Raw genomic sequence first — 57671 nt, 5'->3', positions numbered from 1 at the left:
GCTTCTTTGGACAAGATAAGGCAAGCCAGATTAGAGGATGATGAAACAGAACTGACACTTGCTCGCAACCTTTTCTTATTCACTTGCTACACAGGCACAGCCTTTTGCGACATGATGAATCTGCGCAAGGAACATCTTGTGAAGGATGATGAAGGGGCTATGTGGCTAAAATTCAGAAGGCAAAAGACAAACACCCTTTGTCGGGTAAAACTTCTGCCTCAAGCCACGACTCTGCTTGATACATATCATTCGGATGAACGAGAAACACTTTTACCGAGTATCAGCTACGAGGCCTATCGTTTCCTATTGAAAGCCCTGCAACTGAGAGCTGGGATTGCCATTCCCTTGACCGCACATGTAGGACGGCACACCTTTGCGACATTGATAACCTTGGAGAATGGAGTACCTATTGAAACGGTGAGTAAAATGCTTGGTCATAGCAAGATTGAGACCACGGAGCGTTATGCCTATGTAACACCAAAGAAAGTATTCGAGGAGTTTAATCGCTTTCTCTCTTTCACCGCTGATTTAACCCTTAGCTTTTGAGATTATGCGCAGTACATTCAATATATTATTCTACATCAATCGCAGTAAATTGAGAACGGATGGCACAACGGCAATCCTTTGCCGTATTACGATAGACGGCTCAAAAGTCGTGATGTCCACAGGAGAAAGTATCTCTCCCAAAGATTGGAGCGTGAAGCGACAGGAAACAAATGATAAGAAACTGAACCAACGCTTGCAATCGTTTCGAGAGAAGATTGAGCAGGGGTATAATACGTTGCTCCTGCAATTCGGTGCGGTGAGTGCCGAGTTGCTTAAAAACCACTTGCAAAGTGTCGGCTCAAATCCTACCACATTGCTTGCTCTTAGCCGAGAGGAACTGTCAATCGTTCAATCCACAAGGGCTTCAGGTACTTACCAAAGCTGCCGTAGCTATCACAGGCAGTTGGAAAGTTTTGTGGAAAGTAAAGGCGTAGTGGATATTCCTCTGACAACTCTTACTATGGAGTTTTTCGATGATTATCGTATCCACTTCAAAAGAAAAGGCTATGCCTTGTCCTCAACAAAACAAAATCTCTTTTGGTTAAGTCGTTTGATGTATAGGGCTGTGAGTCAGCAAACCATTCGTTATAACCCTTTTGAGGAAGCCAAGTATGAGCGAGTGGAGCGAAAAATCCGCTGTTTGAGTAAGACGGATATAGCCCGTTTATTGGCTATACCCTTGCAAAATGAACAGGCGGAATTTGTGCGGAGGCTGTTTCTCTTCTCGGTATTTACAGGTCTGGCTTTTGCTGATGTTAGCAAGTTGCGGTACTGTGATATTCAGACGAACAATGCCGGAATACGCTATATCCGTCAGGACAGAAAAAAGACAGGTGTAGAGAGCATCACGCCACTGCACCCGATAGCCGAGCAGATACTCTCGCTCTACCCACTGAAAGACAAGACAGAGGATAACCCAATCTTTGCAACCTCGCAGAGCAGAATGCAGATAGGTATGCACCTCAAGGCTATTGGTCTGGCTTGTGGCATTCGCCAAAACCTTTCCTTTCATGTAGCACGCCATACATTCGGCACACTGACATTGGAAGCAGGTGTACCCATTGAGAGCATCGCTAAGATGATGGGGCATGCCTCCATTGCAAGTACACAAATTTACGCGCAAATCACGGATAGCAAGATTTCAAAGGATATGGATAGGCTGATAGAGAAAAGTGGAAAATATTAGCGAATCATTGATGTCAGATAAGAAATAAAATAGCAAAATAGAGTCTTATATCGTTATAGAGCGAGTGAAAAGGAACGTTTTCCTCTCTCCATAAATAACGGTATATATCACAAGTTGTCTAATATGTGCAGTCCATAAAAAATCAAAGTTAGATTTTAATTTCTGCACATTATACTATTTTAGTTTCACTTTGTCGTATTCACTACTCACATAATCAAAGAAGGACGAAAGCAAATATAAAGTTATCCAAAGGAAGTCCAAGAGGAAATATATAGAAACTCCTCGATATGTTGATTTTATAATAAAAGAAGAAGTTTCCCATATTGTTTTCCATGTATCTACATATTTTATCGAAATCCTCTCTTTAATGTATAGATATACTTCATGGAACGGGATACTAAGCAATGATGCAGAAAGAAGCAAAATACATAGTAAAGCTAACACTATAATATAAAATGAAAGAGTAGTTGCCTTTTTATAATAGTTCTTCAATCTCACTCCTATCGGCATTAATTGAGCATTGACCTTCATTTTATATGGACTAAAATCAGTCTTTTGGAATTTGTCAATTAACATTAGAATAAATGAGAAGAATAAACCTACAAAAAGTGATAGAGCAGATACAACATATCCAGCAAACTCCCTACTAAATCCACCTACTGTTGTAATTGCTGTCACGACAGAAATCATTAATATATACCATTGGATTTTGGTGAGATAACATCGAGGTTTATTCTTTTTTATGCTTAATTCAGAACTATTAATACCTGCGTATTGGTAATAATGCGCATCACGAATTAACGCTTTGAATGCTTCTTTAAAATTCATGAATCTCCTGGTTTATATTCCTCTCTGTTTTAATTTCAGTTAAAAGATTGTGGCAATACTTCTGTATCGCCACAAAATCAGGAAGACCTGTTTGTTCGTCAGAAGTAATACCTTCATCTGAAAGATAAATAGTTGGTCTTATACTTTGAATATCCTTTGCAATATCATAATTGGCATTCCTGCCCTGTTCATCTGCAGTATATATGCGCCCCTTACCTTCACCAAGAGGTTGATTTTCTAGTGTCATTTCAGAGACAGCCTGCATAATTTTCCTTGTGCCGTCAGAGTTAATAGGAAGCTTTTGACTTACTGGCCTAACACGCACCTCTACCTCGAACTCTTGTGCTGCTTCAGTTACATTAGTGCAAAGACTTTCTGTTAGCGGTAATGGTGCTGTAAAACTAAACATTCTTATAGCTGCGGATTTTTCATATTTTTCTTTGAGTCGCTTTGGTACAAATGGCTCTATATCTACATTGAAAAAGTTGTCACATCCACTAAACAATTCTTTAATAAACTCATTAACAGAACCCTGGATGCTTTCTTCTGTATAGGATTGACATAGTAATACTGCATATTTGTCATTTAAGACAGGATTCAGAAGAATATAGTATTTATCCAAAACTGCGTAATTTGGTTTTATTTCAGCCTTCTCTTCTGCTTTTTCTGTATCTTGATACTCTCTTAAGATACCATACTTGCCACCCTCTATAACTCCATCTAACATCCATTTGTCTGAATTGAGTGTCATCGGTAGCATTTTACTATCGTCAATGCCTATTACTTTTTTACTTTTGTCGTCCTTGTGAAATTTGTCTTGTCCCACACCATTAACAAATGAACTAAAAAGATATTTCATGAGACTATTATCTGATAAATCAGACTGATTGGAATATTTTTCCTTTAAGAAATCTCTAAAGGTTTTGTTTTCATCTTGTTTTTTAGGATTAAGACCTATTATATAAACATTGAGTTTCGGATTATGAGCCATAATATATGATATTTATAATATACTTTCCATTTTTTTAATTGCCTCCTGCTCTTTGAGATAGGCTTGGTAGCGGAGTTCATTAGCTTGAAGTACAAGGTCATTGATGCGTTGTTGTATTGCTTCGTCTTGAAGCAATGGAATAGGGACTTCAGCAAGTTGCTTATCATCTATTTCGTCAACAACAGCTCCATAAGTGTGCCGAACAATTAAAGGTAAAGCATAGTCTGTAGACAACCAAGCATAGATATAGCCTGCTATGTCTTTATTTCGAGGTGATAATCTTAAACAATGTTCGTTTGCAACCCAGCCTGTCCAATGTTTAGGAACGATCATAATTTTTCCAATAGTACCACTTCTAGTTATCAGACACATGTTCTCTTCCAATGAAAGCTCTTTCTCGATTCTATCGGCATGCTTGCCGAAGGAAAGATACTTTTCTCCAGAAGGATTAAGTTGCAACAGCTGTTTGCCACCAAAGAAAGGTACTCCTTTCCCTTTCTCTACATAGATGCGTTTGAAACGACCTGGAAGAATAATATCTTTGGATATACGCGGGTCTCCAAGCGTAGTTACTTCCTTGGCATACTTCGAGATAAGGTTAATTATCTCGTCTACTTCGGGCAAGTGATAAGAGGCATCAAGGCGATTATTGAGTTTAGAAAGAGGTACAACATAATTACGGAAGCCTGCTTCTGGAGCGTAGTACTTGGAGGTGAGATTGGGTCTTTGAGGTATTTGTAGTGCATCGTAAAGCAACTGCTGTGCTTCATCAATAAGTGCGTTCGACTGGTCACACAAATCGTAAGATTCCACAATGGCTTCATGAATCAGTCTTTTTATCTCTTCTGGTGCATTGGGAATGGGAATATTACAGAGGTGTTCAGGCTCAATTTCATCAACAACTGCGCCATAAGTAAACGAACGAACTATCGCTTTTCCTATTTCTGTAGCAAAGAAAGCGTAAATATAGCCAGCATTTTCAGCAGATATCCGAATAGCATGTTCGCTGATGCAACATTTTCTGAGCGTATTGTTAACATAGGTAATATTTCCTATAGTACCAGAACGAGATAATAAAATTTGTCCATCTTTTACTCCATATCGTTTGGTGTACTTCTTATCTACAAATTTTTGAGGGATAGGTCTAATTTCAAGCATCTCAGAGCTACCCAAAAAAGGAACTCCTTTGGATAAGTAATTCCTTTTAGCTCTTGGTCCATAATATGCATCTTTCACTAATCCGTTCTTTCCCCACAGATACACCCAACCATAAAGATTTTGATATACCTTGTTAAGTGCTTTGATTGCTTCTATGTCGTAGGCAGAAGCATCAAGTCGTACCCCGTTTCTTTGCATTTGCGATAAAGAAATGGTACAAAATCTTAACGGAGAAGGTAACAAAAGAGAGTCTATCTGTCGCTTGAATTCTGACTGCTCGATAATAGGTTTTGCTGTGCTTACCATGTTATGCCATTTTCACGTTTCCACTTATTGAACACATCAGCCACCAGTATGGTCTGGTCGTTGACAATCTTCTCTTCAAAAGTCTCTTGGCGATAGCTCACATTACCCTCGCTATCTACCTCTCGCACTTGGGTTTCCTCGTGATGCAATATAAGATTACCTTCTTCATCTCGCTTATATATAGTATTGCCACGTTTATCGTGTCCGATGTGGTCTATCATAGTCATAAATATATTGTAGTCAGGAATGGTACCTAACTTTTCTTCTTCGGCTATTTCTACATCACTCTTTTTAACTACAAAAAGAATAGAACATTGAGTTCCATTGTGAGGTTGGAAGGTGTCAGCATGAAGGTCTATGCTGGCTATGATATGTGTTTTGCGCATAAGCCATACACGAATAAACTCTAAACCAGGAGAACTAAAAATGCTATCAGGCAATACAATGGCTGCACGTCCTCCAGACTTGAGTAACTGAATGATACGTTCAATGAATATTTGCTCAGGAGGTACACTTCCTCGTAAGTTGGTTTCATTCATTTCCCATTTTCCCAACACCTTTGTCCAAGTATGTGCAAGTTCAAATTGCTCAAGTATAGACTGATCATTAATAGGAATTTTTGAGCCAAAAGGAGGGTTGGTTACAATCACATCAAACAGCCCTATTGTCTTATGATTGAGAATGGATCCTTGAGGCAAATCCATTTTTTGTTCCAGCATTGACTTTTTCCCTTGCTCCCATAATTGCGGAGGTAGTAAAGTGTTGAGCTGTATGATGTTCCCACTACCATCATTGTTCATTACCATATTCATCTTTGTAGCTTTGACAAGGTCGGGGTTGATGTCAAAGCCAAAGAAGTTTTCAGCTGCTATACGAGATATTTCCTCATTAAAAGCATTGCGGATGGCAGGAGTCCAATCTTCCATATTTTCTCCATATTCCTTTTGCATCTTAGCCTTAATGGTTGCGATTACTGCATTCATAGCCGTAACTACAAAGCCACCTGTGCCACAGCTACTATCCAAGACTTTCTCTCCCTCTTTGGGATTGATCATAGATACTGCCATTTGCATTACATTACGTGGAGTAAAGAATTCACCACGATCACCACGTAGATTTGAACCCACAATTTCTTCGTAAGCCTTACCTTTAAAATCGATACGAGTATCAAGTAGTGAATATTTTTGGAGTTCACCCACTATTTGAGTAACTGTGCGTGGCTCAAGTTTTATAAGATCATTTGCCTCAAATATCTTACCATTACGCTTCTTTACTTCCTCAAATATTTGTGCTATACGTTTATACACAGAGGCTTGTCCATCTGGATAGTTTCGTTCGCTTGATGTCGTATAAAATTCGATAGGTTTGGTTACATTTCGTTCATCAGTAATCTTACAGAAGATGATCTTGAGGAACTCAAAGAATGCTGCTTGCTTAGAATGTCCTTCGTTAACAGAAATAATATCGTGACAAGTACGGAACGTGAAAAGTAAGTTGTCATCCGTAGCTTTAGAGAGTTTCTTGCGTTGTGGTCTCTCATTTTCATTATTACTACCATCTGCCGAAGGTATGTCATTACATTCCTCATAATGGATTATACCATCAGGAGCGATAATCTTCTTATATACGGTTTTATGTTTGCCATTTGTCCACATCCCCCATAGGCAATTGGCACAAGAAGCCATATAGGTTTTTAATTGAGCTACCCCTTCTCCCTTATCAGTAGGTCTGACAGATTCTTTTTTACACTCAATAATGAGTCCTATATGTTGTTGATCTTTTCGTTCCTCCTTAGTTGCATTTTCTGGAAATACCACAATATCTGCACGTTTCTTCCCATTTCCCATTTTAATAGGAAACTCTACGGCAATTTGCTCCTTTGAATATTTATGCTCAATAACCAAACGCTTCTCTACAGTTTGACGTACATATTCTTCGGGAGTCTCTTTTCTTATTGTGCCATCAATATAATCTCTTACTTTCCCTTCTGGGATTATTTGAATAATTGTATCTGTCATAATTTATACTATTAAATCTTTTGGTGATACCTCGAGCAAGTCTGCCACTTTGAAGATGGTGGCGAGATTAGGTTGTTTGCGGTTGCAAACATAGGCATTAGTCATGCTGAAACTCATACCAAGTTGCTTGGCGAGCCACGTTTGAGTGCGACCTTTTTCTTTTAGCTTGTCTTTGATAAGATTGCTATGCTCGATGTTCTGTGCCATAAGATTGTGCGTTTGTCAATTTATCTGTGCAAATATATGAACTTATACTGAACAAAACGAAGAAAAAGGCAGCTTTAACACAATGAATACGATATTATTACTTTGAGGTGGGGGTATGGTGGTACTAATCATATCAAAATGAGAAAAATACCTATCATTGTTGTATAAAGTAGTTTCCCAATACTTGCTCCTGATATACAACAAAAACTCTCAGAACAGATGTCTAAGAGCTTTGAGTTGTGTAAAGAAGTCAAGGCTTTGCTTGATAAAGCGAAGATTATGATAGCACATGTTATAGCGAACTTCGCTTGACATAATTCTCTTGTAGTATCTTATTGAGATCGGAGAGTCTATAGAGGATCTTGCCAGCAATTTGGGTGTAGGGGAAAATGCCTTTGTCCCGATAGTCCTGCAAGGTGCGTGGAGAAAGAAAGAGTCTTTCGCAGACTTCTCGCCCTGTGAGGTAGAGTTCGCCCTCAAATAGTGGGCGGTGTGTCTGTGCTGTTGCTCGCACACGCTTTGTGAGGTTTCTGATACCCAAGATGAGTTGCTTCATCTCGGGTGTTTCTCTGCTGATGGTTTCGTATTCCATAGTTCGTTCTATTTCTGAGGGTCAGACTTAGCGAGTAGTGCTTCCACATCCTCACGTTTATAGTAGCATTTATGCCCGATTTGAATAAAGGGCAACACCGATGTATCTCGGTAATGTTGCAGTGTCCGCTTGCTGATGTTCAGTATTCGGCACACGTCCCCATTGTGCAATAGGTCGGGCAGCTCGGCAGGTGGAGCGAAGTGCTCGTTGAAGCAGTCGGTAAGTTCCACGATGCTCTTTTTCAGTTCCTCCCAAGCGGAGGTGTCAATGGCTGTAAATCTCATTTTCGTTGTTGTTTTATTTGCGTGATTATTGATTTCTGACGCAAAAGTAAGCAGTGGATTTCGATTTCCGAAGAGGTCGGGATAAGCAGGGAAGAAGAGGGAAACGGCAGGAAGTCCACGCATCATATCTCCCCTGTTTTTCCCTTTTCAAATCCTCCTGCATCGCTCTAAAAGTCATTTGTTCCTTACGAAAAGTACAAAACTCTGCGAACCGTTGCAGACCTCACACTTTCTCACCGTACTATCCGCACACTTATTTTGCCCCTTTTCCTCCATTGTTGGGTGAAAAGGGGCTTTCTCGTTGTGTCGTAGCAAAGAAAAGTGATGTACTTTGATGCAAGAACACCGCCACCTTTGGCTCTGCGAAAAAGGCTGCCTAACTTGGCTTTGGTAATCGAGAACTTGCCAAATATCAAAACCAAGTAATAGAAAGCAATCCGCACAATGAAAAGAGAAAACTGCGACCACACCTCAAAGAACATCCAAATAGAGGAGTTTCTTTCGGAGCGATATGAGTTCCGTTACAATACCGTCTTAAATCGAGCCGAGTATTGCCAAAGAGGAACGGGGAACTATGTGGCAATAGACCGCTACTGCATCAATACGCTCAAACGAGCCTTGAATAAGGAAGCAGATGTACAGACCTCGTCCGAAAACCTATACAGCATCATAGAGAGCGACTTCTCCCCACAGGTCAATCCTGTACAAGCCTATTTTCATAGTTTGCCAGCAGTGAAACAAGGAGCAGTAACCGCCCTTGCCGACTGTGTGAGCGTAGCCAATCCCGAGAAATGGAGGGAATACCTTACCAAATGGTTGGTGGCAGTAGTCGCCAATGCGATGGATGACAAGCAGTGTTGTAACCATACTTGCCTTGTATTGACGGGTGAACAGGGAAAATTCAAGACCACATTCCTTGACCTTCTCTGTCCACCAGCTCTATCCGACTACCGCTATACAGGAAAGATATACCCACAGGAGAAAGATGTATTGAGTCTTATCGGTCAAAATCTCATCATCAACATCGACGACCAACTCAAAGCCCTCAACAAGCGAGACGAGAACGAGCTGAAGAACCTGATAACCTGCCCGCAGGTGAAGTACCGTATGCCTTACGAGAAGCATATCGTGGAACGACCGCACTTGGCAAGTTTCGTGGCATCGGTCAATGGAAACGACTTTCTCACCGACCCGACAGGAAACCGACGTTTCTTGCCTTTTGAAGTATTGGCGATAGATATAGACCGAGCCAAGGCAATCCCGATAGATGCCGTGTATAGTGAAGCCAAAGCTCTACTAAAAAGCGGATTTCGCTATTGGTTCAATGATGAGGAGATAATCGAACTGCACCATAATAGCGAAGCCTTTCAAGTCTATACGGCTGAAATGGAACTATTGCTCCGCTATTTCACCTTTCCAACGGAAGCAGAGAAAGCCACCAAGCGTTTTTATATGACCAATTCGGAGATAGTTGGCTACCTCTCCATCTACACCCGACAGCAGCTCTCTCCCAAACGGATGGGTGAAGCCCTGCGAAAGGCAGGCTATACGAGAGAGTGTCGCAGGGTAAACGGCAATCCTGTATATGTGTATGCCGTTCGCAAGATTCATCCCGAGCAACCGCCATAGCACTCTCTTACTATCTCCCTTCACTATACTCCTTTTTCTTTTCTATTCTCCTTACTACATTACTACAACTAAGGATAATACAGTGAAAGAGAAAGGATTGCAGGAGGTGTCCATCTTGCGACACAGCTTACTACTATCTTGCTACGCTTCTACAGCTGAAAGAATGGCTATACGGTGTAGAAGGAATAAGTAGAAAGATAAAATGGAGGGAAGTGTTACACTTCTCTCTTTCACTGTCAATCACTTATCCGAGTGTCGAAGGGTAGTAAGATAAAAAGAGGAAAACTCTAAAAAGAGAAAACAGAACAAACAATGAAATAACGAACAATGAATATGAATAACCCAAACCCAACAATAACAGCAATGAAGAACGAATATTACGACTTACAAAGTATTAAGGGAATATCCATAGCGGATTACCTTCATGCTCGGGGCATACAGCCCGTCAAGCAATACGGAAGTTATGCCCTTTACAATGCACCCTATCGGGAAGACTATAACGCCAGCTTGAAAGTGGACTTTGCACGGAATCTCTGGTATGATTTCGGCTTGGGCAAAGGTGGCAGCATCATAGACCTTGTGATGTTGTTGCAAAGGTGCAATGCTCACGAAGCAATGAACCATTTGTCAGAGAACGCTCTTTCCTTTCATCGTGCAACTCCTTCAAAGGAAGAAATATCAAAACAATCCCCAAGCACAAGGCGCATTCTAGGCATCAGTGAGGAACTGCCCCCATACCTGCAACACTATTTGCAGGAGGAGCGCAAGATAGACTTTTCGCTTGCCAAGCCCTATCTGCGTTCCGTGTGCTATGAGATGGACGGAAGAATTTACACCGCCATAGGATTTCCAAATCGGACAGGAGGATATGAACTCAGGGACAACGGTCATTTCAAAGGGACAATCGCTCCGAAAGATATTTCCGTTATCGGTAGTGTAGATGGGACAAAAGACATCACACACAACATTTTTGAGGGCTTTGTCGATTTCCTGTCCTTTCTCACGATGAAAGGAAAAGACACCACCTCGCCCTCCATCGTGCTGAACTCCGTAAGCAATATCCACAGAGCTGTTGCATATCTCCGTGAGCAGCGTATTGTCTGTGTCCATGCGTTTCTTGACAACGATGAAGCAGGACGGAAAGCCTTGCAAGCTCTTCTATCGGCAGGAATGAACGTAGAGGATATGAGCCGACATTACGATGGATATAAAGACCTGAACGAGTACCACATTTCTCGCCAGAAAGTGATAGAACAGAAACAGAATAAACCGCAATCGGTCGTCAAACGTGGATTTCGCAGATAAGGCAATAGAACGCAATTAAAACCAAGTATTAACCGAGTATCCTTAGGGACTAAAAGAGAACAAGAGGCAGACAGATAGCTTTGTTTCAAGAGCAATGGCAGTTTTCCCAACTGCAAGTTTCCTAAAAAGAAACTTAGCAACAAAGCTTCTGTGCATTCAGAGAATGCAAACACCTCAAAGGGGAGTTTCGGATTGGGCGGAGCGGCATTTAGAAGAAATGCCATAGCTCATTAGGGCATTTTCTTCACGCTCCACTCTGTTACCGCTAAAAAAGCCCTTCTGAGCCAAGGGACTCCGTCCCTTTGGATACCCCTTAAAACGATATTCAACTTATGGGCTACGCAGTATTACATATAGACAAAGCTCGTGGCAACGACTCGGCAATGACCGCACACATCGAGCGTACATTCGTGCCAAGTAATGTCGATGCAACTCGCACACACCTCAACCGTGAATTGGTGCAATTTCCAGCAAATGTCACCAACCGCACGGAAGCCATAGAACACCGCATCGCCACAGCAAACATCTACCGTAAGGTGGCAGACAACCAAGTCAAGGCACTTCGCTTTATCCTCTCAGGGTCGCACGAGGATATGCTCAAACTTGAAAGCGATGGTCGCTTAGGAGAATGGTGCGACAGCACGATGCAGTGGCTTTACACCACCTTTGGAAAGGAAAATGTAGTGGCAGCCACACTACACGCAGACGAGGAAACTCCGCATATTCACGCAACGGTAGTCCCCATCGTACAAGGGGAAAGACGGAAAGCCAAGACAGACGCTGAGAATGGCAAGCGAAAGTACAAGACAAAGAAAGGCAAGGTACGACTTTGTGCAGATGATGTGCTTACTCCTAAGAAATTAGAGGAGTACCAAACCACATACGCAGAACAGATGAAAGCTTTCGGGCTGGAAAGAGGGGTGTACGGTTCGGAAGCAAAGCACCGCACCAATATGGAGTATTACAAGGAACTGCTCAAAGAGACGAAACAGAAACAACTTGAGGAGGAAGAGTTAATCAAGAAAATCAAGGAGTTGGAGAAGCAGGCAGGGAAACTTCGTGTAAAGGGGACACTCTACTCGCTTTTTGGGAATACGGAACTTGACAAGGCAGAAAAACGCGTCGGAGAGTTGGAAAGGGAGATGGAGCAACAGAGGTTTCTTTCTGAAAAGGAGAATGCCGAAATCCGTAAGGAGGTTATACTCCTGCAAGATACCGTCAAAGCCAAAGACAAGATCATAGCTGAACAGCAAAAGGAAATCAAGGTGTATGAGGAAGAGCGAGGTTTTATCAAGCGATTCTTTCATAGCTTCTATCTCTTGCTTAATATTCGTTTGATGCTCCGCAAGATGGGGTTTGATGATGATACAGTAGTGAAGATGCACCAAAAGCAGGTGACAGTACGTGGTACGGCTACGGCATATTCAGGAATGTACAAACGCAACTTCACGGAGGAGAATGCAGAACTCCGTATCACGACTAACGAGAAGCGTCAGCCAATTCTTACTATCAACGGACTGTTCGTTTCCGATTGGTGCGAGCAGAAATGGCAACAATTCATTCATCGTAACCGTTCACAACGACTGTAATCGCCTTTTTCTTTCACTGACAAGAAGAAAAACACGAAAAAACGCTCACTTCTGCTCGCAAAGGGTTATCTTTGTAAGCGAAATAGTGAGCGTTCTTTGGCTATTCAAAATATTGTATATCAGTGCACTTAGATTTTTCTAAAATCAAAAGTATAAATGATTATGGAACAAATTAAATACTCTCAAGCATTCAAAAATGCGTGTGACAAATATTATGGAAACTATGAAACAATAGTCTCATACGGTACCAATCAAGCGAAGAATGTATTTCTTGGAGATAAAAACAATCAGGTTTGCAGATTTTGTGGCTGTAAGAAGGGAGAGGTTACTTTCAAAAAAGAAGCGCATGCTTTATCCAATTTGATAGGAAATGATCGTCTGTTTTCATATTATGAATGTGATGATTGTAATGGAAATAGATTTTCAAAGTATGAGAGCGAATTTTCAAACTACATGAAACTCTTACATTGTTTGTCACAAGTAAAGGGCAAGAGGGGTATTCCATCATACAAATCCCGGAAAGACGACTTTACACGTATAGATATTAAGGATTTTATTTCCGTATTGCAAAAAGAAGATGAAACTGCTATCGCTCATCTGGACAAAAAGAATAAGGTTATTCATTTTAAGGGTAAAAGAACATATACTCCAGTGAATGTATATAAATGCCTTCTTAAGATGGCTCTAACGGTCATGCCAGATAGCGAACTACTAGAAGTAACGAATGCCATGGATTTTTTGATGGATAGAAAAAACATAAAAGGGCAGCTCCTTGTTGGGTATAGGCAATATGGAGGAATTTCACCATTCCCAACTCCTGTCACAATGCTTTTCAAAAGAAAAGATGAGAGGCTGGAGGAAAATGTTCCTCTATATATGTTCCTGCTTGCATATGGCAACTTTGCATTTCAGTTTCAGATTCCATTCTGTCCTGCTGATAAATTCCTGTTTGGGAAAGAAATATCTATGCCATATATCCCAACTATTGCAGATACGATAATCCCACAACGACTGAAAGGATTAGATTTTAGTTCCTCTGAGAAAGTAATAAAAGAGGAATATGGCATGGATATGACATTCGAAGATATGAATCGCGATTGGTGGGTGACAATTAAATATGTTCTACAGCATCCGTGGGACTCACTTAAACGACTATTGGCGAATAATTTGTAATACAAAATATCTGCATTATGAAATTGATATCATTTAAGGAGTATGATGCTCTAAAGGCATATATGGAGCCAAAGTTACTTGAACTTTGGCTCCATGAGAATGAAGTAAGGAAAGAGCAAGGGATCGAAGAACTTAATTCATTTCAGACAGGTTTCCCTATAAATGAAATATATCATTACTATGTCGAGGGTGACCATAATTTCTATATAGTTTTTAATGTGTCATGCCATAGATTATTACAAGAAGGTATTATAGAAGCTCTTGAGGCTTTCCCTGAAAAATTTGGTACTGGTAATGCTATGGATGTCGTAGATGCACTATATGAGGGGAGTGTATTCAAGAGATTTGACAGTAAAGATAGATTTATTAAGTTCCTTGCTGAAAATGCCTGTTGTTATGTAGTATATGCAAACAAAGAAGGGTTTGGTGATATCTTAAGACTTGACACCTTTCGTAAAGTAGACGAATGCAATGGTAAGCAAGATGTATATGACTTTACAGGCGGTCTAATGCACGTACTCAAACATTTCTCATATGAGGGTAGAAATCTTGCTGTAGGCAAAGACGTTCATGATTTATTCGACCTAGAACACCTTGTATATTTAATTGCCATGGCATTCAGATTAAAAAATGGAGAAAAATGTAATTGGGAAGCTACTCAAGAACTAACAGAAGGTCCTATGCACGCAGTTTTCTACAAAGAAGAAACGACGGGGTTTTATTTCATCAAAACGTATCATAGAGTCAAAAAAAAACAATAATTTCTTTCACTGAAAAGAAGAAAAACAGGAAAAACCGATCACTTCTGCTCGTAAAGGGTTATCTTTGCAAGTGAAATAGTAAGCGTTCTTTGGCTATTCAGAATATTGTGTATCAGTGCACTTCGCTCATTTCTAAATCGTTACCCATACGATCTGCATTTAATCACAGAACCTTGTAAATTAGGTACTTAGCCAGAAATTATATTTTTTTATCGGACAGCAATATATTTTTTAATGATGTACGGGCGAGATATTCGTTGATATATTATTTATTACACGTTTTTCGGTGTGTTTGTTGAATATTTTGTACGCCACGTTTTGCGGTGTTGGATATATTTTTCTTTAATGATTGTGCGGGCGAGATAAATCTGCCCCTACGCCTACGGAATGTTCGTTGATATATATTTTGCGCAATAAATAAACTTTACGGAATTGTTCGTCGAATATTATACATTACAGGTTTTGCGGAGTTTGAATATGTTTTTTTTTTAATGATGTACGGGCGAGATAAATCTGCCCCTACGCCTACGGAATGTTCGTTGATATATTATTTATTACACGTTTTGCGGAGTTAATAATTATGATACCCCCACATTTTGCAGAGTTTTGCTGCTTTTATAAGAGGGCATTGTGTGTGCTGATGTTATTCGATTTCTGCAAGATGGCGAGCTTCGGGTGTTAAAAAATTCTTTATTTTGTTATATGGAATCACAAAAGTTGGTGTTCCAATGACATAAGCACCAATTTCGTAGAAACTATATATAAAAACAACTCCTTTTGGAGATAGGTAAGCTGTGTTATGGGGTAGTGGAATTATCCCATTTTCAATAAAAAGACTCTCCATTTCCTGTTTTACCGCTGCTTCTATTTTTGCTTTATCTTTTTCGTTGTGGCTTTCTATATCTCTAAAATAGCTTGCAACACCTTCTCGAAGTATGGGCTGAAGTGCTTTTTCGCTATGCGGTTTCAGCACGTTTTTAAGTTTTTTGCCTGTTTTTTTATTAAAAGTTGCGCCATATTCAACGCCGCCTCCATGCGGTCCACCCAAATAAGACATATACGATGATAAATATGTTACATATCGTTTTGTTTCGTGTTGCTTCATTACAAACATCGCAATGTCAGGCGTCCATGCAACTTCTTCGTCTTTTTGCTCACCTAAAATGCTGTTTAACTTTCTAAAAGTTGCTTTTGCATAATAGTTTATCATTCCTTTACCATCGGTAATATTTTTGTAGGCATTGGTTTTAACTTTTTCGTCTGAATATATAGCGGTGCAACTAAGCAGTTCGGACGAAAGGTAAGCACGAATTGAATCGATTAAGGGACGAGGTCCTGAAGTAGGAAAAGAATATGCAAAATCTAAATCAGCTGTTTTGGTATGATACGATTTACCAATTGAATCGACAACCAGTGGAATTTCCTTTTTTATTACAACAGTTTTTGTTTTTTGAGAAGGATATACCTTTCTATTTGCCACTTTTCTTACCGATATGGCTCTACTATCTTTGCAACCTACTATTGTTAAAACCAATATAAGCGAGGCAAAAATTAACAGTTTGCGTTTATTATTCATACGTGCTATGTTTGTAAGTATGTACAAAAATAGTAATTTCCAGCATATACTGCAAACATTGCCTTGTTTTTTGTGCAATATATTTTTAGGAAGTGTGTGTTTTTAATAATCTGAAATATAGGCACTTAGTTGTAGACTGCTAAAAAATGCTTAGCATAAGTGGAACCACTATTATTCTAAATATTTGTGTTATCTGGGCGATGTTTATGCCATAAAGTTTATATAACGGGGAGTTTATAAAAAAATAATTATGAATTTTGGATTAATAATTATTTTTTTGATGAATAATAATTAATTTTTCTTGTTTACTTTCGCTACTTTTTCGTTATTCTTATTGTAAGAATGGTATGGAGTGAGAAACTGAATGGGCTGATTTTGTTTGTTTGCCAGTTTTTGTTGTGCAGGAAGGCAAACTCTAATGATGATTTAATGGCTGAATGCTATAATTTGATGTTAGGTTGCAGTAAGACTGAATAGATTTGTTGCAATGTGGGTGGTTCAGTTTTAATTGTGGGTGATTTTGTTTTCAATATTTTATTTCAACTGTCAGATGTTATATATTTTTTATTCCAGTATTCGTTTATAAGTTTGTTTTCGAATTTCTTTCCAAATCCGAGTACTTTGCCATAAACTTTTTTGCGTTTAAGGTTGTAGTTTTTAACAAGATAGTGGAAAACATCTTCTATGTTGTTTATTTTTTGTTTTTTCGACTGTAATTTTATTGGCGAATACAAGATGAAGTTTCTATCTTCGAAACAAATTTTTAGTTCAACAATGTCGTTTCTTGTGTTTTTTAATATTCTTAGGTTGCGTAATTTATCTTTTGTGTTCTTATAAATCAGCACATTTTGTTTGTAGAAAGCTATGCTAACATCGTCTATTTCAATTCTTAAGGTGTAAAGAAGTGTCTTGTATATTGAGATGAATGAAATTACAATTAGTCCTCCCAAAACTTTCACGATGTGATAGGTGTTTGGTTTGCCAGAGAAAACAATATTGTATGCGTAAGTGCATAAACCAGAGGAGATAATGGCGATGAGTATAATTTTCCATTTCCCCCAAATTGTTACTTTTATATTGAATATCTTTTTCATTTTCAGTGCTTTACGGTTGTTGGCTTGCTTGGCATATATTCTGTAAATGCTTTAAGAGGATATTTAGTTTATTGTATTCGTTGCTTTCCATTTCCGAATGTGCCATTAGTCCGCAGAGGTTAGCGTAAAAGTGTTCCAACAGATGGTTTTGTTCTTGTTTTGTTGCATTTTTAAGTTTCTGAGCCATTGCCTTATATAGTTCTATTCTATTTTTATTGTTGGAAATGGTTGCCAGCTCAATTAAAGAATTTATTATTGTTTTCATCACTAAGAAATTCACTTTTTAGTTGTTTCTATTGTTGAGTGCGGTTAGTGTTACTGCCTATTTAACAGGTTGTTGCAACATTGTGTGTGCTAATTCTGCCTTATTTCACCACACTTTAAAATAGGGAAGATGTTTTCTTTTTGTGCAAATTTTATGCTTTGTCTGTTAGCATAACGTTGGTTTTTTGTGGATATTGTTTGGCGAATTATAATTACATTTTAAATAGCTTGTTGTTGTGTTTGTTTGTATATTTTAAAAATGTATTTTGTGATGTTTGTTGTATACATTTGCGATGCATAGTTCTGCAATATTTTTTTAGAACGGTTTGTGATGCCATTCCATATAATGTTGGCAGAAGGCAGTTGTTGCAAATGTAGAAAACATTTTTGCACTCTATTCATTAAAATACGCCCATTTTGTTTTGCTATGGAGCAGCGTTAAGTGTTTAGTTTATAGACAATTATCTGTCTGTTGCATCTAACTTGTGTTGTTTGTTAGCCATGCAGGAGTTAAAGTAAGCTTTATGGCAGCTTAACTTTGTCTCCGGCTTTAAGTCCTCGTTTGGCTATTTTTTTGTTAGCTTTTATTATGTTCTTTAGTCGAACGCCATATAGCTGGGCAATATCGTACAAACTTTCGTTGCTTTTTGCAGTGTGATATTGTTTGTTGAAGTTTTCTGGCACGTGATGTTTCTTTTTTCTTAGCCACACAATTTCGCCTTCATTAAGACGTGTGTCTTCGGGTTGTTCGTTATATTTTGCCAGTTTGTGGGCTTTTATACCAATTTCTCTTGCAATGTTTTCGTAGGTTTCGCCTGCATGCGCCGTAAGATAACAGTTGTCGTTGAAAGCTCTGAACTGTCTTGTTCGCATATCAATGTCTTCTTTCCTTGTTAGTTTGTTGTTTGGAACGAAGTCATCGTTTTTGTTCGGTTTCATTGTGTCGTATTCGTATAGTCTATACAACTCAATTATGTCAATCAGGCTATTTGCATATACCGGATTGGTAGCATATCCAGCCTGTTTTAGTCCGTGTGCCCAACCTCGGTAGTCGGTAATTGCGAGTTGAAACAAGCTGCTGTATCGTTTTCGTCCTCTTAAAAATTTGGAGTGGTCTTCGTAGCTTTCAATTGCGCTGCCATATACTCTGAAGCATTCTCCTTGTTCGTCGTCGTCTTGTGCAATTGTTGGTCCGGTCCAATCGTGGCATTTAATTCCGAAGTGGTTGTTAGCAACGGTTGCCAATCGGCTGTTTCCGGCTGCACTTTCTAGAACACCTTGTGCAAGAGTTATGCTTGCAGGTATTCCGTATCGTTTCATTTCTCTGATTGCGATGTTTTTATATTTGTTAAAATAGTTTTGGTATGCTTGGTTCCATTTTATTTTTGTTGCCGCTGTAGTCCAACAAATGTTTATTATGGTTGCTATTATAATGGTGAGGAGTCGTTTCATACCTTTTGTTCGTAAATGTGTGGACTGCAAATATACATTATTTCTGCTGAAGTTGAGAGCTTAAAGTTTTAAAAAAGTTAAAAACCGTATGATGTAATGCTGATAAAAACGGCTTTATGCTCCTGGCAAATGCTACCATAACCCAAAAAGTCAGATATCATAAAGTGAGATCGCGCCATAATGACATTCCTTCATTTCGGTACTTTCTGCATATTGTTTTGTTGTAATTGCGAAAATAATGCGAAGGCAGAATGTTACCCCCTGCCTCCATTTCCTAACTTATCAGATAATCTTTATATTCAAGACCTTATTTTCACAACTCCTAATCTGGGACATTACTGGCATATGGTATCGTATTAGAAACTATTTAATAATGAGAAATGGATATTTATATTTGTTAAATTTTGAAATTATTGAAATTAAATCATTTTTCTTTTCAGGCACAATCCATCCTGTGATATTATTTTGTAAACCAATATCTTCCTTACTTAATATAATTTGACTCTCATATAATTTATATCCATCTTGAATTATAATAAGTCTGCTATTAAGTGTAGACATATCTCCTCCTGTGTATAAAAAAGATACCTGCAATAATCTTTTTATGAGATAATTATTTTTTGTATAAAGAATTTTGTGGTGCGGTATCTCCTTAGGCAAATTCTTAACATCATACGAGTCCCAAATAATATACACAGAAAGTTTTGAGTTTGCCTTAGTATTGAATAGAGAAGACAATACTGTACGCTTTGTATTCCAAAGGCTTACGGTCATCAACATCTCCCGGTGTTATCATAAAATTGAGAAGCTCTCCTTTCTCATTGCAAATCAAATTCAATTTGAAACCGAAGAACCAACCCATAGAGCATTTTCCTCTTTGGGCTATACCTTTGAAAACCTTGTGAATATGTATTCTTTGGTTCTTGCAGACACGCAGTGGTTTGCTGTCAACAAAACTTATGCCCGTGCATTTGCCCAACAATACTTTCTTGATAAACAAAGCGAGTGGAATGACAACCTCCCTTTCCAATTCTACTATACGGTTGTATGAGACAATTTTAGGAAACAAATGACGCAGACGCTTACATACTTTTTCAAGATAGAAATGTTTAAAGCAGCGATAACCAGAGTCGTGAAAAAGAATCATTATTAGCATGACTTCTGCCTTTGACATCGTGGAATCTCGATGATACTTTCTTTTTCCAGTAGGCTTTAGCGTATATTTTGCCACCATTGCATCAAAAAACTTGCAGAAATCATCTGCCATACAAAATATTTCAGTAACTTTGTCCTCGGTGATCATAGCGATTTTTGTTTGTAATTGTTTGTAAATCAACACCTTAAAATTACAACAAATTTTGCTAATCACCAAATTTATAGACACTTATAATTCATCGAACTCACGTTATTTTAGGATATTTGCCTATTTGGCAGAAAACTGTTGGTAGTATGATAAATAAAAAATTTGAAAAGGGATGGGGTTCAATAACTTCACAATCATTTAGATGGACAGAAACTTTGCAAATGAGACGATAATGAAATTGAAGAATTTAATATATAGTTGTATTGTATTTTTATTTGGCTGTAATTCTCCCCAAATAGAGAATACTTACTTTATTGGGAATTGGAAAGCTGATGACGGCGCTGAAATAATGATTAATAAAGATGGCACTTGTGTCTTGAAATCTCTAAATTATAACATTATAAACACTGCAACCGATGAATTAAGGAAATTAAATACAAATGGTACATGGAAGATTGAAAAGGACGTAAACAGTGGTATCCTTTTTGGAATTAATGAAGGTATAAAAATAACTTATGATTTAGAAGATATGAGAGGGAAAGGTGGAATAATATTTTTTATTTCAGGTCAAGGCTTCAACGAGGATAATCCACCATGGGATTTATTTATATGGAAAGGTGATCCTGATGAAATGGTAAAATATAAATTTATAAAACAATACGATAAGTAATATGCTAAATTGAGTATCATGATGTTTTGGGAGGTAATGACAAAATAACAATAGAAGCAAAATGGCAAATAAAAAAATGAAATTAATAATGTATCTTTACTTTGTACTCTTTTGTTGTTGTACAAATACAAATAACAGAAAAGATAGCAAAGAGGATTTTTATACAAGGACTTCAGGTTGGGATTACATGAGGATACCTCTAATTAAACCTTTCGAAGTAACGTGCACCGATAATGTCCAGTGGATTGTAGATACAAAAATTCCTCCGACAACTATTCAAAATATACAGGGACCGAGCGATGTTAAGAGAGTGGGCGTATATCCTCCGTATATATTATTATATTGTAAAGGAGAACCGATAGTTTCCGGACAGCCAGTCAAAGAAGCATGGTTTATTATTAATGCTAATGAGAATAGGATTTATGGCTTTAAGACACAAAAAGACTTTCTTTTATTTGCATCAGATTGTCGATTATCTAATCTTAAAACATTTGATGTAAATAATATTTGGCAATCTTTTTCTAATGGGAAAGCATTGCCGTGGACAAAGAATATTGATAAATATAAACAATGAAATCATCCATTTAACGTGAATTCGTTGAATTCACGTTAATTATTTTTTGTATAAAGAATTTTGTGGTGCGGTATCTCCTTAGGCAAATTCTTAACATCATACGAGTCCCAAATAATATACACAGAAAGTTTTGAGTTTGCCTTAGTATTGAATAGAGAAGACAATACTGTACGCTTTGTATTCAATTTGTCTTTAATTATCATATTATTTTTCTCTTTAGACAAATCAATAAAAAAGGGACTATTAAAGCAAATAACAATTAAAAATAAAGTCCCAATAATAGTGCTTAATTTGATTATTTTATTTCTTACCATTTTTCTTTACTTGATGTCCTTTATTTTTTCTATAATGCTGATGAAAAAAAGAAAGGCTGGGTACTTTTTGTCCCCAGCCTGTGTTATGATGAGATGAATTTTATTTGGAATTACTTACCTTCCTCCATTTTCTTTTTGAGATCGGCTAGTACACCAAGGTCGCCAAGCGATGTTCCTGCTGCAACGTTGTTTATTTGTGAAGCTTGTTCAGCATGTTTTTTGTTGTTGCTGCGTTGGCGTCTTGGTTGTTCTTCTTTTGGTGCTTCGTATGTTCTTGAATGTGATAGAATGATACGTTTTGTATCTTTCACGAATTCGATAACAACGAATGGTAATTCTTCTCCGAGTTGTGCTTGTGTACCATCTTCTTTCACGAGATGTTTAGGAGTTGCAAATCCTTCGCCACCTTCGTTGAGAGTAATAACGGCGCCTTTATCCATAACCTCTGTAATTTTACCAGTGTGTACAGATCCAGGTGTGTAAATAGACTCGTATGTATCCCATGGATTGGTTTCGAGTTGTTTATGTCCGAGACTCAATCTACGGTTTTCCTTGTCTATTTCTAGCACAACTACGTCTATTTCGTCGCCTACGTGTGTAAATTCAGATGGGTGTTTCACTTTCTTAGTCCATGACAAGTCAGAGATGTGTATAAGTCCATCTACGCCTTCTTCGAGTTCTACGAATATACCGAAGTTAGTAAAGTTGCGTACTTTAGCGGTATGTTTAGAGCCGATAGGATATTTTGCTTCGATGGTTTCCCATGGGTCTTCTCTGAGTTGCTTAATGCCGAGAGACATTTTGCGTTCGTCGCGGTCTAATGTGAGTACAACTGCTTCAACCTCGTCGCCTGCTTTCATAAATTCTTGTGCAGAGCGTAGGTGTTGGCTCCAGCTCATTTCTGAAACGTGTATTAATCCTTCTACACCTGGTTGAATTTCAACGAATGCTCCGTAGTCAGCCATAACAACGACTTTACCCTTAACGTGGTCGCCCACTTTAAGATTTGGATCGAGTGCGTCCCATGGGTGTGGTGCGAGTTGTTTTAAGCCGAGTGCGATGCGTTTCTTTTCTTCATCGAAGTCGAGAATAACGACATTGATTTTCTGGTCGAGTTCAACAACTTCGTGTGGGTCGTTGATGCGTCCCCATGATAGGTCTGTGATGTGAATGAGTCCGTCTACGCCGCCGAGGTCAACGAATACTCCATACGATGTAATATTTTTAACAACGCCTTCGAGAATCTGTCCTTTTTCGAGGTGAGATATAATTTCTTTGCGTTGTGCTTCAAGTTCTGCTTCGATGAGTGCTTTGTGTGAAACAACCACGTTACGGAATTCTTGGTTGATTTTTACTACTTTGAATTCCATTGTTTTGCCCACAAACATATCGTAGTCGCGTATTGGGTGAACGTCAATTTGGCTACCTGGAAGGAATGCTTCGATGCCGAAGACATCAACAATCATACCACCTTTGGTGCGACTCTTGATGTAACCTTGAATAACAGCATCGTCTTCGAGAGCCTTGTTTATGTTCTCCCAACTCTTTTGCAGGCGTGCTTTTTTGTGTGAAAGAATAAGTTGTCCACCTTTGTCTTCTTGGTTTTCAACGTAAACTTCAACCTTGTCTCCTACTTTTAGTTCGGGATTGTAGCGGAATTCTGATGCTGGTATAATGCCATCGCTTTTGTAGCCGATGTTCACTATTACTTCTTTTTTGTCGATGGAAGTTACAACGCCTTCTACAACTTGGTGTTCTTGGATTTTGTTTAGGGTGTTGTCGTAAGATTTTGTTAGTTCGTTTTTGTCGCCACTAACGGTTCCACCGTTTTCAAATTCCTCCCAGTTGAAGTCTGACAAGGGATTGACGTCTTTGAAATTTGTCATAAATGATTTTAAAAATGTTTGTAATTAATAAAGTTAGACTTTATGTGAAAATACTCTCTTGTGGGGTATAAACCCCACTTAGGGTGCAAAGTTACTAATAATAATCTGTAAATAAGTAAGTTCTGCTGATTATTTTTCTTTTTTTTGTCATCATTGTCCTCCTTCTATAAATGGTGTGGAGAATATAGATATTGATGAGTTTGCTATTAGAAAAGTATATGTATATAAGACAATCGTTGTGTATTTGTACAGCAGCCTGATTATCTATGTAGGTTGCTGGCAAGAGTACGAAAGCAAGTCTCAATTCTGAGAAGAACTTTCTGTTTTAAACTCACACAAATCATCAAATATACATATACAATATAGCCATATATGAAGCCGATAAGGCTCAGGTTAATGAAACCTTGTAGTTTCTTTTTCCTATCTTCACAACATATACTCCTTGTGGTAAAGGAACTTCCATACGTTTAGACACTTGTCCCTTCCAAACAACCTGTCCATTGATATTATATACATTTACGAATGCAGGGTCATGGGCACCACCTATTGTCTCGATATGCAATGTGCCATCCTTTCCGTACACCTTGTATGCATCGGTCGGCATGGTTGGCGTACTGATGGAAGTCGGCCATTGCCAAGCCTCCAACTCTACAATATTCTTGAACTCCGAAAACACCTCAGAGGCACGGTAGGCATCGGCTGAGCCTTTCGGAACATAGAGAGTTACCAACTCTTCATTACAATCTTCGAATGGTAAATATGGAGAAATAGCAGTAGGTTCATTTGTTTTAGGAGGAGTAATCGGACGGGAATAAACTTTTTTCAGATTGCGATTGTTCCAAAACGCATTCCTGCCAATAAAGGTCACACCTGCCGGAATGTCAATGGAATCCAAAGGTGCACTGTCAAAGGCATTTTCTTCGATGCGTGTGACAGAGGAGGGAATTTCTATCTTATGAAGTTTAAGGTTCCAAAAAAAAGCTCTTTTGCCAATTCGTGTGATTTCGTCCGGAATATTCACTTCTTCCAAATTTTCACACCAATAAAAAGTATCATCTCCTATCTCGGTTAATTTATCGGTAAGAATTGTTGCCTTGCGCAATCCTCCCATACCGTCGAAAGCACCCCTTAACACTCTCACATTCTTGGGTACTACCACTTCTTCAATCGTTCTAATCCCATAATATGCCGCGCCATCCAAGATTTCAACTGTTTCAGGTAAAATGGCAATAGAGGCAGGGGCTTTGAGGCAGCCATAAAAAACACCACTGTATATCTCTCTAACTTCCGATGGAATATTAACCTCTTCCAACTTTATGCAATTTCCAAACAATAATTCATTAAGGACCTTAAGCTTTTCGGGGAGTTTAACCTTTCTTATTTCTACGCTATAAAAAAGCAGATTCTTACCTATTTCTTCCACACTTTCGGGAATAATCAACTCTTTGAGAAGCACATTGTAACTAAAGGCTCCCTTGCCTATTTTCTTGAGCGTTTTGGGTAGTTTATAGTCTTTGATGTAACTGAAATAAAAAGCCTTATCGGGCAGAGCATCATTCACCATACGAGCATCTTCCAAATCTAAATGACGTAGGTTCGTTTTGAAGTCATCTTCTTTTTCCTGCATTATTTTCAAAAACTTCTCAACTTTCATTCCTGTAGGCTTTGGAACACCAGGCCAACACAGGTGGTGTAGAAAAGCAATGTCTCTGTCGTTAAGTGTTCCCGTTACACGAATACGGGTGAGTTCTTCGGCTCCCGGTCCTATCACTTCTTGCAACGTACCTGGAGTTTCCACGTGATATTCCTGCGCTTGGGCTGTCATTGTGCATATCAGCAACAATAGTATTGAGTAAAGTCTTGATTTCATAATTTATTGAATTTATGATTAATATAATAAGGAGGAGGGAAATGATTCATAGATGAGTTTCTCATATCCATACTGATCTGCCGCCAATATTCTAACATTTCCATTGGGCGAGGTGAACTTTATGCTTCCACTTGCGAAGATACCAGAAATATTATTTGCCTCATTTTTGTTGAACGATAATACTGTTTCGTCTTGCGACAAAACTTTTGTAATATCCGTTTCAAAACTCTGTGCCTGTATATTTAAAATGCAGGTAAAGCCAAAGACGAGGGTTAAAAAAAGTAGGTCTTTTTCATAACTGTTGTGTTTTAAGGGTTAATAAATAGGTACCATAATCAATGTGTCCTCCTTTCTGTAACTATGGCTTTGTGATGATATGTTTACCGACTATATGCTTTACTACGTCTGTTAATTTAAGACTTCTTGTCGCAAATCTACATGAATATTTTTACAATTGCAAATATTTTCTGTTTTTTTTAAGAAATTCGTTTTATGGTGAATTTTCTGTAGACTTAACCAGCCAAATGTAACATCATAATTTCTATTTATGGTTTATATGGTGGGGTGGGCGTTGTGTTTTTTGTGTTTTATTGTTTTTTTGTGTCGATTGTGTTTTAGACGTCTTTCGCAATTGTTTTAGATATCTGTAACGATTGTTTTAGACGTCTCTCGCAATTGTTTTAGACGTCATAGCAAATTGCTGTTTTTATGGTTCGGTTTTGTGGCGTTCTAAAGGTGTTTATTGGGTTGCTGAATGGGGGGTCTTTTGTGCTGTGCTATGTTGTGTTGTTTGCTATTGTAAATTGCTTATTAGCAATGTGTTTCTGTGCGTTTGGTTTTATTAGAATGTATATTGTTACGTTGGTTTTCTTTTTTTGTTGGTACAATTATTTCTGTTTTTTTGTTTGCTATCTTTATCTGGTGTGGTTTGTTTTATTTTTGTTTATTGTGTTCGCAATGCGCAAAACGGCAATGTGTTTGCAATTTTAGGTGTGCATTTTTTTACGTTTTTGGCATTGCGAAAACAAAGTGTTGCTTAGTCGAGTATTCCTCCTTTGGTTATGGCAAATTTGCCTGCGCCTGTGAAACATAGAGTTGCTGCCCCTAAGAGGTAGAGCATGGGTAGTTCTATTGCCCAGCCGCCAGTGGTTGCATCTATGCTAAATATATGTGTTGCGTGAGTCATTAATATGGCAACCACCATGTTTCCTACCATTATGGTTGCTGCTGCGCGTGTCCAGATGCCTAACACTATCATTATAGAGCCTATAAGTTCGGCTGCTACGGAGAACCATGCTATGAATGATGGGAGACCGATGTTTTCGAGCATTTTCTCTATAAATGTGTATCCTCCCATTGCTTTTGCTATTCCGTGAAACAGCATTAGTCCGCCAACATTAAGTCTAAGAAGCAGCAAACCAAAGTTGTTGCTGCGCATAAAGTTGTTGTTAAATATCATAATTCAGTTTTTTTTATTTTACATTCTACACCTTATTTATATATATACAGAATAGGTGTGTGTGGTGTGTGTATGTGTTGTTTATTCTAATTCAGAAAGTTCTAACCAGCGCATTTCTTTTTCGTCTAATTCGTCTTTCTTTTTTGGCAAACTAATGCTAATTTGTGTAAGTTGTTCTACCGCGAGCGAGCCAGAGCATAGTTGTTGTTCCATTTTTGCAATCTCGTTGTTTAGTTTTTCAATTTCGTTTGCAAGCATTTCGTATTCTCGTTTTTCTTTATAGCTCATTCGTTTGCGCGTATCGTTGTGATAGTTGCGCTGTGTTGTGGTTTTCTTTTCTTTAGTTTTGTTGTCATCTATGGTATCTTTGCTTTTTAAAGTTTCGTATTCCCTATATTGCGTATAGTTGCCGGGGAAGTCTTGTATTTGTCCGTTACCTTTAAAAATAAGCAGATGGTCTACAACCTTATCCATGAAATAGCGGTCGTGCGATACAATTATAACACAGCCAGGAAAGTCTTGCAGATATTCCTCAAGAATTTGAAGTGTTTGTATATCAAGGTCGTTAGTAGGCTCATCAAGAATTAAGAAGTTAGGGTTTCGCATTAATACGGTACACAAATATAGCTTTCGTTTTTCTCCTCCCGACAGTTTAGCCACATAGTTGTGTTGCATTTCGGGTGTAAACAGAAAGTAGTTCAAGAATTGCGATGCCGTCATGTGTCGTCCGCCTCCCAGGTCAATATAATCGGCAATATCGGTAATAATGTCTATCACCTTTTGTTCTTCTTTGAATTTCAGTCCTTCTTGCGAAAAGTAGCCAAACTTTACAGTTTCTCCTATGTCGAATTTACCATTGTCGGGCTTTACAATTCCAAGTAACATTTTAATGAAAGTAGACTTTCCGGTGCCGTTGTTTCCCACTATTCCCATTTTTTCGAAGCGTGCGAAGTTGTAGTAGAAGTCTTTTAGAATTACCTTTTCGTTGAACGCTTTCGAAACATATTGGCATTCAAAAATTTTGCTACCAATATAAACGTTAGAAGCCTTTAGCCTTACTTGTCGTTCTTCTATTCGTTGTAGAGCCTTTGTTTGCAGTTCGTAGAAAGCCTCTTCACGGTAGCGTGCCTTGTGTCCGCGTGCTTGCGGTTGCCTTCGCATCCATTCTAATTCTGTTCTGTATAAGTTGTTAGCCCGTGCAATTTCTGCCCGTGTGTTGGCAATTCGCTCTTGTCGTTTTTCTAAATAAAACGAATAGTTTCCCCTATATGTATAGATGGTTTGGTTGTCGAGTTCGAGAATAATGTTACACACATTGTCCAGAAAGTATCTGTCATGTGTAACCATTAGTAGCGTTTTGTTTCCTCTTGCTAAAAATCCTTCTAACCAAACAATCATTTCCAGGTCGAGGTGGTTGGTAGGTTCGTCAAGAATCAGCAAATCGGGTTCCAATATCAGCACGTTAGCCAGTGCAACCCGCTTTTGCTGTCCGCCACTAAGCTGTCCCATTGGTTGGTTCAGATTGGTTATTTTTAGTGTGGTAAGAATTTGTTTTGCCTTTAGCACCTTGTCGGGATCGCCCTTGTGATTGAAACACGCATCAAGTACCGATTCTTCCGGATTGAATGCAGGGCTTTGTTCCAAACAGCTCACACGCAAGTTGTTTCTATAAATGATGGCTCCCGACTCGTAGCCTTCTTTTCCTGTGAGAATAGAGAGTAGGGTAGACTTTCCTGTTCCGTTTTTCGCAATTAGTCCAACATGTTGTCCTTCTGCAATAGAGAAAGAAATTTCGTTGAACAGTGTTTGCGCTCCGAAACGCTTAGATAGTTTTTGAACGTCTAAATAAGGAATTTGTGCCATAGCTTATTTGGCAGTATCTTTAGCAACAGAAGCGTTTATGGCTTCTATATAGTTTAGCAATTCTTCTTTACCACTTTTCTTTTCTGCCGATGTAATAAAGTATGGCGGTGTAGTTTCCCACGTGTCCTCCAACTGTTTTATCCATGCTTCGGCGTTGGCTTTAGCCTTTCCCACCGATAGTTTGTCGGCTTTTGTAAACACTATAGAGAAAGGTATATTGCTTTGCCCCAACCAGTCTACGAACTCACGATCTATTTTTTGCTGCTCGTGGCGTATGTCGATAAGCACGAATACGTTCACGAGCTGCTTGCGTTGCAATATGTATTGCGCAATCATCTGTTCGAGTTTGTTGCGCACAGTCTTCGAATTCTTTGCATAGCCGTAGCCGGGAAGGTCTACTATATACCATTCTTTATTAATTATAAAGTGGTTTATTAGCAATGTTTTACCGGGCTTAGCCGATGTTTTAGCTAGTCCTTTATGGTTGCAAAGCATATTTATCAGGCTCGATTTACCCACATTCGACCGTCCTATAAATGCATATTCGTTTTTTGTATCAACCGGACACTTCGTTATAGAAGGCGACGACAGCGTGAATTCTGAAGATTTTATTATCATATTAACGAGTTTTATTGCATATCGTACACTACCTGCATAAGTTTTTTGCCCAGAGCGTCTGCCTCTTCCATAGTGCCGGCTTCGCTGTAGACACGTATAATGGGTTCGGTGTTCGACTTGCGAAGGTGCACCCATGCAGTGGGGAAGTCGAGCTTAACGCCATCAATGTCGGTTACTTGTACGTCTTTTTCGTTTCCATAAAGTTGTTTCACCTTCTCCAATATAGCATCTACGTTGGTTTCAGGTGTAAGGTCTATGCGGTTTTTTGCAATGAAGTATTCTGGATAGGTTTTACGCAATTGGCTTGCTGTGATGCCTTTTTGTGCCAACGAACTAAGGAAGAGCACTATTCCTACCAGTGCATCGCGTCCGTAATGGCTTTCTGGATATATTACACCGCCATTGCCTTCGCCCCCAATAACAGCTCCCACTTCTTTCATTTTTGTAGTAACATTCACTTCGCCAACAGCGGCAGCGTAGTATTTTCCGCCATGTTTTTCGGTAACATCGCGTAGTGCTCGTGTTGATGATAGATTGCTAACGGTGTTTCCTTTTACATGGTCGAGAATGTAGTCTGCCACACTTACCAGTGTGTATTCTTCGCCGTACATAACACCGTCTTCACGTATGAAAGCCAGACGGTCCACATCGGGGTCTACAACAATACCAAGGTCGTATCCGCCCTTCTTTATTTCTGCCATAATACCGCCCAGATTTTTCTCTATTGGTTCAGGGTTGTGAGCGAAATCGCCTGTTGGATTGCCGTTTAGTAGCGTATATTCCACTCCAATTTGCTGTAGCAATTTAGGCAGAATAACACCTCCCACGGAGTTTATAGTGTCTACACAAACACGAAATTTGCGTTTCTTAATAGCGTCTAAGTCTGCCAATTCTAATGCTTTTACGGCATCTATGTGTCGTTGGTCAAACGAGTTGTCTTCTTTGTAGCTACCCAATTGGTCTACATCGGCATAGTTAAAGTTTTCTTTTTCTGCAATATCCAAAACGGCTGCTCCGTCTGCTGCTGTTAGAAATTCGCCCTCGTTGTTCAGCAATTTCAGTGCATTCCATTGGCGTGGGTTGTGCGAAGCTGTAATTATAATGCCTCCGTCGGCGCCTTCCATGCGCACAGCCAGTTCGGTGGTTGGTGTGGTTGCCAAGCCAATGTTCACAACGTCGGCTCCAATACCCATAAGTGTGCCACACACTACATTTTTTACCATTTCGCCAGAGATGCGTGCGTCGCGTCCGACAACTATTTTTAGCTTTTTTCCTGGTTGCTTACTTGCAATGTAAGTAGCGTAAGCCGATGTGAATTTTACAATGTCAAGTGGATTTAAAGTGTTACCCGTTGGTCCGCCTATGGTACCACGTATTCCTGAAATAGACTTTATTAGTGTCATATTCTATATAAGTTTAAAGCCACGACAACGTGTGTGTAGTCGTGGCGTGTTTGTTGTTTTTTTGTTGTTACACTCCTCTTTGGAAAGTTATGTCGTATGCACATGCAAGCACCTCTTTGCTTGCAAAGCTTTGTCCTTGTGCCGATGGAACAATTAAGCGCACGTGTGCTAACTGGTCGGTAGCGCTTGTTATGCGACCCAGTTTTATGTAAGGTAGTGGCACTAACCAACCTTTTGGCACCGATTCGCTTTTATATACTTGTGCCATAAGGCTCGAAGATTTGTCGAACGAGGCTGTAAACGTTCCACTGGTTCGCGTAACTAACATCTTGTCTACTATACCGTCCCATCGCAAGTTTCTGTTAGATAGCATCAACGTATCGCCTTGCACGTTGGTTTCGTCGAACCTACAGAGCACGGTTGCTGTTTCGCCGTTTTTTAGTTTTTCGCCTGTTCCTTCGTTAACAATTTGCATATACACGCCCGAATTGTTTAAAAGAACATACTGGTTTTTGCTTACATCGGTTTTGTTGCCTTGCTTTTCGAACTGGGCTTCCGATATAACGTTTATTCCATGTTTTACTATAAACGTATTTATAGACTTGCGTTCGCGTTTCAATTGTTTGTCGTAAGAGTCGTTATCGCTACACGATGTAATGGCAATTGCACCTAACACGATGGCAAGTAGAAAGATAATCTTCTTCATTTGCTATATTTCTGTTTCCTTATATATTGATTGCAAAGGTAGCAAAATAAAACAAAAACACGTGTAAAGTGATGCCATAAAATATATAAAATATTGTAATTCGGTTTTGTTTCGTTTGTGTTGTGTTACAAAAAGAGGCGTTATGCTTCGGACATTTAAAATATTTGGAGAGGAGGGGATACAATTGTAAGAAATTCTATTCAGACGTTACCATTTTTTTAGAAACATATTGTTGGTCAGCAGTTTATAAGAGTGCATAGCACAATATATTGCAGCATAAAAAAAGGTATATGCGTTATTTGGATTGTTGCATTTTATGCATTGCGCAATAGGGACATAAAGGCTGTAGTTTTTTGTGATATCTAAACCGCAATTCACAGACGTCTGTGGCAATCGTTTCAGACGTCTAAACCGCACGTTACAGATATCTAAAACGTAAGTGGTTGATATTTAACGATAGTTTCTAATATTTTTCAATGCGCCATTTGTCAGCGTTCATTCCACCAAATATGTTTAATGATTGGTGCATTTGTCAGCGTTCATTCCGCCAAATCTGTTTAATGATTGGTGCATTTGTCCACGTTCATTCCGCCAAATCTGTTTAATGATGGTTGCATTTGTCCACGTTCATTCCACCAAATCTGTTTAATGATTGGTGCATTTGTCCACGTTCGCCCCTACGCCTCACGGTGTGTCTATGAACAGGTGTTACACACAATGAAAAACCCCCACGCTGTGTGCGTGAGGGTGTTGGCATTATTATTTTAGAAAACTAAGTTGAACCCGAAGCGAATTCCATGTTTAGAAATGCCCGGTAAGTTAGTATAGGTAAGACGTCGGACGTAATCAACCTCGAACATTTTAAATATGTTGTGTACACCAATTACAAGTTCCAAGTAAGGATTTTTGTTCATAACGTTGGTGCCTTCTGGAAACTTATACAGCTTTGTGTCGGCAGCATTCTGTGGCAACAATGGGTTATTCTTATCGGTGAGATGCCCCCACATTCCTTTAAATGCAATATATTCGCGCCACTTTAGTCGTTTAATAAGTGGGAGGCGGTTGAATATTTTTCCTTCCAAATCCCACGCAAGGTTGAATTGTGCATATCGGTCGTTAAGAAATTCCATATTTTCCATAAGGTTGAACGACCCCTGATGTTCGAAGAACGATGTATTAACAGGTGGCATAATTAGCAGATAGTAAGGCACTTTGTTCCACTGTGCGCCTGCTTTTATGCGAACGTCTAATTTTCCCCAGCTTCCAAACCATATACGTTTATATGCAGAAAGTTCGGTTAAGTTGTAGTTAAACTCTCCGCCCAGCATATTTTTTATGCCGAAGGTGTGCGTTAGTGTGAACTTTGGTGCATCTGCATTAACCTCGAATCGTTGCTGTTTAGAGTTTATGTAAGTTTGTCCGGGTCGGTAGTCGAGACCAATGGTGAACGATGTTGTGCGCACTTTGTAGACCAGCGAACCATTCATACGTTCGTAAACCAGTTTTCCCATTGGTTTATTACTTTCGGTACTTAGTTCTAACTGTGTAGCCAACCCATAGTCTGTTTCCCATTTAAAGCCCACCTTTTGCCTGTTATATAAGTAAAGTTTTTCAACCTTAACCGGTCGGAACGCCATAAAAATATTGTCTTTGTTGTGCACCAAATATTTATCTGAAGGCGATTCTAAGTCTCTTCCCGATTCAATATATAGTGTACGAATAGGAAACTCAGTGGGTTGATACTCAGGTTTATTAAACGAGTATGTTAGTTTAGAGCCATAATAATGATTCTTAGATTTTGTTCCGTAGGCATAATATCCCTCAGCAAACCAGTGTGGACTAAGGTTAGCCGTAGTTCGTGCTGCCGCTCTTAACCGAATACCATCGATGTAGTTTTTGGATAGAAATGTATTTATCGGACCAATATCTATTTTGCTTGGTGTTTTATCTGAGCCAGTTTCTATAAAGTTCTCTGCAAAAACTTTCACTGCAAACATCACGGTTTTAAAGCCCTTTGTTTGTCCCATGCGTTTAATAAAGTTGCCCATGTTTTGTTCGCTTTTGCTTAGTGTGGTACTACGGTGCTGTGCCCAAAACTCATCGTTGCGCATTTTTGCGTTAGGGTCGTAAGTTTTCTTTGCTTTCCCCTTGAATAGCTGTGGGTCGATAGTGTTAAACGAATAGTTTTGCAGACTGGTTGTGCGCACTACAAGTATTTGTCGTAGCATGCTAACCAACTCCAATTCAGCCATCATATCATCTTTTGTAAGCACCCACTCGCCACTTTCAGGCAGTTTACTATATTCTTGTTTAAACTTCATAGCCGCAACAAAGTTTACACCAGTTCCTGCTGGTAGTTGCATATCGCACTTTCTAACGTGTAAGGAGCTATCGTTTAGCACATATAACTCGCCTCTGAATCCAAAGTCTTGTGGGTTTGCAGGCATAAACTGTAGTCGAATGCACTCATCGTTGTCCACTTTTAATGTATCGTCTATGTAGAAATGGTAGAACGAAATAGCAGCCGAACCAATTGGCGATGGAAATCGTGCTTGTAGCAAATCAATTTGGTCGTCGTACAAGTCAATATCCTTAAACAAGTCTTTCACAACCGTATTAATGGCATCACCAGTTTGAATGAGTTGCGAAATACCCTTTGTGCTTTGTCCTTTTATTATATCTTTTTCGTCTTTAGGATTCTTTCTGTATATGTGTTGCGTAACGGTTTCGTCTACCGATATAGGTAGAATCATTTTGTTATTGTAGGGGCACATCTCCACTTGCTCTCTTAGCCACGGTGCATTCTTAAACATTCCCACTTCTAATTGTGCCTGCGTAATGTTGTTTAATGCCATTGTAACCTTCTGATACTTATCGTATTGATAGAAGTCGTGGTTGTTTAAGTTTGTTTTGTGCTTAGCCGCTATAACCCTTCGCATAAGTTCTACAGCCGGATTATCTTTTCTGGAGTAGCGGTGTCGTCGTTTGGCTTTTATAACAACGCCTTCCAGTTGTTTCGACGACGATATTAATGTTATGAGAACATTGTCTGGAGTTTTCTCTGTGATTTTTATTTTTCGTGGTTTATATCCCACCGATGTAATTTCGAGTAGTTCTCCGTTGTGCCTTGCAATGTTAAAAATGCCGTGCTGATTAGCAGCCGTTGTAATTTTTAGACTTCTATATGTGGCATTTGCATACGCAATAGTGTCTTGTGTTTGAGCGTCAATCACGGTGCAATGCAGTTCTTGCGCCGTTGTAGTTGTTATCCCAATGAATAGTCCGAGTAGCAAGAACGCTATTCTTGCTACTCGTATTTTTTGTGTTATGTTAGTCAATTTCTTCATCAGCTTCGTAGCCGCCCATTTCGCGGATTGCATTCTTGAGCATTGTATATTGCTCAAATAGGTTGTTTACAGCCTCTTCTCCGCGTGTAAAATCGTGCATTGGACTTTTTAGGTAGAAGCTTAAGAAGCGTTGAATACCATAGCGTCCGTCTCGTGCAGCAAGGTCGCTTAGTAGCGCGAGGTCTAACAATAGCGGTGCTGCGAGTATAGAGTCGCGGCAGAGGAAGTTTATTTTAATTTGCATTGGATAGCCCATCCACCCAAAGATGTCTATATTGTCCCAGCCTTCTTTGTCGTCGTTGCGTGGCGGATAGTAGTTTATTCGTACTTTGTGATATATGTTTCCATACAAGTCTGGTTGTTCATCGGCTTTGCAAATGGTTTCTAATGTAGACAGTTTGCTTACCTCTTTTGTACGGAAGTTAGCAGGTTCGTCGAGCACGAGTCCGTCTCTATTGCCCAGAATATTTGTTGAAAACCAGCCGTTGAGACCTAACGAGCGTGTTTTTATGATGGGTGCGAATCCCGATTTAACGAGTGTCTGCCCAGTTTTAAAGTCCTTTCCTGCAATTGGCATACGTGTTTTCTCAGCCAATTGCCACATTGCCGGAATATCTACAGTGGTGTTTGGTGCTCCCATTATAAATGGACAGCCTTCTGTTAGTGCTGCATGTGCATAACACATTGATGGAGCAATGTGTTCGCAATCGTCGGCTTTCATTGCTGTTTCTAACTTCTCTAACGTGCTGTGGTAGTCTTCTTCGTATGGCACATATATCTCTGTAGATGCAGCCCATAGTACCACTACGCGGCTCACTTCTGTTTCCTGTTTGAAGTTTCTTATATCTTTGCGTAGTTCCTCTACCATTTGCCAGCGTGTAAGGTTTTTCTTCACATTGTCGCCGTCTATGCGTTTTGCATAGTTCTTATCGAAGGCAGCTTTAAATGGTTTTATAGCTTCTAGCTCGCTGCGTACAGGCTCAATGTCTTTTGCCTTTAGAACTTCGGCGTAAACGGCAGCTTGATAAGCGTTTTGTGGATATACGTCCCATGTGCCGAAAACGATATCATTCATATCGGCAATAGGTACAATGTCTTTGTAGTGTAGATATTTCTTGTTGTTTCCTTTTCCAACACGAATTTTGTCGTATTGTGTCATTGCTCCAATAGGCTTTGCTAAGCCTTTGCGTGCCATTAGAACTCCGGTCATAAAAGTAGTTGCAACGGCTCCACACCCCACAACCATAATTCCTAATTTACCTTCTGCGGGTGCAACTTTTCCTTGTTTCATTATTTATTGGTTTTAAATATTAAACGGTTATATAGACTTTTTATTGCAAGTAGGTATTCAAAAATAGCGTGTATGTGTTTGGCTATTGTTGTTCTTTTTGGTGTTTACTAATATTTTTCTGCCTCTTTTCTGCTGTTTTGCCATCTTTTGTGGGTGGTGCTGTGTGTTGTTTTCTTTTTTTGCTATTGGAACACTCACTGAGCATCTGGCTTTAATATATTGGTAATTGCTTATGGATACCTGCTTAATATTATATTTCCTCTTATGTTTCTTTATGTATTTAGTTCTTTCAAACTTGTTATTATGCGGTCTGCCACGCCTTGTTCTGGTTCGTTGTTTTGCCAGCTTTCTCCTTTTATCCATACAGTTTTGCAACCGATGGTGTGGGCTGGTACAATATCTTTTTCGTAGCTATCGCCTACAACTGCTACATTTTGTGCAGGCAATTGTAGTGCTTCTATGCCCAGTTGATAGATGCGTGGATTGGGTTTGCGTATTTTTACCACTGCGCTTTCTATTATTTTGCTGAAGATTCCGTCTAAGTTGAATTCTTGTAACACTACTGATATGTTTCCATAGAAGTTGCTTACCAGTACGAGTGGATATTTATTTCTAAGTTTCAATAGTTCTTTCTTGCTTTGTTGTGTGGTTTCTGCAGTGTCTGCGTATATTTTTTCTACTATGTTTGTGTAGTTTTTGGCAAATGCGAAGCCTGTTTCTGCAATTATTCCTTGCCGTTGCAGATATTGGAACTGTAGTTTTATTTTTTCTTCTAATGTGCGGCGGAATGTGAAGTTGGGCTGAATTATGGGTGTTTTGCCTAACGTTTGTTCTGCATAGACGTAGGCTTTACGATATTGTTGTTCGGTTATGGGTAGTTTAAGTTGCTGATATGTGTGCCATATTTTTATGCCCCAATGGCAGCCAGCGGTGTCTATGGTACCACCATAGTCGAATATATATCCTTCTATCATAGTGTGTTAGGTGTTTAATTGTTGGTACATTGTTTTACAAAGTTCTTCGTGTTGTTTGTGCATATACATGTAAACTGCGGTGTAAACAACTATTTCTATAATGAGATATACCCATGGGCAGTTTGCCAAAACTGTGATGTATATAATGATTGCGCGCGAGTTGAACGTTAAGAAGTTGGTGAGTGGCATAAGCGGGCGGCTACCTTTAAGGAACTGTTCTTTCCATTCGCTTGGTATGTTTTCTACGTTCTGACCGTATCGTTCGGTTAGTTTGTGTTGTAGTTTCTGAAATTCGGGTGTGCGTCGTTCCTGACTTTTACAATAGTTTTGGTAGTTGTTGTGAAATGCTTTGTCCCAGAATCTGCCTTTCTTTCCTTTTAGGCTTTCTACAATGGCGTGTTCTGCTGCATAGCTATCCAGTTCTGACCCTGCTTTGCCTTTTAAGAAATAGAGATGAATTTGCCTATAGTAGTCTGCTAGTGAGCTTTGTTGCGAATGACAAACTATGCCGGCTATGGCTGCTAATGCTAATGCGAGTGGGCCCCATTGTTCGGCTGTTCCCGGCATTGGTTGGTGCCAGAGTCGTAGCGAGATGGCAAGATAGATAGCAACGAACCATGTGTCGCCTGCAAAACCGTCTAAGCATCGTCCTTTCATAGACCGCTGGTTGGTGAGTCGGGCGAGTTGCCCATCGGTTGAATCGCAGAGGTTTGCTAATATCAAGAGTATTACACCTATTATATTATAGTACAGATTTTGAAAGTAGAACATTGCTCCTGCTGCTATGCCCAGCACTATTGACAGAAGTGTTATGGTGTTGGGTGTTACACCTAAGCGATGCCACAGTAGGGCGAAAGCCAAACCTATGGGGCGTGTAAAGTGTATGTCGAGCCACTCTTCGGTGTCGTCCGATTTCATAGAAGCTTTTAATAGCTCGCCAAATTTTTTGTTTTCTATGTTCATTTTTGCAATTTGTTGCTGTGTAAGAGTGTTGTCTGAATGTTTTGTTTTTATATTTTCAGTTGCATTGCAACATATAGGTTAATGGCTTTTGCAGCCTCGTTTTTGCAGCGCGAGAAGCTGGGCCAATCGTTAAAATCAATAATGTAGAATGTTCCTTCTGCTGTTACAATGGCGTCGCCTCCGTACACTGGTGTGTTGGCAAGTGTTGCAATGTGGTTGGCTGTGGCTTCCAGTGCTTTCCATTGGAATGGAAAGTGGTGTGCGGTGCCGTTGTGTTGTTCGTCGGCAAATTTGGTTATACCGTCGTCGGTGGGGTAGTAGTAGCGAAAGAAGTGGGTGTTGTTTACGCCATAGAACTTCACTAAATCGCCCTCTACGTGTGCTTGTACCACAGTGTTTGTTATGCCTCGTTTGCTAAAAGCTGTTTTTGCCTGTTGCAGTTGGTTTTTGTTGGCACAATATATAATGTCGTTTTCCGACTGTGCAGCCTCGTCGCCACGTTTTAACCAATAGCCTTTGTTGCCCTCTTGTGGTGGAATGGGTATGTTGGCATTGCGCATTAGCTTTGTAATAAGGCTACGTTGGCAGTTGCGTATGCCGTTTGTTGGGTTCACCACACATTTTTGTGCTGCATATTTTTCTATCATTTGCAATGTGTGTGGCAGTCGTCCCATATTCAATATAATGTTTGCTTCTGCTAAATGGTGTGCTTTAAGGTTGTTTTCGGCAATTATTTTTGCATTCAATGGTTGTGCTACGGCAGCCAGAATGTCGTAGTCTTTTTCTACCGAATGGGGCGAGAAGCGTGTATCGCGTTGTATTGCTATGGTTTGCATGTGGTGTTGTTTAAAAATATTTCTGCTTTTTCTATGTCGGCAGCGTGGTCAATGTCGAGTACTTTTGTAAACACGTGTGCTATTGTTTTGTATCCATCGGCAATTAGTGCGCGCTGAAAGTTTCTCATTCTGCTATTGTTTTGTTCTATGCAGTGGTGTAAGGTTTGTAGTGTTTTGGGGTGTAGTCCGTATATGCCTCCCGATATGTAGGAACAGTTGTGAATGTTTTGGTCGTAAAATCCTGTAATATTCAGGTTGTTGTCGGTGCCTACATAGAGAGGTTTTTCGTCGTCAACGAATGGTGTTACGCCCATGTATGCTTGTACGCCGTTTTCAATGGCTTTTGTAAAAGCGTCTATGTATGTTTTAAATTCGTTTTCGTTGAAAATGGTGTCTACCGTTGTTAGCACAAAAGGCTCGTGTGTTAGCCATTTACTAATGGCTTCAAAGCTGTGCATAGAACTGGGTGTCGATTTTGCTATAAAGCGCAATGTGGTGTTCTTGTCTTTTAGTTTGTGTTGCTGTATGTGGGCGAGATGCGTTGCTACGTTGGTCATTTCTTCGTTGCAAACCACCACTATTTCGGTTGCATTGTTGTTGCAGAACACCCGTATGAGGCGGTCTATAAGGGTTTCGCCATTGATTTGTACCAATGGCTTTGGCACTGTTATGCCCTCTTTAGCAAGTCTTGAACCGTTTCCGGCTGCAATAATGGCGTACTTCATAGCTTGTTTCTCTACACAATGGGTATTATTATTGTTTTATTGGAAACACAAAGATACGTCTTTTAAATGGAAAACGAAAACTGAATATCAGTTTTTTTGCTATAATAATAGTAAGATTTTCTACATTGTGGTTTGTGCAGTGTGTGTTTTATAGCAAGGTTGTGGTGCAACTATGCGTGGGCGAATGTGCACTGATATCTAAAAGAATATTCTTAGATATCTAAAAGGAAGCTCTCAGATATCTGAAAGGAAGCTCTTAGATATCTAAAAAAAAAGACCAGCACTATGCATAGTGCCAGTCTTTTATATGTGTTTGTTTTCGAGTGCCAATGTGTGTTTGGCACAACGTTGCAGTGTTTATAGGTCGAACTTGTAGCCCAATGTAATTTGGAATACAGAGTTTTTGTCGTCTCCGTGCTTGTAAATCTTAGTTAGACCCCAGTTGTAGCGTGCATCGAGTTGGAAGTTTGCATACTCGTAAGAGATGCCAACAGGAATAGAGAAGTCTACGCTCTTAACATCTGGCTCAGAAGAAGTCTTAACAGCTAAACCGAGAGCAGTTGCTTTTGTGTCGTATTTTGCATTAACTTTAAAACCTGGTTGTACACCTAGCTTAACAGCTAAACCTTTAGTAACGTATACGTTAGCAAGAATAGGCACGTTAATGTAGTCTAATTTGGTAGTAGCAGTGTATTTTGCACCTGCATTTTCCCAATCGCGTTTAGTACCTTGCATAGAGTAGATTGCACCTGCAGAAAGAGAGAAGATGTCTGAAACCTGATATTCAGCCTCTAAACCAGCTGCCAAACCTACACGTGGGTCGGTGTCTTTAGTTTCTGTTACGTTAGCAATATTAACACCAATCTTTGGTTGTAGATTAATTGAACCAACTGCGTGTTGTGCATAAGCACCAACAGAAGCAAGCATTATAGCTGCCGATAAAATAATCTTTTTCATTTCTTTCTAGTATTTTGTTTGTTTATAAATTATCTTTTCTGGTTGCAAATGTACACCTTTTTTTCTGTTTGCACTCAAATATTTTATTAGAAAAAAGAAATATAAATGATAAAAATTGATAAAGAACAATTTCTTTTTGTTTGTGGCAAACAAAATCGCCTGTCTACTCTTTGCGAGCAAACAGGCGTGTAATTATGTGTTTTCTTAGAGGAGAGTGCCTATTATCTAATATTTTTTAGTATTGCGAGAAGATGGTCCCAAACCATTTGCGCTGTAGGTATTAGCAAACGTTCATCGGGTGTATGTACGAAACGAAGCGTAGGTCCAACGCTCATCATATCTACGTTAGGATACTTCTCAGATATCAGTCCGCATTCCAAACCAGCATGGATACCAAGCACTTTAGGCTCTTTGCCAAATAGTTTTTTATACTCTTCTACTGCTACATCAACAAGTTTAGAGTCCGGATTCATTTTCCAACCGGGATAAGGGTCGTGTTGCGTTACTTCGGCACCTGCCATTTCGAAACAAGCCTTAACAGTGTTGCCCATGTTTATGAGCGCACTTGGCACGTTAGAACGTTGCGATGCAATAACGGTAATAGTGTTTTCGTCTGTTTTTACAACAGCAATATTGCTAGAAGTTTCAACCATGTAAGCAATGGCTTCGTCCTGACAGTTGGTGAGCGGACCGTTATCTACAGCCTGCACAGCCATGATAAGCCGGCGAGCAACATCTTTCTCAATTACCGGACGCGCCTCTGTGCTTTCCATTCCCCATACAGCGTTAGGGTCAGACACGTGATACTCTTCTTCAATACCCTTTGTAAACACGTTCCAGTCTGCCATAACTTCCTCTTTCTTATCAGCAGGAACAGCAAAGACAGCCTTGCCATCGCGTGGAATGGCATTATCTAATTTGCCCGAATTCCATGCAGCAAGGCGCACATCTATCTTGCTTTGCTCCATGTAGAGAAAGCGTCCAATGAGCTTAATGGCATTTGCGCGCTTCTTGTTAATGTCGTCTCCAGAGTGTCCGCCAATCAATCCCTTAACACTAACTTCCATAAAGAAGTAGCCAGACGGTGCACTCTCGCGTTTAAAATTAAACACACAATCGGTAGTAACACCACCAGCACAGCTAACGAAAATTTGTCCTTCGTCTTCCGAATCCAAATTAATAAGGTATTCGCCAGTAAGCCAATTAGGCTCTAAACCAAAAGCACCAGTAAGTCCTGTTTCTTCATCTACTGTGAAGAGACACTCTATTTTTCCGTGTTCAATATCGTCAGAATCGAGTATAGCTAATTCGTATGCCACACCAATACCATCATCGGCACCCAGCGTAGTGCCTTTTGCTTTTAGCCATTCACCATCTATATAGGTTTGAATGGCATCTTTGTGGAAATCGAAATCTAAGTCTACAAGCTTGTCGCAAACCATATCTATATGGCTTTGCAATATAATGGTGGGTGCGTTTTCCATACCTTTCGTTGCAGGTTTAGTAATAAGCACGTTGCCAGTCTTATCTACTTTGGTATCCAAATTGTGGTTTTTGCCAAACTCCACAAGATACTCTATCATCTTTTCCTCATGTTTAGAAGGACGAGGAATCTGATTAATTTTTGCGAACTGCTCGAATACACGAGCTGGTTTTAATTCACTGTTTGTCATTTTTAATAGTATTTGTTTTGTTATATTCTTGATTTGTGCTACCTTTGCCAGAAATATTAGATGCAAAGATAAGTAAAATGGTTGAAACTTTACTGTTGAGTGTGTTAATAATTGCTATTGCAATGCTATTGCTTTCGGTAAGAGTGCTATTAAAAAAAGGTGCTAACTTCCAATCGCAACATATACACGATAATAAATATATGCGCGAAAAAGGAATACATTGTGTTATTGATCAAGACCGCGAGGCACGTGCCTCTAACAAGGCTTATTAAGAAATATGGCAGAACACACCCATTGATTATAACGAATGAATATTAATAAAAACATAAAAATGAAAAGTACTTTAAGTGCATTGGCAGTCGTAATAATGGCATGCGGTATAATGTCTTGTAACAAGCAACCACAAGCTAACGACACAAAGGAAACACCAAAAACAGCAGCTACAACAGCCACTGCAGGTTCGCAACAAATAGCCTATGTAGAGATAGACTCTATTATGGGACAATACAAATATTGGAAAGAAGTTACAAAAATACTCGAAGCAAAAGAGAAGAATATACAGAAAACTCTTGCCGGAAAGCAACAAGCTTTGCAACAAGCTGCGGCTAACTTCCAACAAAATGTGCAGGCTAACAAGTTTACACAAGCACAGGCACAGCAAATTCAGGCTGGTATTCAGAAGCAAGCTGCCGACGCTGAGGCTTTGCAACAACGTTTAGGAGCTGAGTATCAGAAAGAGGTTGCAAAATATAATAAGGCTCTTTCAGACAGTGTACACAACTATCTGAAGACTTATAATAAAGATAAAAAGTATGTTATGATACTTGCTAAGAGTGGCGATAACATTCTTTATGCCGACGATGCTTGCAATATTACAAGTGATGTGTTGCAAGGAATGAACAAAGCATACACAGGATTGAAGAAATAGAATATTATTTTTATTTTCATTTTAGTGACTTTTTTTCTGTAGTGATACAGAAGAAAGAACATTGTTATTTGAGTATAACAATGAACATACAGACAAAGATTTGAGGTTAATAACGAAGGATGTGTCGCGATTGACACGTCCTTTTTTTATGCAAAACACACAAACTGTTGTGCAAAAACATATTACTGTATTTACAATAGCATATTACTGTATTTACAATAACATTTGTTTGGCGTAGCAAACAAGTGTTTCTGAAACTTCAGAGAGGTTAGATATTCTTAGCGGTTATAAGTTTTTTTGTTCTTTTATAGTTGTAAAAAAACGTAGCAATAGTAGTGTTTGTAAAACACGAAATAAGCATAGAGTTGCTACGAGAATAGTATTCTTAAGAGCTCTATGCTTTAAACCCAAATTTGTTGTTAAAGCTAAACATATTTTGTTTTATTATCGTGCAGATTGCCTGTCTGGGTAATGCTGGTGTAGCGGGCTACGTAAAGTTGCACAGACACACAATCTGCCTATAAGAATATAAAAGATGTTAGCAAACAATATCATAGCAATACGAACTATACATATTATGATGTAATGCCCTATTTGCTTTAAAATGCTTTTATTTTATTACTCTTGCGCTAATAATGCGTATATCGTTTACGGGTCTATCGTTGCTATCGGTTGTTGTTTTTTGTATTTTCTCAATAACGTTTAAACCGTCAATAACTTCGCCGAAAACAGTGTACGAACCATCGAGATGAGGTGTGCCCCCCTGCGTTTTATACACTTCGCAAAGTTCGGGAGTTAGTTTTGCCTGTCCGTTGGTATATTTGTCTATTCTGCTTTGCGCCCATTCCAACTGCTTGTCGGTAAACTTTTGTCCCCAAACAATGTAAAACTGTGTAGACGATGATGCTCTTTCAGGATTAACGTTATCGCCCTCGCGTGCGGCTGCCAGTGCGCCTCGTTTATGGTAGTGCTTAGGAAAACAAATTTCGGCAGGTATGCTATATGCTTCTGGCGTATCGCCAAGCTGTTGCCCTGGCTTTGCTGTTTTCGAAGCTAAATCGCCTGTTTGCACCATAAAGTCTTTAATAACACGATGAAATAGCACCCCATTGTAGGCACCAGAACGCACTTGTTTCAGGAAGTTGTCGCAATGCTTAGGAGTGTCGTTATATAATGCAAGCACTATTGTTCCACTATCTGTAACAAGTTCCACTTCGTGCTGAGGCTCGCTTTGTGCTTGTGCCAGAACTGCAACAAGGCAGAGCAAGCAAATAAAAATAGTTCTCTTCATATTTCTTCGTTTATTTCAGGCATTTGTCTAATTCGGCTTTTATTGCCTCTTTATCCATATTCTGACCAATGAATACTAGCTTTTGCATACGGTCTCCATAAGGCTCTTCCCAGTCTTTCTTTAGTTTCGGGTTTTTCTCAAGAAACTCACGAAGCTCAAAGGCTGGCATTGTGGCATACCATTGTCCGGCATTGCGCAGGGTAACTTGCTTACCAGCCTGTTCGAAAACATAGCAGGTGTCTTTTTCGTTGTCGAAATAGCACAACCCTTTACACCGTATAATGCTTTTGTGCCACTTACGTGCAACAAAGTCGTCGAAAAAGTTTAAGTCCATTGGCTTACGAGCATAGTAAACAAAAGTGTCTATATTGTATTCCAAAGCCTCTCCACTTTCTTCGTTCTCAAGGTGGTCATGGTGGTGGTCGTGATGATGGTGATGATGGTGGTCGTGTCCATGTTCGTGTTCATCGTCATCGTTTTCAATGGCAGCAATCCACGAAGCGGAGGTTGCTACTTTATCGAAATCGAAGTCGTTTGCACCTAAAATGCGTTCAAAATCTACATCTCCGTAGTTGCATTCAATCATTTCTGCCTTTGGTTGCAGTGCTCTTACTATTTTTCGCACCTTATTTAGTTCTTCAGCCGATACATCGTCTACCTTGTTTAGCAGTACAATGTTGCAAAATTCTATTTGCTGTATCAGCAAATTCTCTATATCGTCCTCTTCTAAATTTTTCTTTAGAAGGTCGTTTCCAGCAGAAAACTCATCGCACATACGTCGTGCATCAACAACGGTAACAATGTTTCTAAGCACCGCACGCCCATCTTTAGCAAGGTCGGGATATACTTGCGGATAAGCGCAGATGGTTTGTGCTATTGGTGCAGGTTCGCAAATGCCACTTGCCTCTATAACAATGTAGTCGAAACGGTTTTGTTTAACAATGTCGCTAAGCTGTTTCACCAAATCCATTTTTAGCGTGCAGCAGATGCAACCATTCTGCAATGCCACCAACGAATCGTCTTGCTGGTCTACCACACCGCCTTTTTCTATGAGGTCGGCATCTATATTCACTTCGCCAATATCGTTTACAATAACAGCGAACTTTATGCCTTTATTGTTGCTAAGAATTTTGTTTACGAGTGTTGTTTTCCCGCTTCCAAGATACCCTGTAAGCAGTAAGACGGGCGTTTCGTTCTGTTTCATATATTATATAATGTATGTTTTATTATGATGTTTCTACTATACAAAGGTACAATAATTATATTATAATTGTGCTACATTGGTGGTTTTTTGCTTGCATTTCTATGTTTTATTTTCTTTATACGCTCTCTGTAGTTTTGCTTTCTTCGGTGTTAGTTGCCCTTTAGTGCATAAACGCCTCTGTGTGGAAGCTAACCAAAGCAAACAAAAAAGCGGTTTTTAGCCGTTATAACATAGCACTATAAAGTTTCTGATTTTACAGATATCTAATTCGCAACTGACAGATATCTAAAACGAACACGACAGATATCTGAAACGATTGCGACAGATATCTAAAACAAAAACAACGAATATCTGACAGTTATTCCTAAGTTTTTTCTGCATATTATTTATCGCCATTCATTCCCCCCACGCATTATTCCAATCCGTTCGCCTAACGGTGTGTGTTCGCCACGCATTATTCCAATCTGTCAGCAATGTTTTGGCAATCTGTTCGCAGCTGTAGGGGACCGATTTATCGCGCCCACATATACAAAAACCCCACATACAATGAATAACCCCCCACAAAATGATGACAATCACCCACAGAATTGATAACAGATATATACGGGCACGATGAATCGGATTTACGTTGGAGTGTGTACGAAATTATTGCACTTGCAGTAACTCCATTTGGATATATTGTTTATCTATTCATTGCGATTAAAAAGAAAATCACATGATATTTGTTATTCTCTGGAGAATCCTCTGTAACACGCTTTCGTTGCTAACAAGTATAGATGCTGTGCCTGTCATTCCACCGATAATTTTATACTTGCAATCCGTTACCTTTACCTGTGCTGTGAACATGCTGCCTGCTGCCGTTTGTCGGGGCGTATGCATTGTGGCTGTTATCGTGCCATTGGCTGCACCATACATTTCTGTATCGTATCCCTCCAACTCAATGCTGACGTTCTTTCCTTTTTTTACAGTATTCACGTATTTATAAGGAATATCTACTGTGCCTTGTTGCCTGTCGGTCATCTCAATTCTTGCACTGATGGTTTCGGGATAAGGTATAAAATATGCACCTACCAGCAGTACTAATATAACAATGGTGATGATGGTGATGCCATAGCGCACTATTCCTGATGGTATTTCGCCAATGATATGTCTTACTTTCTCGCTGCGGAGTTCTATCTTGCTGTCTGCCATAGTGTTTCTCTATTATTAGTTGCCTAATTCTAACTGATTTTTCACGAGGTTATAGTATGCACCACGCTTTGCCGTGAGTGTTTCGTGGTTGCCTGTTTCTACTACTTTGCCTTTATCCAATACCACAATCTGGTCGGCATTCTTCACCGTGCTTAGTCGGTGAGCCACTATAACTACCGTCTTGCCTTTGTAGAACTCGTCCAGATGTTCCACTATCATACGTTCGTTGTTGGCATCGAGCGAGTTGGTAGCTTCGTCAAGGAAAATGTAGTCGGGATTCTTATATACGGCTCTTGCTATCAGTATGCGCTGTTTTTGTCCCTGACTTAAGCCTACACCATCGCGCCCAATCTTTGTGTTGTATTTTAGGGGCAATCCCATTACATAATTGTGAATACAAGCTATCTCTGCAGCCGTCTGTAATCGTTGTTTGTCTATCTCCTTATCGTCTACGGCTATATTGCGAGCTATCGATTCAGAGAATATCACACCATCTTGCATCACCACGCCACACTGTCTGCGCCACCATTTTTTATTAAGCGTGTTTACATCTGTTCCGCCAATGGTGATTTGTCCGCCCAGCACAGGATAATAGCCCAGCATAAGTTTGATGAGCGTGGTTTTTCCGCTACCCGACGCTCCGACAATGGCTGTTACCTTGCCTTTGGGGATAGTGAGACTAACATCATCTATGATAGTTTTCAGTGCATGTGGGTCGTATTTAAAGTTTATGTTTTCCATGTCTATACCCTTAGTTTCGTCAGTTACTGAAGTTTCCAATCCTTGTTTTCCGTTCTCATCGTCCATACGGTGTATTTCGTTTATACGTTCAAGACTAATCCTCACGTCTTGCACAGAATAGAAGAAACTCATTAGCTGTTCCACTGGCGAGTTGAGCTGTCCTATGATGTACTGCACGGCAAGCATCATACCCAGTGTTAGTTGTCCGTGAATAACAGCAGTTGCTGCCACCACGGTGATTACAATATTCTTCAGTTCGTTGATGAAAATGCTGCCAGCCTCCTGCGTTTGTTGGAGCTTTAGCGATTTCATCTGTACGTTGAATAAATCAGCCTGCACGTCCTCCCATTCCCAGCGTCTGCGCTGTTCACAGTCTTGCAGTTTTATCTCCTGCATAGAGGTAATAAATTCGTAGGTTTTATTGTTGTTGATGGCTTGTTGCTCAAAGAGTTCGTAGTCGAGTACCTTTCTGCGCCTAAGAAATAGTGCAAGCCAACCGCCATAAAGCAGACTGCCGAGCATGAAAATGGCGAAGACAAGCCAATTATAGGATAACAATACAATGCTGAATACAATAAAGGTAAAGAGCGAGAACACAATACTGAGCGTTTGTTGTGTCAGAAACGAGTTTACACGGTTGTGGTCGCCCATACGCTGCATAAGGTCGCCCATTAGTTTGGTATCGAAGAACGACATAGGCAACTTTAAAAGCTTAATAAAGAAATCGCTTACCAACGAAATGTTTATGCGCAACGAGATGTGGAGCAACAGCCAACGGCGGATAAAATCGATGGCAGTTCGGCTAATGGTAAGCATCAGTTGTCCAAGGAGTATCAGCCATATAAAGCCAATATTTTGGTTTTTAATGCCCACATCCACAATAGATTGTGTGAGGAAAGGCAGAATGAGCTGCAACAAACTGCCCACCAGTAAACCTAAAACAATTTGACCGAAATACTTACGATATTGCTTAATGTAACCAAAGAGGAACTTAAACGAGCGTTCCTCTTTAGGTTCTTCGTCCATCTTCTTTTCATAAAAGGCAGGAGTAGGTTCTAAGAACATAGCGATACCCTTTTCCTCACCGTCCGATTGTGTACTTACCCAGTGCTTCTTAAATTCTTCGAGATTGTATTTAACAAGTCCCTTTGCGGGGTCAGCAATGTAGAATCTATTCTTTTTGACTTTGTACAGTACAACAAAATGATTTTGGTTCCAATGGAGGATGCAGGGGTAATGAGCCTCCCAAAGTTTATTAATACTGATTCTTCCGCTGATAGTTCGTAATCCAAGTTGTAAAGCTGTTTCATTAATACCAAGTAATGAGACTCCTTCTGTGGTTGCAAAGCAAATTCTAGAAAGATATTCTATTGAATATTCGATTCTAAAAAAATTACATACCATCGCAAGGCATGCAACTCCACACTCCATCGCATCATGTTGCTTAATAAAAGGGAAGTTATTCATTACATTCTTTCTTTTTCTTCTTCATTAGAGTGTATCTTATCATGCTGGATTGCATGTTTTGACCCGGCAGAAAAACTAAATGTTACACTGACAAAGATTTTTCGGGAAATGAAATTAAAGTCTGTACGGTGCTCAAAGTCACCGTTCTTGAATATTTGTTGATTCTTTCCTCTGCTATTCAGCAAGTCTTTTACACCAAAATTGATATTCAGCTTGTCTTTCAAACAACTATAATCCCCCTCTATATCTACTCCAAAGTAATCTGATTTCTGAATAAGATAAAGTTGTTTATAATGCCTGATATAGCGTAAATTAGCCATTGCAGTAAGTTGCTTGGACAACCTGAAACGATTAAAACTTGACAGGACAAGCCCAAAGTCATTAACACGTTTGGTACTGTTCCGATAAAAGTTTTCACTTAGCTCGACATTACTTCTGCTATTCCATATACCACACGTGAAAGGAAATTCTATGTATAAAGCTAATTTCTTTAAATTGCCATCATTTCTTAATGTGTAGCGCGTTTGTTGTTCGTTCATCTGTTCGTATACCTCATTGATTTTCCTATCAATAAAAAATGCAGATAACGAGAAAACATATCTTGACTTCAAAACGAATTGTAATCCTGCATTGTACAGCAATTCGCCTTTCAGATTAGGATTACCTTCCTTATAAGATGTTTCGGACAGATGAAAAACAAATGGATTTACCATCTGATACGACGGACGGTTTATCGATTGCGTATAACTAAGCGACAGGGCATTCCCTTGTCCCATGTTTTTTCTCACAAAGAAAGACGGGAAGAAATTATTGCCTTTTTGGTTGTTATGTAATTGGGTTCTAACTCTTTGTTGGGTATTCCATTCTGTATATTCGTCACGTAGTCCCACTTGAAAATCCCAAGGTCGTGAGGAGTACCTGTACATTCCATATATCGCATATCGTTGCTCATCATAACTGAAATTATCCCGTTGGTCAACATCTTCCGATAACACTCCTCCTAATGTCGTGTTTCCGAGATATAGCTTATTATCATAATGGATACCAGCATTGACATACTTGACACCAATCGTAAACTGATGGCGGTTGAAGAACTTTGTAAAATCTACCTGTGCACTATATATATTGATGTGTTCGAATGAGGGTTGCGATTTAGATATAATACTATCCCCACCTATACCTAAGGTGTATTTATTCTCATACTCGTACAAATCATGTTCTCTTTCTCCTACATAATCAGCAAGAAAGTTCAGGTTACTGCCCAGTGTATCTGTTTTCCATTCATAATTTAAAGTAACATTATTGGTATTAGGTCTTAAAGAGTATGGAGCATAACTTAGAATATTTGTTTGATTAGGACTATTATCGGTAACGGTAGAATGAACCCAACAGGCATTGGCATAATCCTTTGAATAGTTGCCCAACCATTCTACGCCTAAATAATGCTTTGGAGATATATAAAAGTCGATGCCCAACTTAGGCATATAATAAAGACTTTTATTTGTAGTTTCAGATATACTATTGACGATAATGTTTTGTCCATAGTCGCTTTCAGATATCTTACTATGACTTGCCGACTGCCCTAATGCCATATTAGCATAAAGAGCAACGTTCCCCCACGAATAGGTTACCCCTGCAAATTCCGAAAACAGGTTCTTGCTTTTCCGTTCGTATTCACTGCCCACATAACCTGATAGTCCGTACTCATGTTTCTTCTGACGGTTAATAACAAGAACGCCCGTGCCTCCTTCTGCATCATACCCGGCTGTTGCCTGAGGCAGCAACTCCAAATTCTTTATATCATTACCGCGCAAGGATGATAAATATCTTTTGAGCTGCGCCCCGCTTAACCTTACCAATTTTCCATTTTCATATATTTTGATACCATTGCCCATAATGGTAATACCACCTTCTCCATCATAATTTACACCCGGAATCAAATTCAATATATTAGAAAGAGAACGTGCCTTTAACAATTTACTATGCTCTACACTAACTATCATTCTGTCAGCTTTATGTTGAACAAATGGTCTTTCTGCTAATACAGTTACTTCAGAAAGATTTATTGTATCTGATATTGAGGTATGTTTGTTCTGTGCAAAGCCCGTTAGTACACATTGCAAAAAACAAAAAGAAAGGATGTATAAATACTTTTTCATAGGGACTTTGGGCAATTTACATCAGGATAATCCCAATGTTTTGGACCATATTTTCTTACAATATCTCTATAACATACATAAGAATATCTAATGGTTGTTTTTGCGAAAATAGTCTTTTTTTCTTTAGATTGCAAGAATTTTCTCCGAAATTTCGATGGGAATCGAGAATTTAACAATTAAACTGCCGTAAAATGCACACTAATTAACCTTTGGGCATATTCATGGCTGTGCTTTTTGACATGTATGTGTCCGTATGTCCCATCTATGGAATTTTTCTTACGATTTCTTGGACGGTTGGTACTTCTTCACAAATTTTCGCATGGTTTTCTACGTTTCATGCATAGCAAAAATATGAAAGCAAAAGGCCTCTACCATGTATTTTGTATAAAATATATGGTGGAGGCAATTCCAATAAGATAAAGAGAGTATTCTCCTGCCTATACTTTATATTTCTCTTCCAACAACCATTCTAAGTCCGAAGCTTTGTAGAGGATTTTTCCTGCAAATTGCGTGTAGGGAGTAATCTTCCTATCGCGATAGTCCTGCAAGGTACGGGGACTGATATACAGCCGCTCGCATACTTCCTTGCCCGTTAGGAAATGTTCTCTACCAAACAGCGGTTTGTGGGTCTGTGCTACTTCCTTTATCCTTCTACTTACACTGCTGATAGCGGACAGCGCCACCTGCATATCGTCAGCCTCCATATTTAAGTCTCTTACCTGTTCCATAATCTTCCTATTTATTTGCACTACACTTGCATATTAAACGAGCGTTCTTCTTTAGGTTCTTCGTCCATCTTCTTTTCATAAAACGCAGGTGTAGGTTCTAAGAACATAGCGATACCCTTTTCCTCTCCGCCCGATTGTGTACTTACCCAGTGCTTCTTAAATTCCTCGAGATTATATTTAACAAGTCCCTTTGCGGGGTCAGCAATGTAGAATCTATTCTTTTTGACTTTGTATAGTACAACGAAATGGTTTTGATTCCAATGGAGTAAGCAAGGATAATTTATGTCTTTTATTTGATATAAACTTGCTTTTCCACATAGTACATCAAAACCTAAGGCCTCTGCCAATTGTTTTAAAGCCTGCATTGAAACACCCTCATTGGTTATAGAACATATATTTGATAGGTTTTCGAACGAATATATTCTACCATAATACTTACAAACCATAGCCATGCAGGCAATCCCGCATTGCATGGCGTCATGTTGCCTATAAAAATAAAAGGACATTTATTTTGCTGTGTTGTATTTGGTTAGACCGGAGTCGTTGTCTCTATTATTAATATTTTTACCCATGTGCCGTCGTGAATTGCCTTTCGTCAAAGAATAGACGAAAGTCAGTGCCACAAGATTTTTGAAATTACCCCATCGGGTCTTTTCTACGAAATGGAATGAAGGAGTGTCCGCATAAATCCTGGAAGGATCGGGATTGTAAATGAACATAGCACCCACGGTGATTGCACCTAATTTATAGGTAAGGGATGCGTTCGCATTATACCCAATCTTCTCAAAAACATCACCTTCAACAGTGGTCATCGGTAGATTGTGGTTGGTAATGAACTGCCACTTGCCTGCCACCACCTGACAAGAGATTCCTACATTGTTCAGATTGTGGTTGACACGCTGATTGGGCGTATTGTATTTGGAAGACAGATAGTTATAGTAAGGCTGCAAAGTTAGCCAGGAGAAAGGTCTGCAACTCAAAACAAGCGATGCGCCATACTCGTTGACATGGCGGATGCCCACAATCTGGTTCACGAAGTCCGAACCGTCAGCGGAAACAACTGTCATATTCTTGTTGGGATAGTAGGCGTGGCTGATGGAAGGTTTGACAAACCAGATATTGTTGGCCGACGCATACTGGAAGCTAAGTTCGGTACGGTAGAAATGGTAGGGCTTCAGATTGCTGTTGCCTTGTAGATAGAATCGTTCATCCACGATGGTGCGACTATCTGTGAGCTGACCGACGTTAGGAACCGCAGATGCTATGGACGAGATCAGGCGTAGCGAACTGTGTTTGTGTAGCTGGTAATTAAGAGAAACAGAAGGCCGCATAAGGATGTAGTTGGCTATTGCCTTCGTCACAGTTCTATATCGGTTGTTCTCCACACCGATCCCCAGGTTGTAGGACAATGCCCCCCATTGATTGGTGTAGTCGGCGTATAGGTATTCCTTTTGCGTGTTCACTGTCGATAAATTGGATGCCCCGTCTATCTGATGCAGGTTTTTGTATTGATAGTAGGCTCCTATCTGTATATTTCCATGCCACAGTTTATCAGTATAAAGTGCTTCTGCTATTAGCGAGTAAGACTTGTTGTCGACGACGTTGGTAAACGTTCCCGTTCCCGAGGTGTTTGTTAGATTATTGTTCGATTTGGATTTGAAATAAGTGTTCACCACATTGACCGACAGACTGTTGCCTTTGCGGAAAGTGTGTCCGAAGTAGATGTTGGCCGATATGGAGGAAAAGTCACTTTGAAGCCTTCTGTGGTTGGTATCTTCCAATGTACCCGTCCGCAAGAGCTGTTGACTGTATTGCTGGGTAGCCGGAGACTTACGATATTCTAAAGTGATATTGAAAAGGTTGCTGTTTTGGAAACGCTGATAGAATAATTGTCCTATGTGGTAGGCACCAGTGTATTTACCCGACAAGCCCTTGTAATCATTCGTCACATCATCCGGATAGACATAACGGTTTTCCATGGTGTTCCGGTTAAGATGTCTGTAGTCCAGAAAATATGCTGCAGACACCTTGTTGAGCGAATCGCTATAACTGGTGGAAATCAAGTTGGTACCATATCCTGTGGTGATACTGTTTTTGGTGTCGAGATATAGTGAATACTGCCTTTTGTTGGTGCGTTTAGTCGCTACATCTAATACAGCACCTATCTTCTCATGCGCAAACCTTGCAGGTGGATTGGAATAGTAGTGCAGGGTCTTTATTTCGTCGGCTTTGAGCAGCATCAGTTCGCGTACCGACCTCCTGATTCCATCAATCAGCACCAAGACAATTTTACCATCTGCCGTCAGCAGTTCACCGCTGTTTGTTGAAAGTCTGAATTGCGGCAGGCTACTGATGGCCTCCAAAGCGTTGTTTCCCATCTGTCTGGCACGCCTGTCTAACAGGATGATATCTGCGTTGCCGAAGCTTCTTAGCCCTTGGGCCGACACAGTGACCTCTGAAAGGTTCTGTATGCTTTCTGTCAGCTTGACCACTCCGATATCGCCACGCTTGCACGTTAGCTGTTGTGGCCGATACCCTAAGCAAGAGAATTTCAACAGAAACTGTCCGTCTTCGTCTACATTCAAACTGAAGATTCCTTTTGAATCCGTCAGCGTGTGAGCAATGGCTGCCGTGTCAGATAAGCTGGCCAATACGCAGTCAACGCCGACTAATGGACAGCCAGACGGATCGGTCACCGTACCGTATATCCTGTTCTGTGCGTTGCTGCTTATCAACGAGACTACAAAGGCAAACCATAAAGTTGTGAGAGTTCTTAACACCATAATATAAATTATTTACATATTGATTCGATGTAATTTACAATTGAATTTTCCAGATTGATATCCATTCCATTAAATTTAATGGAATTATAATACTTACGATATTGCTTAATGTAACCAAAGAGGAACTTAAACGAGCGTTCCTCTTTAGGTTCTTCGTCCATCTTCTTTTCATAAAATGCAGGAGTAGGTTCCAAGAACATAGCGATACCCTTTTCCTCACCGTCCGATTGCGTGCTTACCCAATGCTTCTTAAATACTTCGAGGTCGTATTTTACATGCCCTTTTGCAGGGTCAGCAATGTAGAATCTATTCTTTTTGACTTTGTATAGTACAACAAAATGATTTTGGTTCCAATGGAGAATAGAACATAACTTATGGGTCATTAACTCTTTTACAGAGATTCGTACCGAAACAGATTCAAGCCCGATTGTTTGAGCTGTTTCTGTGATGGCTTTTAATGAGACACCTTCTTTAGTAGCCTTGCAAATCTTGTAAAGTTCAGAAGTGTTGTATTCCCGATCAAAAATCTTACAGACCATTGATAGACAAGAAATACCACACTCCATTGAGTCATGTTGTCTCACATAACGTATATTGTTCATTACATAGTGCGCTGTATAATATCTTCATTCTTTCTATTAGCTTTAACATTTACTTCTTTATTGAAGATAGTGTAAGATATAGTAAGTTCTACCCCGCGCATATCATTTTTACCTCGCGTTCCCCAATCTACGTTATTGAAGTGATACAAAATATTGTTGTAGTTAGCTTTGCCCAAGATATCATTTATCGCAAGATTGATGTTTAATCTATTCTTTAATAACGAAGCTGCTACGCCCATATTCCAGCTATGAATGCTCTTTTGATTGTACAATAGGTATTCATTTCTGCCTTGATAGGTGTAATCGGTAAACAGATAAATATTTGGAGTGAAAGCATAGTTTATATTTACTTGCCCATTGAAAGCAATTCTATCATTTTTATATGTTTTTCCTTCAAATACGTATTCGCTATTAGGAAAAACAACTTCTCCTTCGCATGAAAGCTCAAGATTGCCAAGAGCTTTAGAGTAATTCAATATTACTCTGAAATCACTGGCTTTCTTCATATTCATCGAATAAGAACACAGAATATTGCTCGTTGCATCAATCTGCCTGAGTACACTAACAAGAGGATTTTTTCGGTAGGTATAACGCAATGACAATGTTAAGTCTTTCCATGTAGAACTAAGCGTGTAGCGATCCATTATTTCGTTTTTAAGACTTGTATTTCCTGTACTATACAAAAGAGAGTCTTGGTAAACAAGTCCAGAATTTAACTGAGCAAAGTTTGGTTGGGTAAGATTCTTTCTGTAGTTCAATTGGAAGAACCAATTATCGTTTGGTCGATATTTTATAGTAACTACAGGACAGAGCGTAGAGAAGTTTTGTTTAAATAGGTTTTCTTTGGTGTTTGTACCAGAAACACTTCCAATGGTTCTATGTATATATTGGTAGCGTGCAGCAGGCATTATTGTCCATTTACCAAAAGTTCTTGAGAAAGATAAATATGCTTGTGGATTCGACTCTTTAACATTGATGTTGTTTATATAGTTCTGCGAGTTCAGGTAAGGTATCTCTGAATTTGTTTTAGATTTTGAATCTACATAGTTATACAATATTCCTGCCATCGCATTAATTTTCCATGGAAGCCTGAAACTGTTATCAATGTTTGTGGTATAGACGGTATATCTACTATTGCCATGGCTTTTAACTAACGACAATATGCCTGCACCACTCTCCAATGTTTGTGTATTATGGTTTATATTTGTAGAGGCTATTTCTTGTGAAATGTCTAAGCTGTAGTTATTGTTTGCATAAACGTACTGCAACGTCCCACTGTGTATATTCTCTAAATTCCTACCTTGTCTGTCAATATCTCTCCATTGCTCTTGTTTTTTCCAACTCGTCAAATTTGTACCGTACGCCTTATTATCTTCTTTGCTGAATTGGTAGAAATAATAAAATCCCAGTCTACTTTTTGTATTCAACTGGTAATCGGCAGAAAAGTTTATTTTATGTGCTAAGGTAGTTATCGGAGTCTCTCGCTTTTGTTTGATACCAAATATATCATTACCATAGACATTGCGAAAATATGTCTCTTTATTTTTATTACCATCTTTTCCACCCATATAGGACAGGCTTGCGGAAAACTTCTTATATTGTCCCATCATATTGAGGATTCCTGCATCAGAAAACATTCTTGTCTGCTTCAAATAGTTGCTAACACTAAGAAACATAAAGTCATTAATATGCTTTATGGTGGATATAGAAATAACAGGTTGTCCGTTTGGACTATACTTTGCAGAGGGGGCTCTATCTATCTCAATACTTTTGATATTGTCTGCTTGCAAAGTAGATAATATGTTTGCATTCGATAGGACCCGTCCGTCTAAAACATAGATAGGTTCACCCATTCCATTGACTTCAACGTTATCATTGACAGAATGTAATCCTGGTGTATGATATAACATTCTCATAGCGGTCCCCATCTTTGCTAAAACTGTATTGGCAACTTGAATTTTTGAAATGCTTCCTTTGGTTTGTACACGTGGTATCTTTCCTTTTACCACAACATTGTCCAATTCAATGATTGCCACATTGGAACTATCTTTTATTTCGTTTTGACAGAAACAAAAGGAAATATGTACACAAAAAATGATTAATGTTATTACCTTTTTCATAAATTAGAATATTTATATGTATAAAATTCAGGAAGAAGTTCTGATAAATTCTTTTTATACATGGAA

Annotated in this window: 48 protein-coding genes and 2 pseudogenes (1 of these 50 running past the window's edge); 11 read left to right on the top strand and 39 right to left on the bottom strand. The window is 39.3% G+C overall.

Translation table 11 applies throughout. The features are described 5' to 3' along the window. Nucleotides 1-546: the 3' portion of a site-specific integrase gene (locus HMPREF9144_RS12345; protein ID WP_006046474.1), read on the top strand. Its footprint begins 684 nt before the window's first position; the window shows 546 of its 1230 coding nt (coding positions 685-1230); its start codon lies beyond the left edge, outside the window; the stop codon is at nt 544-546. A 4-nt stretch (nt 547-550) separates the two neighbouring features. Then, a complete protein-coding gene (locus tag HMPREF9144_RS12340; protein WP_006046473.1) occupies nt 551-1732 on the top strand; it encodes a site-specific integrase in 1182 nt (393 codons plus the stop codon). Between the two features lie 174 nt (nt 1733-1906). Here the strand turns inward: HMPREF9144_RS12340 and HMPREF9144_RS12335 are convergent, their stop codons facing one another. The 7 genes from HMPREF9144_RS12335 to HMPREF9144_RS12305 form a co-directional block, all read right to left on the bottom strand. After that, complete coding sequence (locus HMPREF9144_RS12335) at nt 1907-2560, bottom strand: hypothetical protein (RefSeq protein WP_006046472.1); 654 nt, start codon at nt 2558-2560, stop codon at nt 1907-1909. After that, a complete protein-coding gene (locus tag HMPREF9144_RS12330) occupies nt 2550-3551 on the bottom strand; it encodes a hypothetical protein (RefSeq protein ID WP_006046471.1) in 1002 nt (333 codons plus the stop codon). Before HMPREF9144_RS12330 ends, HMPREF9144_RS12335 begins: the two co-directional genes overlap by 11 nt. Before the next feature lie 12 nt (nt 3552-3563). Beyond that, nucleotides 3564-4907, bottom strand: a complete 1344-nt coding sequence (locus tag HMPREF9144_RS12325; RefSeq protein WP_249031133.1) for a restriction endonuclease subunit S — start codon at nt 4905-4907, stop codon at nt 3564-3566. Nucleotides 4908-5008: 101 nt separating this feature from the next. Beyond that, nucleotides 5009-7033, bottom strand: a complete 2025-nt coding sequence (locus tag HMPREF9144_RS12320) for a type I restriction-modification system subunit M (protein ID WP_006046469.1) — start codon at nt 7031-7033, stop codon at nt 5009-5011. 3 nt (nt 7034-7036) lie between these two features. Then, nucleotides 7037-7240 (bottom strand): helix-turn-helix domain-containing protein, encoded by a 204-nt coding sequence (locus tag HMPREF9144_RS12315; protein WP_006046468.1) that lies wholly within the window; start codon nt 7238-7240, stop codon nt 7037-7039. Nucleotides 7241-7532: 292 nt separating this feature from the next. Next, nucleotides 7533-7832 (bottom strand): helix-turn-helix domain-containing protein, encoded by a 300-nt coding sequence (locus tag HMPREF9144_RS12310; protein WP_006046467.1) that lies wholly within the window; start codon nt 7830-7832, stop codon nt 7533-7535. Nucleotides 7833-7840: 8 nt separating this feature from the next. After that, a complete protein-coding gene (locus HMPREF9144_RS12305; protein ID WP_040595934.1) occupies nt 7841-8116 on the bottom strand; it encodes a helix-turn-helix domain-containing protein in 276 nt (91 codons plus the stop codon). A 444-nt stretch (nt 8117-8560) separates the two neighbouring features. Between HMPREF9144_RS12305 and HMPREF9144_RS12300 the strand changes: the two genes are divergently transcribed. The 5 genes from HMPREF9144_RS12300 to HMPREF9144_RS12280 all read left to right on the top strand — a co-directional run bounded on the left by HMPREF9144_RS12300 (nt 8561) and on the right by HMPREF9144_RS12280 (nt 14573). Then, complete coding sequence (locus HMPREF9144_RS12300) at nt 8561-9745, top strand: VapE domain-containing protein (protein WP_006046465.1); 1185 nt, start codon at nt 8561-8563, stop codon at nt 9743-9745. Between the two features lie 363 nt (nt 9746-10108). Then, a complete protein-coding gene (locus HMPREF9144_RS12295) occupies nt 10109-11050 on the top strand; it encodes a DUF8464 domain-containing protein (protein ID WP_040595823.1) in 942 nt (313 codons plus the stop codon). 332 nt (nt 11051-11382) lie between these two features. After that, nucleotides 11383-12639 (top strand): MobV family relaxase, encoded by a 1257-nt coding sequence (mobV, locus tag HMPREF9144_RS12290; RefSeq protein ID WP_006046463.1) that lies wholly within the window; start codon nt 11383-11385, stop codon nt 12637-12639. 162 nt (nt 12640-12801) lie between these two features. Beyond that, nucleotides 12802-13812: a hypothetical protein gene (locus HMPREF9144_RS12285; RefSeq protein ID WP_211307787.1), complete on the top strand. Its 1011-nt coding sequence runs from the start codon at nt 12802-12804 to the stop codon at nt 13810-13812. Between the two features lie 17 nt (nt 13813-13829). After that, nucleotides 13830-14573, top strand: a complete 744-nt coding sequence (locus HMPREF9144_RS12280; RefSeq protein WP_006046461.1) for a hypothetical protein — start codon at nt 13830-13832, stop codon at nt 14571-14573. A gap of 643 nt (nt 14574-15216) precedes the next feature. Here the strand turns inward: HMPREF9144_RS12280 and HMPREF9144_RS12275 are convergent. From HMPREF9144_RS12275 to HMPREF9144_RS12245, 6 genes and pseudogenes are all read right to left on the bottom strand, one after another. Further along, complete coding sequence (locus HMPREF9144_RS12275) at nt 15217-16149, bottom strand: RsiV family protein (protein ID WP_006046460.1); 933 nt, start codon at nt 16147-16149, stop codon at nt 15217-15219. A gap of 539 nt (nt 16150-16688) precedes the next feature. Beyond that, nucleotides 16689-17243 (bottom strand): hypothetical protein, encoded by a 555-nt coding sequence (locus tag HMPREF9144_RS12270; protein WP_006046458.1) that lies wholly within the window; start codon nt 17241-17243, stop codon nt 16689-16691. Nucleotides 17244-17253: 10 nt separating this feature from the next. Then, nucleotides 17254-17508, bottom strand: coding sequence for a hypothetical protein (locus HMPREF9144_RS12265; protein WP_006046457.1), 255 nt, complete (start codon nt 17506-17508; stop codon nt 17254-17256). 521 nt (nt 17509-18029) lie between these two features. Beyond that, on the bottom strand, nt 18030-18959 hold the full coding sequence (locus tag HMPREF9144_RS12255) for a glucosaminidase domain-containing protein (protein ID WP_006046455.1): 930 nt from the start codon (nt 18957-18959) through the stop codon (nt 18030-18032). Nucleotides 18960-19322: 363 nt separating this feature from the next. Further along, complete coding sequence (locus HMPREF9144_RS12250; RefSeq protein ID WP_146739260.1) at nt 19323-19619, bottom strand: hypothetical protein; 297 nt, start codon at nt 19617-19619, stop codon at nt 19323-19325. A gap of 82 nt (nt 19620-19701) precedes the next feature. Continuing rightward, nucleotides 19702-20262 (bottom strand): annotated as a pseudogene (locus HMPREF9144_RS12245) (IS982 family transposase); the annotation flags it as partial. 202 nt (nt 20263-20464) lie between these two features. Here HMPREF9144_RS12245 and HMPREF9144_RS12240 point away from each other — a divergent pair. Further along, a complete protein-coding gene (locus HMPREF9144_RS12240) occupies nt 20465-20932 on the top strand; it encodes a hypothetical protein (protein ID WP_006046452.1) in 468 nt (155 codons plus the stop codon). A 76-nt stretch (nt 20933-21008) separates the two neighbouring features. After that, on the top strand, nt 21009-21506 hold the full coding sequence (locus tag HMPREF9144_RS12235; protein WP_115083582.1) for a hypothetical protein: 498 nt from the start codon (nt 21009-21011) through the stop codon (nt 21504-21506). A gap of 424 nt (nt 21507-21930) precedes the next feature. Here HMPREF9144_RS12235 and rpsA read toward each other — a convergent pair whose 3' ends face one another. From rpsA to HMPREF9144_RS12155, 16 genes are all read right to left on the bottom strand, one after another. Then, nucleotides 21931-23706, bottom strand: coding sequence for a 30S ribosomal protein S1 (gene rpsA, locus HMPREF9144_RS12225; protein WP_006046449.1), 1776 nt, complete (start codon nt 23704-23706; stop codon nt 21931-21933). 388 nt (nt 23707-24094) lie between these two features. Then, a complete protein-coding gene (locus HMPREF9144_RS12220) occupies nt 24095-25576 on the bottom strand; it encodes a leucine-rich repeat domain-containing protein (RefSeq protein ID WP_040595820.1) in 1482 nt (493 codons plus the stop codon). 18 nt (nt 25577-25594) lie between these two features. Then, nucleotides 25595-25777, bottom strand: a complete 183-nt coding sequence (locus tag HMPREF9144_RS13130; RefSeq protein WP_006046446.1) for a hypothetical protein — start codon at nt 25775-25777, stop codon at nt 25595-25597. Nucleotides 25778-26612: 835 nt separating this feature from the next. Further along, nucleotides 26613-27035: a DoxX family protein gene (locus tag HMPREF9144_RS12215; RefSeq protein ID WP_006046445.1), complete on the bottom strand. Its 423-nt coding sequence runs from the start codon at nt 27033-27035 to the stop codon at nt 26613-26615. Between the two features lie 81 nt (nt 27036-27116). After that, a complete protein-coding gene (locus HMPREF9144_RS12210) occupies nt 27117-28898 on the bottom strand; it encodes an ABC-F family ATP-binding cassette domain-containing protein (protein WP_006046444.1) in 1782 nt (593 codons plus the stop codon). Nucleotides 28899-28901: 3 nt separating this feature from the next. Beyond that, the gene (gene yihA / locus HMPREF9144_RS12205; protein ID WP_006046443.1) at nt 28902-29516 is read right to left on the bottom strand and encodes a ribosome biogenesis GTP-binding protein YihA/YsxC; all 615 of its coding nucleotides are present in this window, start codon (nt 29514-29516) and stop codon (nt 28902-28904) included. 11 nt (nt 29517-29527) lie between these two features. Further along, nucleotides 29528-30919 (bottom strand): phosphoglucosamine mutase, encoded by a 1392-nt coding sequence (glmM, locus tag HMPREF9144_RS12200; RefSeq protein ID WP_006046442.1) that lies wholly within the window; start codon nt 30917-30919, stop codon nt 29528-29530. 67 nt (nt 30920-30986) lie between these two features. Further along, the gene (bamK, locus tag HMPREF9144_RS12195; RefSeq protein ID WP_006046441.1) at nt 30987-31625 is read right to left on the bottom strand and encodes a BamK family beta-barrel-assembly machinery protein; all 639 of its coding nucleotides are present in this window, start codon (nt 31623-31625) and stop codon (nt 30987-30989) included. A gap of 764 nt (nt 31626-32389) precedes the next feature. Beyond that, entirely contained in the window at nt 32390-34972 is a 2583-nt protein-coding gene (locus HMPREF9144_RS12190; protein ID WP_006046439.1) for a DUF5686 family protein, read from the bottom strand. After that, nucleotides 34956-36263 (bottom strand): inositol-3-phosphate synthase, encoded by a 1308-nt coding sequence (locus HMPREF9144_RS12185; RefSeq protein ID WP_006046438.1) that lies wholly within the window; start codon nt 36261-36263, stop codon nt 34956-34958. Before HMPREF9144_RS12185 ends, HMPREF9144_RS12190 begins: the two co-directional genes overlap by 17 nt. 272 nt (nt 36264-36535) lie before the next feature. After that, nucleotides 36536-37237 carry an HAD family hydrolase gene (locus tag HMPREF9144_RS12180; protein WP_006046436.1) on the bottom strand — a complete coding sequence of 234 codons (702 nt, stop codon included), beginning with the start codon at nt 37235-37237 and terminating at the stop codon, nt 36536-36538. Between the two features lie 6 nt (nt 37238-37243). Next, nucleotides 37244-38200 (bottom strand): CDP-alcohol phosphatidyltransferase family protein, encoded by a 957-nt coding sequence (locus tag HMPREF9144_RS12175; protein ID WP_006046435.1) that lies wholly within the window; start codon nt 38198-38200, stop codon nt 37244-37246. 47 nt (nt 38201-38247) lie between these two features. Continuing rightward, a complete protein-coding gene (locus HMPREF9144_RS12170) occupies nt 38248-39036 on the bottom strand; it encodes a hypothetical protein (protein WP_006046434.1) in 789 nt (262 codons plus the stop codon). Continuing rightward, on the bottom strand, nt 39024-39761 hold the full coding sequence (locus HMPREF9144_RS12165; RefSeq protein ID WP_006046433.1) for a nucleotidyltransferase family protein: 738 nt from the start codon (nt 39759-39761) through the stop codon (nt 39024-39026). Before HMPREF9144_RS12165 ends, HMPREF9144_RS12170 begins: the two co-directional genes overlap by 13 nt. Nucleotides 39762-40118: 357 nt before the next feature. Then, a complete protein-coding gene (locus HMPREF9144_RS12160; protein ID WP_006046432.1) occupies nt 40119-40718 on the bottom strand; it encodes a porin family protein in 600 nt (199 codons plus the stop codon). A 221-nt stretch (nt 40719-40939) separates the two neighbouring features. Further along, a complete protein-coding gene (locus HMPREF9144_RS12155; RefSeq protein WP_040595819.1) occupies nt 40940-42391 on the bottom strand; it encodes an aminoacyl-histidine dipeptidase in 1452 nt (483 codons plus the stop codon). A gap of 77 nt (nt 42392-42468) precedes the next feature. Between HMPREF9144_RS12155 and HMPREF9144_RS12150 the strand changes: the two genes are divergently transcribed. Together HMPREF9144_RS12150 and HMPREF9144_RS12145 are read left to right on the top strand one after the other, a co-directional pair. After that, the gene (locus tag HMPREF9144_RS12150; protein WP_174262618.1) at nt 42469-42663 is read left to right on the top strand and encodes a hypothetical protein; all 195 of its coding nucleotides are present in this window, start codon (nt 42469-42471) and stop codon (nt 42661-42663) included. 59 nt (nt 42664-42722) lie between these two features. Beyond that, nucleotides 42723-43319: an OmpH/Skp family outer membrane protein gene (locus tag HMPREF9144_RS12145; protein WP_040595930.1), complete on the top strand. Its 597-nt coding sequence runs from the start codon at nt 42723-42725 to the stop codon at nt 43317-43319. A 610-nt stretch (nt 43320-43929) separates the two neighbouring features. Here HMPREF9144_RS12145 and HMPREF9144_RS12140 read toward each other — a convergent pair. The 10 genes and pseudogenes from HMPREF9144_RS12140 to HMPREF9144_RS12095 all read right to left on the bottom strand — a co-directional run bounded on the left by HMPREF9144_RS12140 (nt 43930) and on the right by HMPREF9144_RS12095 (nt 57605). Continuing rightward, nucleotides 43930-44610 carry a peptidylprolyl isomerase gene (locus HMPREF9144_RS12140; RefSeq protein WP_006046426.1) on the bottom strand — a complete coding sequence of 227 codons (681 nt, stop codon included), beginning with the start codon at nt 44608-44610 and terminating at the stop codon, nt 43930-43932. Between the two features lie 10 nt (nt 44611-44620). Beyond that, nucleotides 44621-45814, bottom strand: a complete 1194-nt coding sequence (locus tag HMPREF9144_RS12135; RefSeq protein WP_006046425.1) for a CobW family GTP-binding protein — start codon at nt 45812-45814, stop codon at nt 44621-44623. Nucleotides 45815-46525: 711 nt separating this feature from the next. Then, nucleotides 46526-47005 carry an HlyD family secretion protein gene (locus HMPREF9144_RS12130; RefSeq protein ID WP_006046422.1) on the bottom strand — a complete coding sequence of 160 codons (480 nt, stop codon included), beginning with the start codon at nt 47003-47005 and terminating at the stop codon, nt 46526-46528. A gap of 15 nt (nt 47006-47020) precedes the next feature. Then, nucleotides 47021-49213, bottom strand: coding sequence for a peptidase domain-containing ABC transporter (locus HMPREF9144_RS12125; protein ID WP_006046421.1), 2193 nt, complete (start codon nt 49211-49213; stop codon nt 47021-47023). Next, nucleotides 49213-51372 (bottom strand): outer membrane beta-barrel family protein, encoded by a 2160-nt coding sequence (locus HMPREF9144_RS12120; RefSeq protein ID WP_006046420.1) that lies wholly within the window; start codon nt 51370-51372, stop codon nt 49213-49215. The genes HMPREF9144_RS12125 and HMPREF9144_RS12120 overlap by 1 nt, the downstream gene beginning before the upstream one ends. A 437-nt stretch (nt 51373-51809) precedes the next feature. Further along, nucleotides 51810-52100: a helix-turn-helix domain-containing protein gene (locus HMPREF9144_RS12115; protein WP_040595817.1), complete on the bottom strand. Its 291-nt coding sequence runs from the start codon at nt 52098-52100 to the stop codon at nt 51810-51812. A gap of 35 nt (nt 52101-52135) precedes the next feature. After that, nucleotides 52136-52606: pseudogene (locus tag HMPREF9144_RS12110) on the bottom strand (cysteine peptidase family C39 domain-containing protein); the annotation flags it as partial. After that, a complete protein-coding gene (locus tag HMPREF9144_RS12105; RefSeq protein WP_006046417.1) occupies nt 52607-54883 on the bottom strand; it encodes a TonB-dependent receptor in 2277 nt (758 codons plus the stop codon). An 8-nt stretch (nt 54884-54891) separates the two neighbouring features. Then, nucleotides 54892-55467, bottom strand: a complete 576-nt coding sequence (locus tag HMPREF9144_RS12100; RefSeq protein ID WP_370992442.1) for a cysteine peptidase family C39 domain-containing protein — start codon at nt 55465-55467, stop codon at nt 54892-54894. 17 nt (nt 55468-55484) lie between these two features. After that, nucleotides 55485-57605 carry an outer membrane beta-barrel family protein gene (locus HMPREF9144_RS12095; RefSeq protein ID WP_006046415.1) on the bottom strand — a complete coding sequence of 707 codons (2121 nt, stop codon included), beginning with the start codon at nt 57603-57605 and terminating at the stop codon, nt 55485-55487. Between the last annotated feature and the right edge of the window lie 66 nt (nt 57606-57671).

Source organism: Prevotella pallens ATCC 700821, from assembly GCF_000220255.1.
Lineage (GTDB): Bacteria > Bacteroidota > Bacteroidia > Bacteroidales > Bacteroidaceae > Prevotella > Prevotella pallens.
Note: the sequence above shows the minus strand (reverse complement) of the source record. Positions and strands in the feature narration are given on the sequence as shown.

What these genes read in the sequence shown, in the direction of transcription:
- HMPREF9144_RS12305 (WP_040595934.1), bottom strand. Translation starts at nt 8,116, where the DNA reads ATGAGATTTACAGCCATTGACACCTCCGCTTGGGAGGAACTGAAAAAG.
- HMPREF9144_RS12190 (WP_006046439.1), bottom strand. Translation starts at nt 34,972, where the DNA reads ATGAAGAAATTGACTAACATAACACAAAAAATACGAGTAGCAAGAATA.
- HMPREF9144_RS12335 (WP_006046472.1), bottom strand. Translation starts at nt 2,560, where the DNA reads ATGAATTTTAAAGAAGCATTCAAAGCGTTAATTCGTGATGCGCATTAT.
- HMPREF9144_RS12210 (WP_006046444.1), bottom strand. Translation starts at nt 28,898, where the DNA reads ATGGCACAAATTCCTTATTTAGACGTTCAAAAACTATCTAAGCGTTTC.
- HMPREF9144_RS12180 (WP_006046436.1), bottom strand. Translation starts at nt 37,237, where the DNA reads ATGATAGAAGGATATATATTCGACTATGGTGGTACCATAGACACCGCT.
- HMPREF9144_RS12325 (WP_249031133.1), bottom strand. Translation starts at nt 4,907, where the DNA reads ATGCAAAGAAACGGGGTACGACTTGATGCTTCTGCCTACGACATAGAA.
- HMPREF9144_RS12265 (WP_006046457.1), bottom strand. Translation starts at nt 17,508, where the DNA reads ATGAAAACAATAATAAATTCTTTAATTGAGCTGGCAACCATTTCCAAC.
- HMPREF9144_RS12115 (WP_040595817.1), bottom strand. Translation starts at nt 52,100, where the DNA reads ATGGAACAGGTAAGAGACTTAAATATGGAGGCTGACGATATGCAGGTG.
- bamK (WP_006046441.1), bottom strand. Translation starts at nt 31,625, where the DNA reads ATGAAGAAGATTATCTTTCTACTTGCCATCGTGTTAGGTGCAATTGCC.
- HMPREF9144_RS12235 (WP_115083582.1), top strand. Translation starts at nt 21,009, where the DNA reads ATGAAATTAATAATGTATCTTTACTTTGTACTCTTTTGTTGTTGTACA.
- HMPREF9144_RS12220 (WP_040595820.1), bottom strand. Translation starts at nt 25,576, where the DNA reads ATGAAATCAAGACTTTACTCAATACTATTGTTGCTGATATGCACAATG.
- HMPREF9144_RS12215 (WP_006046445.1), bottom strand. Translation starts at nt 27,035, where the DNA reads ATGATATTTAACAACAACTTTATGCGCAGCAACAACTTTGGTTTGCTG.
- HMPREF9144_RS12160 (WP_006046432.1), bottom strand. Translation starts at nt 40,718, where the DNA reads ATGAAAAAGATTATTTTATCGGCAGCTATAATGCTTGCTTCTGTTGGT.
- HMPREF9144_RS12300 (WP_006046465.1), top strand. Translation starts at nt 8,561, where the DNA reads ATGAAAAGAGAAAACTGCGACCACACCTCAAAGAACATCCAAATAGAG.
- glmM (WP_006046442.1), bottom strand. Translation starts at nt 30,919, where the DNA reads ATGACACTAATAAAGTCTATTTCAGGAATACGTGGTACCATAGGCGGA.
- HMPREF9144_RS12165 (WP_006046433.1), bottom strand. Translation starts at nt 39,761, where the DNA reads ATGAAGTACGCCATTATTGCAGCCGGAAACGGTTCAAGACTTGCTAAA.
- HMPREF9144_RS12270 (WP_006046458.1), bottom strand. Translation starts at nt 17,243, where the DNA reads ATGAAAAAGATATTCAATATAAAAGTAACAATTTGGGGGAAATGGAAA.
- HMPREF9144_RS12095 (WP_006046415.1), bottom strand. Translation starts at nt 57,605, where the DNA reads ATGAAAAAGGTAATAACATTAATCATTTTTTGTGTACATATTTCCTTT.
- mobV (WP_006046463.1), top strand. Translation starts at nt 11,383, where the DNA reads ATGGGCTACGCAGTATTACATATAGACAAAGCTCGTGGCAACGACTCG.
- HMPREF9144_RS12275 (WP_006046460.1), bottom strand. Translation starts at nt 16,149, where the DNA reads ATGAATAATAAACGCAAACTGTTAATTTTTGCCTCGCTTATATTGGTT.
- HMPREF9144_RS12340 (WP_006046473.1), top strand. Translation starts at nt 551, where the DNA reads ATGCGCAGTACATTCAATATATTATTCTACATCAATCGCAGTAAATTG.
- HMPREF9144_RS12120 (WP_006046420.1), bottom strand. Translation starts at nt 51,372, where the DNA reads ATGAAAAAGTATTTATACATCCTTTCTTTTTGTTTTTTGCAATGTGTA.
- HMPREF9144_RS12330 (WP_006046471.1), bottom strand. Translation starts at nt 3,551, where the DNA reads ATGGCTCATAATCCGAAACTCAATGTTTATATAATAGGTCTTAATCCT.
- yihA (WP_006046443.1), bottom strand. Translation starts at nt 29,516, where the DNA reads ATGATAATAAAATCTTCAGAATTCACGCTGTCGTCGCCTTCTATAACG.
- HMPREF9144_RS12175 (WP_006046435.1), bottom strand. Translation starts at nt 38,200, where the DNA reads ATGAACATAGAAAACAAAAAATTTGGCGAGCTATTAAAAGCTTCTATG.
- HMPREF9144_RS12315 (WP_006046468.1), bottom strand. Translation starts at nt 7,240, where the DNA reads ATGGCACAGAACATCGAGCATAGCAATCTTATCAAAGACAAGCTAAAA.
- HMPREF9144_RS12240 (WP_006046452.1), top strand. Translation starts at nt 20,465, where the DNA reads ATGGACAGAAACTTTGCAAATGAGACGATAATGAAATTGAAGAATTTA.
- HMPREF9144_RS12280 (WP_006046461.1), top strand. Translation starts at nt 13,830, where the DNA reads ATGAAATTGATATCATTTAAGGAGTATGATGCTCTAAAGGCATATATG.
- HMPREF9144_RS12170 (WP_006046434.1), bottom strand. Translation starts at nt 39,036, where the DNA reads ATGCAAACCATAGCAATACAACGCGATACACGCTTCTCGCCCCATTCG.
- rpsA (WP_006046449.1), bottom strand. Translation starts at nt 23,706, where the DNA reads ATGACAAATTTCAAAGACGTCAATCCCTTGTCAGACTTCAACTGGGAG.
- HMPREF9144_RS12310 (WP_006046467.1), bottom strand. Translation starts at nt 7,832, where the DNA reads ATGGAATACGAAACCATCAGCAGAGAAACACCCGAGATGAAGCAACTC.
- HMPREF9144_RS12130 (WP_006046422.1), bottom strand. Translation starts at nt 47,005, where the DNA reads ATGGCAGACAGCAAGATAGAACTCCGCAGCGAGAAAGTAAGACATATC.
- HMPREF9144_RS12255 (WP_006046455.1), bottom strand. Translation starts at nt 18,959, where the DNA reads ATGAAACGACTCCTCACCATTATAATAGCAACCATAATAAACATTTGT.
- HMPREF9144_RS12135 (WP_006046425.1), bottom strand. Translation starts at nt 45,814, where the DNA reads ATGAAACAGAACGAAACGCCCGTCTTACTGCTTACAGGGTATCTTGGA.
- HMPREF9144_RS12155 (WP_040595819.1), bottom strand. Translation starts at nt 42,391, where the DNA reads ATGACAAACAGTGAATTAAAACCAGCTCGTGTATTCGAGCAGTTCGCA.
- HMPREF9144_RS12145 (WP_040595930.1), top strand. Translation starts at nt 42,723, where the DNA reads ATGAAAAGTACTTTAAGTGCATTGGCAGTCGTAATAATGGCATGCGGT.
- HMPREF9144_RS12285 (WP_211307787.1), top strand. Translation starts at nt 12,802, where the DNA reads ATGGAACAAATTAAATACTCTCAAGCATTCAAAAATGCGTGTGACAAA.
- HMPREF9144_RS12140 (WP_006046426.1), bottom strand. Translation starts at nt 44,610, where the DNA reads ATGAAGAGAACTATTTTTATTTGCTTGCTCTGCCTTGTTGCAGTTCTG.
- HMPREF9144_RS12150 (WP_174262618.1), top strand. Translation starts at nt 42,469, where the DNA reads ATGGTTGAAACTTTACTGTTGAGTGTGTTAATAATTGCTATTGCAATG.
- HMPREF9144_RS12185 (WP_006046438.1), bottom strand. Translation starts at nt 36,263, where the DNA reads ATGAAACAAGGAAAAGTTGCACCCGCAGAAGGTAAATTAGGAATTATG.
- HMPREF9144_RS12320 (WP_006046469.1), bottom strand. Translation starts at nt 7,033, where the DNA reads ATGACAGATACAATTATTCAAATAATCCCAGAAGGGAAAGTAAGAGAT.
- HMPREF9144_RS12125 (WP_006046421.1), bottom strand. Translation starts at nt 49,213, where the DNA reads ATGAATAACTTCCCTTTTATTAAGCAACATGATGCGATGGAGTGTGGA.
- HMPREF9144_RS12105 (WP_006046417.1), bottom strand. Translation starts at nt 54,883, where the DNA reads ATGGTGTTAAGAACTCTCACAACTTTATGGTTTGCCTTTGTAGTCTCG.
- HMPREF9144_RS12295 (WP_040595823.1), top strand. Translation starts at nt 10,109, where the DNA reads ATGAAGAACGAATATTACGACTTACAAAGTATTAAGGGAATATCCATA.